The 46,907-nt window shown below is 71.6% G+C and carries 47 protein-coding genes (1 of these 47 cut by a window edge); 16 read left to right on the top strand and 31 right to left on the bottom strand.

Annotated features, from left to right (window positions below):
- Positions 1-832: 832 nt before the first annotated feature.
- The 14 genes from ACIRD7_RS23675 to ACIRD7_RS23610 form a co-directional block, all read right to left on the bottom strand.
- Positions 833-1,735 carry a replication-relaxation family protein gene (locus ACIRD7_RS23675; RefSeq protein ID WP_403456360.1) on the bottom strand — a complete coding sequence of 301 codons (903 nt, stop codon included), beginning with the start codon at positions 1,733-1,735 and terminating at the stop codon, positions 833-835.
- Between the two features lie 679 nt (positions 1,736-2,414).
- On the bottom strand, positions 2,415-3,152 hold the full coding sequence (locus ACIRD7_RS23670; protein WP_403456357.1) for a hypothetical protein: 738 nt from the start codon (positions 3,150-3,152) through the stop codon (positions 2,415-2,417).
- Positions 3,153-3,176: 24 nt separating this feature from the next.
- Positions 3,177-3,692, bottom strand: coding sequence for a hypothetical protein (locus tag ACIRD7_RS23665; RefSeq protein WP_403456355.1), 516 nt, complete (start codon positions 3,690-3,692; stop codon positions 3,177-3,179).
- Positions 3,665-4,942 carry an MCE family protein gene (locus ACIRD7_RS23660; RefSeq protein ID WP_403456353.1) on the bottom strand — a complete coding sequence of 426 codons (1,278 nt, stop codon included), beginning with the start codon at positions 4,940-4,942 and terminating at the stop codon, positions 3,665-3,667. Before ACIRD7_RS23660 ends, ACIRD7_RS23665 begins: the two co-directional genes overlap by 28 nt.
- Positions 4,939-6,249 carry an MCE family protein gene (locus ACIRD7_RS23655; protein WP_403456430.1) on the bottom strand — a complete coding sequence of 437 codons (1,311 nt, stop codon included), beginning with the start codon at positions 6,247-6,249 and terminating at the stop codon, positions 4,939-4,941. Before ACIRD7_RS23655 ends, ACIRD7_RS23660 begins: the two co-directional genes overlap by 4 nt.
- Positions 6,250-6,275: 26 nt before the next feature.
- Positions 6,276-7,379: an MCE family protein gene (locus tag ACIRD7_RS23650; RefSeq protein ID WP_403456428.1), complete on the bottom strand. Its 1,104-nt coding sequence runs from the start codon at positions 7,377-7,379 to the stop codon at positions 6,276-6,278.
- A 26-nt stretch (positions 7,380-7,405) separates the two neighbouring features.
- Positions 7,406-8,587: an MCE family protein gene (locus ACIRD7_RS23645; RefSeq protein ID WP_403456352.1), complete on the bottom strand. Its 1,182-nt coding sequence runs from the start codon at positions 8,585-8,587 to the stop codon at positions 7,406-7,408.
- Positions 8,584-9,624 (bottom strand): MCE family protein, encoded by a 1,041-nt coding sequence (locus tag ACIRD7_RS23640; protein WP_403456349.1) that lies wholly within the window; start codon positions 9,622-9,624, stop codon positions 8,584-8,586. Before ACIRD7_RS23640 ends, ACIRD7_RS23645 begins: the two co-directional genes overlap by 4 nt.
- Positions 9,621-10,859 carry an MCE family protein gene (locus tag ACIRD7_RS23635; RefSeq protein WP_403456348.1) on the bottom strand — a complete coding sequence of 413 codons (1,239 nt, stop codon included), beginning with the start codon at positions 10,857-10,859 and terminating at the stop codon, positions 9,621-9,623. Before ACIRD7_RS23635 ends, ACIRD7_RS23640 begins: the two co-directional genes overlap by 4 nt.
- Before the next feature lie 29 nt (positions 10,860-10,888).
- Positions 10,889-11,704 (bottom strand): MlaE family ABC transporter permease, encoded by an 816-nt coding sequence (locus ACIRD7_RS23630; protein WP_403456346.1) that lies wholly within the window; start codon positions 11,702-11,704, stop codon positions 10,889-10,891.
- Positions 11,705-11,707: 3 nt separating this feature from the next.
- Positions 11,708-12,478 (bottom strand): MlaE family ABC transporter permease, encoded by a 771-nt coding sequence (locus ACIRD7_RS23625; protein ID WP_403456343.1) that lies wholly within the window; start codon positions 12,476-12,478, stop codon positions 11,708-11,710.
- Positions 12,475-13,413, bottom strand: coding sequence for an ABC transporter ATP-binding protein (locus ACIRD7_RS23620; RefSeq protein WP_403456341.1), 939 nt, complete (start codon positions 13,411-13,413; stop codon positions 12,475-12,477). Before ACIRD7_RS23620 ends, ACIRD7_RS23625 begins: the two co-directional genes overlap by 4 nt.
- An 86-nt stretch (positions 13,414-13,499) precedes the next feature.
- Complete coding sequence (locus tag ACIRD7_RS23615) at positions 13,500-14,549, bottom strand: sigma-70 family RNA polymerase sigma factor (RefSeq protein ID WP_403456338.1); 1,050 nt, start codon at positions 14,547-14,549, stop codon at positions 13,500-13,502.
- Positions 14,550-14,603: 54 nt separating this feature from the next.
- On the bottom strand, positions 14,604-15,674 hold the full coding sequence (locus tag ACIRD7_RS23610; RefSeq protein WP_403456335.1) for a lytic murein transglycosylase: 1,071 nt from the start codon (positions 15,672-15,674) through the stop codon (positions 14,604-14,606).
- Between the two features lie 194 nt (positions 15,675-15,868).
- Here ACIRD7_RS23610 and ACIRD7_RS23605 point away from each other — a divergent pair, with 194 nt between their 5' ends.
- Entirely contained in the window at positions 15,869-17,380 is a 1,512-nt protein-coding gene (locus ACIRD7_RS23605; protein ID WP_403456332.1) for an esterase/lipase family protein, read from the top strand.
- 88 nt (positions 17,381-17,468) lie between these two features.
- Here ACIRD7_RS23605 and ACIRD7_RS23600 read toward each other — a convergent pair whose 3' ends face one another.
- Together ACIRD7_RS23600 and ACIRD7_RS23595 are read right to left on the bottom strand one after the other, a co-directional pair.
- A complete protein-coding gene (locus ACIRD7_RS23600; protein WP_403456329.1) occupies positions 17,469-17,840 on the bottom strand; it encodes a MazG-like family protein in 372 nt (123 codons plus the stop codon).
- 48 nt (positions 17,841-17,888) lie between these two features.
- The gene (locus ACIRD7_RS23595) at positions 17,889-18,446 is read right to left on the bottom strand and encodes a DoxX family membrane protein (protein WP_403456327.1); all 558 of its coding nucleotides are present in this window, start codon (positions 18,444-18,446) and stop codon (positions 17,889-17,891) included.
- A gap of 133 nt (positions 18,447-18,579) precedes the next feature.
- On the opposite strand from ACIRD7_RS23595, the gene ACIRD7_RS23590 reads away from it, so the two are divergent.
- A complete protein-coding gene (locus ACIRD7_RS23590; protein ID WP_403456325.1) occupies positions 18,580-18,906 on the top strand; it encodes a nuclear transport factor 2 family protein in 327 nt (108 codons plus the stop codon).
- An 81-nt stretch (positions 18,907-18,987) separates the two neighbouring features.
- Positions 18,988-19,977 carry an aldo/keto reductase gene (locus ACIRD7_RS23585; RefSeq protein WP_403456322.1) on the top strand — a complete coding sequence of 330 codons (990 nt, stop codon included), beginning with the start codon at positions 18,988-18,990 and terminating at the stop codon, positions 19,975-19,977.
- A gap of 269 nt (positions 19,978-20,246) precedes the next feature.
- Here the strand turns inward: ACIRD7_RS23585 and ACIRD7_RS23580 are convergent, their stop codons facing one another.
- Positions 20,247-21,011, bottom strand: coding sequence for an SDR family oxidoreductase (locus tag ACIRD7_RS23580; RefSeq protein WP_403456319.1), 765 nt, complete (start codon positions 21,009-21,011; stop codon positions 20,247-20,249).
- A gap of 134 nt (positions 21,012-21,145) precedes the next feature.
- Here ACIRD7_RS23580 and ACIRD7_RS23575 point away from each other — a divergent pair, with 134 nt between their 5' ends.
- A complete protein-coding gene (locus ACIRD7_RS23575) occupies positions 21,146-22,786 on the top strand; it encodes an alkaline phosphatase D family protein (RefSeq protein WP_403456318.1) in 1,641 nt (546 codons plus the stop codon).
- Here ACIRD7_RS23575 and ACIRD7_RS23570 read toward each other — a convergent pair.
- A complete protein-coding gene (locus ACIRD7_RS23570) occupies positions 22,773-23,807 on the bottom strand; it encodes a Gfo/Idh/MocA family protein (RefSeq protein WP_403456315.1) in 1,035 nt (344 codons plus the stop codon). The genes ACIRD7_RS23575 and ACIRD7_RS23570 overlap by 14 nt on opposite strands.
- Positions 23,808-23,895: 88 nt before the next feature.
- Here ACIRD7_RS23570 and ACIRD7_RS23565 point away from each other — a divergent pair, with 88 nt between their 5' ends.
- The 3 genes from ACIRD7_RS23565 (at position 23,896) to ACIRD7_RS23555 (ending at position 27,537) form a co-directional block, all read left to right on the top strand.
- Complete coding sequence (locus ACIRD7_RS23565) at positions 23,896-25,230, top strand: multidrug effflux MFS transporter (RefSeq protein WP_403456314.1); 1,335 nt, start codon at positions 23,896-23,898, stop codon at positions 25,228-25,230.
- 11 nt (positions 25,231-25,241) lie between these two features.
- Entirely contained in the window at positions 25,242-26,357 is a 1,116-nt protein-coding gene (locus tag ACIRD7_RS23560) for a serine hydrolase domain-containing protein (protein ID WP_403456426.1), read from the top strand.
- Between the two features lie 184 nt (positions 26,358-26,541).
- Positions 26,542-27,537, top strand: a complete 996-nt coding sequence (locus ACIRD7_RS23555) for a small ribosomal subunit Rsm22 family protein (RefSeq protein WP_403456312.1) — start codon at positions 26,542-26,544, stop codon at positions 27,535-27,537.
- Between the two features lie 29 nt (positions 27,538-27,566).
- Here ACIRD7_RS23555 and ACIRD7_RS23550 read toward each other — a convergent pair whose 3' ends face one another.
- Positions 27,567-27,773 (bottom strand): DUF6243 family protein, encoded by a 207-nt coding sequence (locus tag ACIRD7_RS23550; RefSeq protein ID WP_403456311.1) that lies wholly within the window; start codon positions 27,771-27,773, stop codon positions 27,567-27,569.
- 110 nt (positions 27,774-27,883) lie between these two features.
- Between ACIRD7_RS23550 and ACIRD7_RS23545 the strand changes: the two genes are divergently transcribed.
- Entirely contained in the window at positions 27,884-28,540 is a 657-nt protein-coding gene (locus ACIRD7_RS23545) for a TetR/AcrR family transcriptional regulator (RefSeq protein ID WP_403456308.1), read from the top strand.
- 156 nt (positions 28,541-28,696) lie between these two features.
- Entirely contained in the window at positions 28,697-29,431 is a 735-nt protein-coding gene (locus ACIRD7_RS23540) for a bifunctional DNA primase/polymerase (protein WP_403456305.1), read from the top strand.
- An 18-nt stretch (positions 29,432-29,449) separates the two neighbouring features.
- Here the strand turns inward: ACIRD7_RS23540 and ACIRD7_RS23535 are convergent, their stop codons facing one another.
- From ACIRD7_RS23535 to ACIRD7_RS23505, 7 genes are all read right to left on the bottom strand, one after another.
- The gene (locus tag ACIRD7_RS23535; RefSeq protein ID WP_403456303.1) at positions 29,450-30,442 is read right to left on the bottom strand and encodes a hypothetical protein; all 993 of its coding nucleotides are present in this window, start codon (positions 30,440-30,442) and stop codon (positions 29,450-29,452) included.
- A complete protein-coding gene (gene efeU, locus ACIRD7_RS23530; RefSeq protein WP_403456300.1) occupies positions 30,402-31,274 on the bottom strand; it encodes an iron uptake transporter permease EfeU in 873 nt (290 codons plus the stop codon). Before efeU ends, ACIRD7_RS23535 begins: the two co-directional genes overlap by 41 nt.
- 2 nt (positions 31,275-31,276) lie before the next feature.
- The gene (gene efeB / locus ACIRD7_RS23525; RefSeq protein WP_403456298.1) at positions 31,277-32,533 is read right to left on the bottom strand and encodes an iron uptake transporter deferrochelatase/peroxidase subunit; all 1,257 of its coding nucleotides are present in this window, start codon (positions 32,531-32,533) and stop codon (positions 31,277-31,279) included.
- Between the two features lie 10 nt (positions 32,534-32,543).
- Positions 32,544-33,701 (bottom strand): iron uptake system protein EfeO, encoded by a 1,158-nt coding sequence (efeO, locus tag ACIRD7_RS23520; RefSeq protein WP_403456296.1) that lies wholly within the window; start codon positions 33,699-33,701, stop codon positions 32,544-32,546.
- Between the two features lie 126 nt (positions 33,702-33,827).
- Positions 33,828-34,646, bottom strand: coding sequence for a heme ABC transporter ATP-binding protein (locus ACIRD7_RS23515; protein ID WP_403456295.1), 819 nt, complete (start codon positions 34,644-34,646; stop codon positions 33,828-33,830).
- Positions 34,647-34,769: 123 nt separating this feature from the next.
- On the bottom strand, positions 34,770-35,855 hold the full coding sequence (locus ACIRD7_RS23510; RefSeq protein ID WP_403456292.1) for a FecCD family ABC transporter permease: 1,086 nt from the start codon (positions 35,853-35,855) through the stop codon (positions 34,770-34,772).
- On the bottom strand, positions 35,852-36,859 hold the full coding sequence (locus tag ACIRD7_RS23505; RefSeq protein ID WP_403456290.1) for a hemin ABC transporter substrate-binding protein: 1,008 nt from the start codon (positions 36,857-36,859) through the stop codon (positions 35,852-35,854). The genes ACIRD7_RS23510 and ACIRD7_RS23505 overlap by 4 nt, the downstream gene beginning before the upstream one ends.
- 111 nt (positions 36,860-36,970) lie before the next feature.
- Here ACIRD7_RS23505 and ACIRD7_RS23500 point away from each other — a divergent pair, with 111 nt between their 5' ends.
- From ACIRD7_RS23500 to ACIRD7_RS23490, 3 genes are all read left to right on the top strand, one after another.
- Entirely contained in the window at positions 36,971-38,392 is a 1,422-nt protein-coding gene (locus ACIRD7_RS23500; protein ID WP_403456287.1) for an HtaA domain-containing protein, read from the top strand.
- 73 nt (positions 38,393-38,465) lie between these two features.
- The gene (locus ACIRD7_RS23495; protein ID WP_403456284.1) at positions 38,466-40,007 is read left to right on the top strand and encodes an HtaA domain-containing protein; all 1,542 of its coding nucleotides are present in this window, start codon (positions 38,466-38,468) and stop codon (positions 40,005-40,007) included.
- Between the two features lie 65 nt (positions 40,008-40,072).
- Positions 40,073-40,717 (top strand): PhzF family phenazine biosynthesis protein, encoded by a 645-nt coding sequence (locus tag ACIRD7_RS23490; protein ID WP_403456281.1) that lies wholly within the window; start codon positions 40,073-40,075, stop codon positions 40,715-40,717.
- Between the two features lie 3 nt (positions 40,718-40,720).
- Here ACIRD7_RS23490 and ACIRD7_RS23485 read toward each other — a convergent pair whose 3' ends face one another.
- Positions 40,721-41,368, bottom strand: a complete 648-nt coding sequence (locus ACIRD7_RS23485) for a heme oxygenase (biliverdin-producing) (RefSeq protein WP_403456280.1) — start codon at positions 41,366-41,368, stop codon at positions 40,721-40,723.
- 137 nt (positions 41,369-41,505) lie between these two features.
- Entirely contained in the window at positions 41,506-42,363 is an 858-nt protein-coding gene (gene map, locus ACIRD7_RS23480; RefSeq protein WP_403456277.1) for a type I methionyl aminopeptidase, read from the bottom strand.
- Positions 42,364-42,432: 69 nt separating this feature from the next.
- On the opposite strand from map, the gene ACIRD7_RS23475 reads away from it, so the two are divergent.
- Complete coding sequence (locus ACIRD7_RS23475; protein WP_403456274.1) at positions 42,433-42,663, top strand: hypothetical protein; 231 nt, start codon at positions 42,433-42,435, stop codon at positions 42,661-42,663.
- A gap of 10 nt (positions 42,664-42,673) precedes the next feature.
- Here the strand turns inward: ACIRD7_RS23475 and ACIRD7_RS23470 are convergent, their stop codons facing one another.
- Positions 42,674-43,999, bottom strand: coding sequence for an MFS transporter (locus ACIRD7_RS23470; RefSeq protein WP_403456272.1), 1,326 nt, complete (start codon positions 43,997-43,999; stop codon positions 42,674-42,676).
- 107 nt (positions 44,000-44,106) lie between these two features.
- Entirely contained in the window at positions 44,107-44,709 is a 603-nt protein-coding gene (locus tag ACIRD7_RS23465) for a hypothetical protein (protein ID WP_403456270.1), read from the bottom strand.
- 106 nt (positions 44,710-44,815) lie between these two features.
- On the opposite strand from ACIRD7_RS23465, the gene ACIRD7_RS23460 reads away from it, so the two are divergent.
- Genes ACIRD7_RS23460 through ACIRD7_RS23450 form a run of 3 tightly spaced genes read left to right on the top strand, consistent with a single transcriptional unit; the run spans position 44,816 to position 46,891 of the window.
- The gene (locus ACIRD7_RS23460; protein WP_403456268.1) at positions 44,816-45,889 is read left to right on the top strand and encodes an exo-alpha-sialidase; all 1,074 of its coding nucleotides are present in this window, start codon (positions 44,816-44,818) and stop codon (positions 45,887-45,889) included.
- A gap of 37 nt (positions 45,890-45,926) precedes the next feature.
- The gene (npdG, locus tag ACIRD7_RS23455; RefSeq protein ID WP_403456266.1) at positions 45,927-46,652 is read left to right on the top strand and encodes an NADPH-dependent F420 reductase; all 726 of its coding nucleotides are present in this window, start codon (positions 45,927-45,929) and stop codon (positions 46,650-46,652) included.
- A 53-nt stretch (positions 46,653-46,705) separates the two neighbouring features.
- The gene (locus ACIRD7_RS23450) at positions 46,706-46,891 is read left to right on the top strand and encodes a hypothetical protein (RefSeq protein WP_403456264.1); all 186 of its coding nucleotides are present in this window, start codon (positions 46,706-46,708) and stop codon (positions 46,889-46,891) included.
- A 6-nt stretch (positions 46,892-46,897) separates the two neighbouring features.
- Here ACIRD7_RS23450 and ACIRD7_RS23445 read toward each other — a convergent pair whose 3' ends face one another.
- A protein-coding gene (locus ACIRD7_RS23445) for a site-2 protease family protein (protein ID WP_403456262.1) crosses the window boundary here: on the bottom strand, positions 46,898-46,907 show its 3' end. The gene runs 791 nt beyond the window's last position; 10 of the gene's 801 nt are visible here — the last part of the coding sequence; the start codon falls outside the window, past its right edge; its stop codon occupies positions 46,898-46,900.

Genomic DNA, 46,907 nt, shown 5'->3' with positions numbered 1-46,907 from the left:
GGGCTCACCCCCCCCCCGCGGCCGTTCGGTTTTCATCCGCCCCCCCCCCCCCCCCCCGGGGCGCCCCCCCGCGGGGGGGGGGGGGGGGGCCCCCCCCCCCGGGGGCCCCCCCCCCCCCCAGCCGGTAGGTTCCGCCAGGCGAAAGTCCTCGAAAGCACTGGTCAGAGAAGGGTTCCGCTCTTCATGGGGCCACGGTGTCGTGGTCGCGACACAGTCGCGATCACCGGGGAGGTCCCTGCCGTGGGCCGATTCTGTTCACCGCTGTGCTGTTGCTGCCGTTCGTCACGGTTTACGCAGGTCATAGCGCTGCGGTGGCACTCCCCGGCGTATAGCCCGACTCTTCTGCCGCTCTCTGCGGGTTTCACTCGGGCACGGCCTCTGACCTGCACTCGGAAACTCCTCCCGACCCTGCGGGGGCTTGCCGCGTCGGGAGTCCGCCGGAGGCCCTCAGACACAACGGCAAGTCCCTGAAGTTTGCCAGTAGCAGAGTCGGCGGCGATGCTGCAGGCCCTCGGTGCGTTGCGCAGACTCCCCGTCGAGGTTGCACGCAGTGGGCATCCGTTCCGCGCTCGGCGCGCAGACACTCCTGCGCAATCCGCCGGTGGTCGGTGCGCGTGCACAGTCTTTGAGCTGACTCCGCAATCTCTGATTGGCCCACGGCCACTGACCGCGCAGCCGTTCACGAGCACTGTGCATCCGCTGCGCATTCGGTGCGCAGCGCTCCTGCGCACCGCTGTGACCTGCTGGGGTCGGCTGTTCGTATCTGTGGTCGGACCCCGTGGTCGGGCTCTGCGCAGCCCTCGCGAGCGGACGGTGCACGCCGGCAGGATGACTACAAGGGTGGCGACTGGCTCCATGCGACTCGGATGGCAGGGTTTTGGACGGGATGCCAGACCGGTGAGGAAGGTCCGTTGTTGCGCAGGTCTGTCAGCGATGCCGCAAGGACGGGAACGTAGCGCAGGAAGCTCACCACCGCCGGTTCCCTCGCAGCTGCACTGAGGGCGCGGATGCGTGTGGTGATGCCGGTGGGGCCGGTGCCGTCCAGGACGAACAGGACGCGAGGGAAGAGCGGATAGTGGCGTCGCCATGTCTCCTGCACCGGGTCCTGCGCGATGGTCGGTCGGCGGCGCGTAACGGGTGTGGGGGTGTATCGGTGGAGGCGAGCGTAGGCGCCGATTTTTGCGGACAGGCGTTCCGGGCCCATGGTGGCCCGGTCGACCTCGATGAATGCCCGCAGCATCGCCCCGTCCTCGCCGTCGGTGGGACCGCGTCGGTAGTACATGAGGGCGTCGGGTATGACGGCTTCGCCGCCCCCGAGGGAGTGGTGGACCTCGGGGATCCAGTCCAGTGGGCGGCATAGGTCGCCACTGCGGCGTGCGTCTTCGAGGAAGGCGAGCGCGGTCTCGGTCACCGTCAACGTGTGTCCCACCCGCAGCCTCGCGGCTGTCGGATCGGACACCGTTTTCGGTGGTCGTCGCCCGCGCAGCTCCGGCCACTCGGAGGCGATCTCCGTGCCGTACGAAGTGGGAAACCATACGCGCAGCCGTCCGGCCCGGGGCAGGGTGATGCGGTCGACCAGTCCCTCATCGCGCAGCTTGGCCATCCGCCGCCGCGTCTGCTCGATCCGCACCCCGGGCGCGATCACCCGATGCATCTGCTCGGTCGTGGCCATCCGGTACTGCGTCAGCACCGCCAGCGCCAGGCGATCCCCACCGCCTGCATCCACGTCACTCATCGTCGGCCTCCCCTTCGTGCGCAGGCGGCGCCGCCGTACCCGGCGCCCCGCGTACGACCAGAGCAGCAGCTGACCCCGACCACACGTGCGACCACAAAGCCCCGACCACGGTCACGATGCGGCAACACCCCCTGCCGACCAGACTGATAACCCCGCCGACATCCCCACTCGCACTCCCCCTGACAGCCGTCAGCGCCCTACCGGCCATGGGCGGCATATTTGCAGGTCACCACGCACATATCCGTGTGGTCGCCAGCCCGACATCCCCCTCTGCACACCCCGCGCTCGCCCCGAACCAGAAGAAAAGCAGGTGACAGGGGACGGCGGGCGAACGGGCGGGTGCGTGCCGCCGGGGATCGGGGCGCCGTTCACGCTGTTGCGCGCCGACGGGCGCCGGCGCGCTCGCGCGTCGAAACGCGCGCTTGCCAGCAGCACGACCCACCACCGGAGTTCGGGCGCATACATCACGGAGGCATTGGGGCATCGCCCTGCACGAGGAGGCGGCACTCGATTTGCTCCTGGAGGATCTCGGCTGCCCCTCAGAGGGGAGGGAGCACGCCCGGACGAAGTTGCCAGACTGCGGCCTGGGGTCGCTGTTGCGACCTCCGACCGGTCGGAATTAGGCCCTGGTTCGTCTGCCATCCACCCCCGCACGTGAGCGCCGTGAGCCCGGCGGACCTCACAGCGCGTCGACCCCGCTCACCTTCCACCCCTCGTCCGTGTCGGTCATCGTCATCCGCACCCGGTTCAGATCCACCCGAGCCCCCGAGACCTGCGTGCTCTCGGTGACCTGGTTGATGAAGAGCAGCACCACGACCTTGTCCGGCGAGGCCGACACGACCGATGCGGCCGGGGTCTCGGTGGCGGGGGCGGTGATCGTTGCCTTCACGATGCCGCGGTACTTCTTGGCCGTCGGGCCGACCACGGCCTTCGTGGTCTTGCCGTACTCGGCGCGGAAGCCGCCGGTCAGGTGGGTGCGGGCGCTCGCGAAGTCCTTGTCCAGGTGACGGTAGTCGTAGGACAGGATGACCGGTGCGGCCTTCTGCGCGGCGGTGAGTGCCTGGGTCCGGGCGCTTTCCGTCCGGTGTCCGTCCCGGTACTGCCAGCCCAGTACGGCGGTCGCCACCAGGGCGGCCAGCAGGAGGATGCCGAGCACCAGCGTGAGCAGGCGGCGTCCACGGGGGTGCACCTCGACCTCGTCCTTTGCCGGTGCGTCCTCCTCGAAGGATTCGAGTGACGGCTCCGGCGGGTCCTCCCAGCCGTTCTTCGGGGCCTCGATGAGTACGGTGCGGCCGGCTACGGCGACGGAGGCCTCCGGTGCCGGTACGTGGTGGCGACGCTCCGCTCGCTTGGTCGCGGCACGGGCCGCCGCCGTCATGGTGCGCCGGGTGCGGGGGCCAGGGGTTGTCTTCGGCATGGTCGTACTCCTCTGTGGTGCTTGTCAGCCGACGAACTCGACGTCGGACGTCAGCCAGCGCCCGTGCCGGTGGACCAGGTCCAGTTGCAGGCGGTACGTGCGCGACTCACCCTGCGGTACCGCCGTGTTGGTCACCTTGCTGTCGGCCACCACCAGGACGCGGGCCGCCTTCTCCGTGGAGCGGACGATGCCCGCCTCCAGGACCTGGCCCTCGGACACGGACTTGTTCGCCGCGACCAGCCGCGTCAGCTGCTCCGTCTGTGCCGCGAACTGCTTCTTGAAGTCGCCCGTCGCGCCCGACAGGACGTTCGCGCTGTCTCGGTCGTAGTGGCGGTAGTCGAGCGATGTGAAGTTCAGGGCTGACTGGCGGGCCGCGGCCAGGACGTCCCGGCGGCGCTGGTCCGCTTCGCGCTGCCCGTGCAGGCCGAGGGCCAGCCAGATCGTGAGTGCGGTGGTCAGGACCGTCGCGGCGACGAGTCCTGCCGTCACCGCCCTGGAGCTCCGCCAGTTCTTCATGCCATCGGGCCGACGAGCAGCCATTGCCACGACTCCTTTCCGAACACGGCCTGCTGGCCGCCCGTCGAGCCGATCTCGACGTTCCTGCCGTCCGGAGCGACCGTCGTGCCGGTCTCCGGGTCGTACGGGGTGACGTATGCGGCCTGGTTCACGCCGCCATACGCGCGCGACGCGCCCGGTGCGTTCTGCGCTCCCCGCACCGAGGACTCGCTGCCCCGCGGCAACGTGCAGCGAGCCGCCGTGTTCGCCTCGCGCGTGCTCGTGTCCGCCGGGTCGCGGCGGGCCGTGCCGTAGCCCCGCGTGCAGGACGGCGGGTCGTCGGCGTTCAGCACCATGCCGAAGTGCGTTGTGCCGTCGCCCGGCACGACCGTGTAGCTGCCCGCCACCATCACCGGGAAGGTGACCAGGGCCTGTTCCACGCCGGGGAGGCGGGCCAGGGTCACCTGGCCGCCGCTGATCAGGTTCGCCAGCAGGACCGACAGCTCGGGGCCCGCCGACTTCAACAGCGAGTTCACCTCCTGCGCCGCCGGTCTCGCGTTGCCAATCAGCCTGCGCAGGTCGCCGTCGCTCTCCTTCAACTGGGCGGACAACAGAGCCAGATCGCTTGCGAACGACTTGATCGACGAGCCCTGGTCGGCCTGTGTCTTCAGCACCTTCCGCGAGTCCTCGATGAGCGCGATCGTCTCCGGCAGCGCCTCCGATGCCGACTCGATCAGCACGTTGCCGGAGTCCACCAGCCGGCTCAGGTTCGGGCCCGTGCCCGCGAACGCCTTGCCCAACTCGTCGACGGTGACCCGCAGGTCCTTCTTCCCCACCGAGTTCACCAAGCGGTCCAGGCTGAGGACCAGGTCCGTCGTCGGCAGCGGTACGCGTGTGCTCTCGCGCGGGATCGTGCTGCCGTCCAGCAGATAGGGGCCGTTTGACGTGCGGGGTTGCAGGTCCACGTACTGTTCGCCCACCGCCGAGCGGTTCGCCACCACGGCGAGTGCGTTCGCTGGGATGCGCGGTGCTCCGTCCTCGATGTCCAGCGCGACCGAGACGCCGTCGGCGCCCGTCAGGCGCAGCGCGCCCACCCGGCCCACCGGCACCCCGCGATACGTCACCTCGGCGCCGGGGAAGATCCCCCCGGACTCGGCGAAGTCCGCCCGGACCGTGTAACCGCGGTCCAGGACCTCGTCCACCAGCCCGGTGTACTCGGCGCCGACGTACGACACCCCTACGGCGGTGAGGGTGGCGAAGGCGAGCAGCTGGGCCTTGACCGTACGTGTGATCACGGCTGGACTCCCTTCAGCATCAGCTCGGCCAGGGCGAGGTCGATCCCCTTCGGCCAGTCGTCCCCGGTGCCGTAGCCGCCTCCGTACTCGCCGTAGCTGCTGGTGCATACCGGCGGGCACAGCGGGTCGCCACCGCCGTCGGACGGGGGCGAGGAGGTCGACGGCACACCCGGCGTGCTCGGGAGCGCGGTGGGTGTCGGGACGGTCGGCGTGCTCGGGAGATCCGGTACGTCCGGGAGGTCCGGAGTCTCCGGAAGTCCGGGTCCCTGGGGCTTCCCGTCGCCACCCCGACCGCCGCCCGGCTTCTCCGTCAAGTTGCCGTAGATCCCGGCCAGGTCGAGGTCAGCCGTGATGTGGAGATTGACGTAGTCACCCTTGATGGCGTCCACCGCGTTGCGGGGGAACGGGTAAGTCGTCAGTAGTTCCAGGGAGTTGGGCAGGTCGTCGCCCGCCTTGTTGAGCTGTTGCAGGATCGGGCGCAGTTGTCTGAGGTTCGCGACCGTGTCGTCGTGCGAGGCGTTGACCACCCTGGTGCCTGTCCTGCCGAGCTTCGACAGCGACGTGAGCATGCGCGTCAGGTCCCGCCGCTGGTGGGCCAGGACCTTCAGGGCCGGCGGCATCGAGTCCACGGCCCCGGCGATGGTCCTCTTCTCCTTGCCGAGGCGCTTGGCGAGTCGGTCCACGGCCTTCAGCGCCCGCACGATGTCCTGCTTCTGCGCGTCCAGGCCGCCCAGGAACACATCCAGCTCCTTCAGCAGGGAAGCGACCCGGTTCTCCCGTCCCTCCAGCGCCTTGTTCAGCTCCACGGTGATCGTCTTGAGCTGCGCCACGCCACCGCCGTTGAGCAGTGCGGACAGGGCGGACAGCACCTCCTCGATCTCCGGGTTGCGGCCGCTGCGGGACAGAGGGATCGCGTCGCCGTCCCTGAGGCGTCCGACCGCCACCACCCCGGTCGGCTCGGACAGCGCCACGTACTTCTCGCCGAGCATGCTGGTCTGCCGTAGCTCCGCGATCGCGTTGGCGGGCAACTTGACCGAGTCGGCGACCCGCAGACGTACGCGCGCGTGCCAGCCGTCCAACTCCACCTTCTCCACCGCGCCCACGGTGACGTTGTCGACCTTCACTGCCGACTGCGGCACCAGGTCGAGGACGTCACGGAACTCGACAGTGACGTGGTACGCGTCGCCGTCCGAGGCGGCTCCGCCGGGCAGTTGGACGTCGTACCAGCCGTTGAACTCGCAGCCGGAGAGGAGTAGCGAGCCGACGGCCGCCCAGGCCGCCACCCCGCCATTGCGCAGCGCTCTCACACGCAGCGCTCTCACACGCGGCACGCTCATGCGTCGGCCTCCAGGATTCCGCCGAGGGTGCGGTCGACCGTGCCGGTGACCGCCGGGCCCCGCGGGACCTCGGGCAGGGAGTCGAACAACTCCCTCAGTTCCGTGCAGTCCGGGTTCTCGCCGCCCTCGTCTCCCGTCGTCCTGAGCAGCGAGCACAGCAGCGACGCCGGATCCTGTGCCTGGTCGGCGTTGTTGCGGGTGTCGAGGGTGCCGGCCGACGGGTTGTAGGCGTTGTTCAGGTTCGACATGCCGGTCGGCGCCACCTCCAGCAGCTCCTCCAGCGCGGCTCGTTGGGTGACGAGCACCTTGGTGACCTTGCTCAGGCCCTCGACGTTCGCGGTCAGCGACTTCTTGTTCCTTTTCACGAATCCGGACACGTCGCCCAGCGCCGTTCCGAGGTTCTTCAGAGCGGCCGCCAAGTCCTTCCGCTCGCCCGCCAGTTGCTCGGCGACCTTCGCGAGGCTGCTGTTGAACGACCGCACGCTCTTGTCGTCGGCCGCGAGCGCCGCCGTGAAGACCTGGAGGTTGCGGATCGTGCCGAACAGGTCCGTGCGGCCGTCGGACAGGGTCGTGACCGCCTGCGAGAGGTCCTCGACCGTCCGGTTGAGGTTCTCGCCCTGGCCGTCGAGGTTGTCCGCGCTCACCCCGAGCAGCCGCGACAGGGAGCCGTCCTTGTTGGCGCCCTTTGGCCCGAGGGCCTCGGCCGTGGTGTGCAGGCTGTCGAAGACGCGGTCCAGCTCCACGGGTACGGCCGTGCGCGACTCGGGGATCTCGGCGCCGTCCCGCAGCACCGGACCGCCCCGGTAGACGGGCAGCAGCTGCACATAACGGTCGCTGACTACCGAGGAGTTGATGATCGCCGCCTGCGCCTCGGCCGGGACCTTGCGGTCGGCGTCGTATTCCAGGTCGACCCGCACCCGGTCGCCCTCCGGCGTGATCTTCCTGATCTCGCCGATCCGGACGCCCAGCACGCGGACGTCCGAGCCGGGGTAGATGCCGACCGTGCGCGGGAAGTACGCCGTGACGCGGACCGGCTCGGGGCGCGGCCACAGGACGTAGGAGAGCGCGGCGACGAGGGACAGCGCGGTGAGCAGCGCCAGCGGCTTTCTCACCCGGACGGGGATGTTCACTGCGTCCCTCCCGTTCGCGGCACCACGGGAGCGGCGACGAGGTTCTGGACGTAGGAGTCGAACCAGCGGCCGTTGCCGAGGGTGTTGGTGAAGAGCCGGACATAGGGCGCCATGAGCTTGATGCTCCGGTCCAGGCTGGATTGGTTCCGTTCGAGCATCTCCACCACGCGGTTCAGGCCCTTGAGCGCGGGGCCGATCTCCTTGTCGTTGTCCTGGACCAGGCCGGAGAGCTGGATGCCGAGGGCGGCGGAGCTCTTCAGCAGTTTGTGGATCGCCTCGCGCCGCTTGCTGATCTCCTTGAACAGCTTGTCGCCGTCCTTGACCAGGGCGGTGAAGTCCCCGGAGCGGTCGGCGAGTACGCCCGTGACGCCGTTCGCGTGGTCGAGGAGCTCGCGCAGCGCCTTGTCGCGGGAGGCCACCGTCCGGGAGATCCGGGACAGGCCCGCGAGGGACGCCCGTACCTCTTCCGGTGAGTCCTCGAAGGTGGCGGAGATGGTGTCCATGGCCTTTGCCACGCGGTCGGTGTCGACCTTCTCCGAGGTCGTGGTGAGGTCGCTGAAGGCCTGTACGACGTCGTACGCGGGGACTGTGCGCCTTAGTGGTATCTCGGTGCCGGGTGCCAACTGCCCGTCGCCCTTGGGGTGCAGCGCGAGGTACTTCGCCCCGAGGATCGTCTTGACCCGGATCGACGCACCGGTGTCCGTGCCGAAGGCCGGCTCGCCCTTGATCTTGAAGGTGACCTTGACGTGGTCGCCGTCCAGGTCGACCTCCTCGACCTTGCCGACCTTGACCCCGGCGATCCGCACCTCGTCACCGGGCTTGAGCCCGCCCGCCTCGGCGAAGGCCGCGCTGTACGTCTCGCCGTCGCCGATCACCGGCAGGCGGTCGGCGTTGAACGCGGCCACGGCAAGCAGCGCGAGGGTGGTGAGGCCGACGGCGCCGATGGCGACGGGGTTGCGGTCGCGGAAGGGGATGAGGCGTGGGCGGCGGATCCGTATCCCCGGCAGCCTGGGCGGCTCGACGCGCACCTTGAACAGCGGTTGCGGGCGGGGCTTGCGGCGCGGCAGGAGCCGTACCTCAGGCAGCCGTACCCTCACCTTAGGCAGACGTATCCTCGGCAGCCTCGGCGGCTCCACCCGCACCCTGAACAGCGGCTCGGGACGTTGCTTGCGGCTCATCCCGCGCACCTCGCCCTCGCCACGTGCAGGTCGGGTGTCAGCACCCGCTTCGTCTTCGGCAGCACGATCCGGCCGTCGAAGTCGCAGAGGTAGAAGTTGAACCACGAGCCGTAGGACGCCGTCCCGGTCAGCTCGTTGAGCTTGTTCGGCAGCCGCTTCAGCACGCCCTCCACGGTCTCCTCGTTCTCGTTCAGCGTTCCGGTGAGTTCGGTCAGCTCGGCGATGTCGTCCTTCAGCGGTGGACGCGCGTCCTTCAGCAGCCCCGAGGTGGCCTCCGTCAGATCGCCGATGCTCACCAGCGACCGCCCGATGGGCTCGCGGTCGGCGGCCAGGCCCGAGACGACCCGGCGCAGTTGCTTGAGCAGGCCGGAGAAGCGGCTGCCCCGCTTGTCCAGCGTCTCCAGCACGGTGTTGAGGTTGTCGATCACCGAACCGATCAGCCGGTCGCGGTCGGCCAGCGTCGAGGTGAGTGACGCCGTGTGCACGAGCAGGCTGTTGACGGTGCCGCCCTCGCCCTGGAGGGTCTTGATGATCTCGGTGGCGAGCTGGTTGACGTCCTTCGGGCTCAGCGCGGCGAACAGCGGCTTGAAGCCGTTCAGCAGGGCGTTGAGGTCCAACGCCGGCTGGGTGCGCGACAGCGGGATCGTCCCGCCGGGCCGCAGCAGCCGGGAGCCGTCGCCCACGCCCTCGGTCAGCGCGATGTACCGCTGTCCGACCAGGTTGCGGTACCGGACCACCGCGCCTGTGGTGGCCGGCAGCGGCCGGTCCCGGCTGACCGTGAAGGTGACCTCGGCCAGCGTCCGGTCCTTGATGCGGATGCCCTCGACCTCGCCGACCCGGACTCCGGCCACGCGGATGTCGTCGCCCTCCTCCAGGCCGGTGACGTCGCTGAACACGGCGTGGTAGCGATCCTCCGGAGTGAAGGAGATGTTCACGATGGTGGCGGCGAGGAGGGCCGTCGCCAGGATGGTCACCAGTGCGAAGACGCTGAACTTGGCGAGGGGAGCGGCGGTCTGCCGTGCGCTTGTGGTCCTCATGCCACGCTCACCGCCGTCCCGCGCGCCAGCGGCCCGAACAGCAGCGTCGCGACCGGCGGCACCTCGTCGGCGGGCACCCCCAGCGCGGGCGCGACGAGCGAGCCGACGGCCTGCTGCTCGGCCCGCGTGGCGGACACGCCGAGCGGGCCGGACGCGGAGCCACCGGACTTCGAGCCGTCGTCGAGGTGGGCCCCGGGCGCCGGTACTGGCGGCCTGGGCAGATCACGGCAGTCGGGACCCGACCGCTCGCCGTACCGCGGCTCCTCGCCCGGCTCGTACGCGCCCCGCGGCCGTACGACCTCCAGCGTGATGTGCATCTTCCCGCCCCGGAACGCTTCCTCCGAGGCCTTCTCCTGCCGGACCAGACCGGCCAGCAGACACGGGTACTCGGGGGAGTAGCGGGCGAACAGCTCCAGCGTCGGGCGGGAGACCCGGCCGAGGGCGATCAGCCGGTCTCCGTTCGCGTCGAGGAAGTCCTCCGCGGTGCCGGCGACGGTCGCCGTGCTTCTCAACGCCGCTGCCAGCCGGTCCTTCTGCTCGACGAGCGTGCGGCTGGTGGTGATGGTGTTGCGCAGGATGTCCATCAGGTCGGGCGCCGCGTCGCCGTAGACCTCGGCGACCTCGGCGAAGCGGGCGATGTCCTCGGTGAGGGACGGCAGGTGGGGGTTGAGGCGGCGCAGGTAGGCCTCCAGGCGCGTGAGGTTGTCGCCGATCCGGTCGCCGCGGCCTTCCAGGGCGGTGGCGAACGCGGAGAGGGTGGCGTTGAGCTTGCCGGGCTGGACGGTTCGCAGCAGGGGCAGCAGGTCGTTCATGAGCTGCTGCACCTCGATGCCGACCTGCGTGCGGTCCTGGGTGATGACGTCGCCGGCGCGGATCGGGCGGGCGGACGAAGCGGCGGACGGCACCAGGTCGACGTACTTCTCGCCGAACAGCGTCTTGGGAAGCAGGCGCGCATGCACGTCGGACGGGATGTACGCGACGTGCTCGGGCTTGAGCGCGATGTCGAGCGTGGCCTTCGTCCCGTCCGCCCGCACCCCGCGCACCTCGCCGACCAGCACCCCGCGCAGCTTGACGTCGGCCCGCGGATCCAGCTGGTTGCCCAGGCTGTCGGCCTCCAGCGTGATCCGCACGACCGGCGTGAACACCTGCCGGTACATGGCGACCGACAGGGACAGCAGCAGCGCGAGTACGGCGATGAAGACGACGCCGTACAACCGCAGTCTCAGCACTCTCATCCGGAGTCCCAGCACTCTCATCCGGCGGCTCACCCCGCGATCCTTACGGTCGTGTTGGCGCCCCAGATCGCGAGCGACAGGAAGAAGTCGAGGACGTTGATCGCCACGATCGAGGTCCGCACCGCACGGCCCACCGCCACGCCGACGCCCGCCGGGCCGCCGCTCGCGTAATAGCCGTAGAAGCAGTGGACGAGGATGATCAGGACGGCGAAGACGAGCACCTTCCCGAAGGACCACAGCACGTCGACCGGTGGCAGGTACTGCTGGAAGTAGTGGTCGTAGGTGCCGGCCGACTGGCCGTAGTAGACGGTGGTGATCGTGCGGGCGGCGAGGTACGACGACAGCAGGCCGATCACATACAGCGGGATCACCGCGACGAACCCGGCGATCATCCTCGTCGTCACCAGGAACGGCAGCGAGGGCACGCCCATCACTTCCAGCGCGTCGGTCTCCTCGCTGATCCGCATCGCGCCCAGCTGGGCCGTGAAACCGGCGCCGACGGTCGCCGAGAGCGCGAGGCCGGCCACCAGTGGGGCGATCTCCCGGGTGTTGAAGTACGCCGAGAGGAACGCCACGAAGTTGGAGGTGCCGAGCTGGTTGAGGGCCGCGTAGCCCTGGAGGCCGACCTCCGTGCCGGTGAAGAAGGACAGGAAGGCGATCACGCCCACCGTGCCGCCCACCACCGCGAGCGCACCCCGGCCGAAGCTCACCTCGGCGAGCAGCCGCAGGATCTCCTTCTTGTAGCGGCGCAGGGTGCGGCCGGTCCACGCCAACGAGCGGCCGTAGAAGGAGAGTTGGGCGCCGAGCTCTTCGAGTGAGCGCAAAGGGCGTTGGAGCAGTCTCATCGGCTAACCCCTCTGCGGGACGACCTGGAAGTACACCGCGGTCATCACGAAGTTGGTCACGAACAGCAACATGAAGGTGATCACCACCGACTGGTTCACCGCGTCGCCCACACCCTTCGGGCCGCCCTTCGCGGTGAGCCCCTTGTACGAGGCGACGATCGCCGCGATCGCGCCGAAGACGAGCGCCTTGACCTCGGCCGCCCACAGGTCGGAGAGCTGGGCGAGGGTGGTGAAGGAGGCGAGGTAGGCGCCCGGGGTGCCGTTCTGCAGGACGACGTTGAAGAAGTAGCCGCCCGCCACCCCGACCACCGACACCAGGCCGTTGAGCAGCACCGCGACCAGCATCGACGCCAGTACACGCGGTACGACGAGGCGGTGGATGGGGTCGATGCCCAGCACCTGCATCGCGTCGATCTCGTCCCGGATCTTCCGCGCCCCGAGGTCCGCGCAGATCGCCGTGCCGCCGGCGCCCGCGATGAGCAGCGCGGTGACGATCGGCGATGCCTCGCGCAGTACGGCCAGTACGGAGGCGGCGCCCGAGAAGGACTGTGCGCCGAGCTGCCGCGTCAGGCTGCCGATCTGGAGGGCGATGACCGCGCCGAAGGGGATGGAGACCAGGGCCGTCGGGAGGATCGTCACGCTCGCGACGAACCACGCCTGCTGGATGAACTCCCGTGCCTGGAACGGGCGTCGGGGGATCGTCCGGGCGACGTCCAGCGCCATCGCGAACAGGCTTCCCGAGTGCCGCAGCGCGCCGATCGGTGACAGGCTCATGCGCCGGCCACCGCCTTCCGCTGCAAGGAGTGCAGCGCGGCCTCGCGCCGGGCGATCGCCTCCCAGCGCGGTGGCCGGGGGATGCCCGGACCCGGCAGCAGGCGGGGAGTCAGCTCCTCGACGGGGGCCCGGTCGACGAGCGCGGCGAGCTCCTGCTCGACCTGCGCGGCGTCCTTCTCCTCGGCCATCCCGATGGGGCCCTGCATACGGCCGTTCAGGAACTGCCGTACGACGGGCTCGTCGCTGGTCAGCAGTTCCTCGCGCGGCCCGAACATCACCAGTTCGCGGCGGAACAGCAGCCCGATGTTGTCCGGCACCTGGCGGGCGGAGGCGATGTCGTGCGTGACGATCAGGAAGGTCGCGTCGATCTGGGCGTTGAGGTCGACGATGAGCTGGTTGAGGTAGGCGACGCGGACCGGGTCGAGGCCGGAGTCGGGTTCGTCGAAGAGGATGATCTCCGGGTCCAGCACCAGGGCCCGGGCGAGCCCCGCCCGCTTGCGCATGCCGCCGGAGATCTCGCCGGGCAGCTTCCCTTCCGCCCCGATCAGCCCGACCATGTCCATCTTCTCCAGCACGACGCGCCGGATCTCGCTCTCGGACTTACGGGTGTGCTCGCGCAGCGGGAAGGCGATGTTGTCGTACAGGTTCATCGAGCCGAACAGCGCGCCGTCCTGGAACAGCACCCCGAAGAGCTTGCGGACCTCGTACAGGTCGTGCTCGCGGAGCCTGGTGATGTCCCGGCCCTGGATCGTGATCGAGCCGCGCTCCGGCTTCAGCAGTCCGACGAGCGTCTTGAGGAACACCGACTTGCCCGTGCCCGAGGGGCCGAGCATGACCGAGACCTCCCCGGCGGGCAGCGTCAGTGAGACGTCCTGCCAGATGACCTGGTGACCGAAGGACTTGGTCAGCCCTTCCACACAGATCTCGACACCCATCCGGTCCACCCTTCGGCCCCTGGAGCAGCTCTGACATCTGCTCTACGGGGAGGGGCGGGGTGTCCGTCGCTCGGGTTGCGGTTTTTTTACGGCAGTGGGGTCGCCGTCGGAAGGGGCAGGGAGGCGGACGGTACGGCTGAGGGCTCGACCGGAAGCTCAGGGGCCTCGGGCAGGTCGGAGACCTCGGGCAGTTCCGGCACCTCGGGCACATGTGGCACCTCCGGCGCGGACAGCGCCGGCAGCGGGGACACCGAGACCTTCGGCACCGCCACCTCCGGCACCGCCACTTCCGGCACCGCCACTTCCGGCAGCGGCGGCACGGGCAGCGGCCGGAACGATTCTCCCGAGGGCGACCCCGCCTCGTCCGGTCCGGCTGCCGAGGCCGTGGGCCGGTTCCCCTGCGGAGCCCTGGGCCCGGCGCCGCTGTCCGGCCGCAACGCCTCCGCGCCCGGCGAGGCGACCGCGGGCCGCGGAGCACCGCCCTCACTCCCGCCCCCGTCGAAGCCGTGGGGCAGCACGAACCCGGCCACCACCAGCGTCGCCGCCGTGGAAGCCACCGCCGCGGCCTGCACCTTGCCGCCGCCGCGAGGCCGCCCCCACCCGATCACGAACAGCGCGCACCCGAGCGTCGCGGCCAGCGACTGCCGCAGTGTCCGCCGAGCCCGGGCCAGCAGCGACTCGACGGTCCGGTAGCTCAGCCCCATCCGGACGGCGACCTGGCCGACGTCGAGGTCCTCCGACTTCAGCCGCAGCGCCTCGGCCTGCCGGGCGGGCAGCTCACCACTGCGCACCGCCAGCCACTTCGCCTCGGCCCGGTCGCACACCGCCTCCTCGACGGGCACCGGGCCGGGGGCGATGAGGGTCGGGCTGGTGCGCACCTGCGCCTCCCGGTTCACCTGCCGGTAGCGGTCGACGCAGAGCCGCATCGTCACCGTCGTCAGCCACGCCGCGAGCCGCTCGTCGTCCAGGTCGGGACGCTCGGCGGCCCGCAGCATCGCCTCGTGCACCGCGTCCTCGGCGTCCTCCGCGCTCATCGACCTGCGCCGGGCCACCTTGAGCAGCTGCTCGCGGTGGCTCCACATCTGCTGCCAACGCTCGTCGGAGGCTTCCGTCTCCGCGGCCATGTCCGTCGCCATGAGGGCCCCTTCGCTCTCACCCACCGGTGTCGTCCCGTCCGGCGGGGCGCGACATTACCGCTCGGTATCGGCGGTTGTGGAGGGGGCGGCGGTCATCGAGTCCGCGCTGTTACTGGTCAGCGCGTCGCTGCCGGGCAGCAGGTCGTCGCCGGGGAGCCCGATGTCCGGGGTGGGGAGGGGGAGTTGCGGATTCCCGGTCTCCGCGGGGTCGGTGGCCGGACGCGAGGCGGTGGGGGCCGGCGAGGCGGGGGCCGACGGCGTGGGGGTCGGGGTGGCGCTCGGCCGGGCGGAGGGAGCCGGCGAGGGCTGTTTCGGCTTCGCGGGCGACCGCGACGGAGAAGGGTCTGGAGAGAAGTCGGTGGTGGCGTCCGGTACCACGCTGTGCCCGTCCAGGAAGTACGCGTACCAGGCCCTGACCGTGCGCAGATACGCCGACGAGTGGTTGTAGCCGAGGATCGCCAGGTCCAGCTGAGCGGGGACGGACAGGTCCCGCCCGCCCGCGCACAGATAGCGTCCGGCGGCGAGCGCGGCGTCGAAGACGTTGTTCGGATCCGTGCGACCGTCGCCGTTGCCGTCCGCTCCCCAGCGGGCCCAGGTCGACGGGATGAACTGCATCGGCCCGACCGCGCGGTCGTACGCCCTGTCCCCGTCGTGGGCCCCGCCGTCGGTGTCCCGGATCAGGGCGAAGGCGACGCCGTCCAGCCGGGGCCCGAGGACCGGCGCCACGGTCGTACCGTCGTCGGTCACCCTGCCGCCCCGCGCCTGACCGGACTCGACCTGCCCGATCGCCGCTAGCAACTGCCACCGCAGCCGGCAGCCGGGTGCCTCACGCGAAAGCCGCTGCTCCGCTCGCCGGTAGGCGGCGAACACGCTCGCGGGCAGCGCGGCGCCGACCTCCGCCGGGGCCCCGACGCCATCCCGCTTGCCGGTCCGCAGCGGCGGCAGATCGGTGCGGTACGGGGTGTCGCCGGACACGCTCGGCCCGTGCTGCGCGGGCGACTGCTCCGCTCCCGGCGCCGAGACCCGTGCCGGGAGCGCCCCCGGCGCCTGGGACGCGGTCAGCGCCACCAGTGCCACCGCCGCGGCCGCCGTACCTCTTGCGGCCCTGACTCCGTGCCCTGCCACTCTCTGTTCCCCTCCCTGCAGACGGCTGTCCCTACGTCTGCTCTACGGGGCAGGGCGGCGCATCCGTCGCACGGTTTGCGCACACGCCGATCCGGCGGATTCCGGATCGTCACTCTTTCTGGCTATTCCTGGAGGCCGGAGTTCCGGGCTTCCTCTAGTCAGGAGGAGAGGACCCCGGTCTCTGGAGGCAAGCCGTGGATGACAACCGCCGACTCCCCCTCGTCTACGTCCGCGGCTTCGCCGGCGGCACCCGCGGCATCGACAAAGCCGTCGACGACCCCTTCTACGGCTTCAACGAAGGCTCGGTCCACGTCCGGGTCGGCGGCCGCAACAAACCCCTCTTCCACCAGTTCGAGAGTCCCCTGCTGCGCCTTCTCCGCGAGGAGGGCTACGAACTGCTCGTGAAGGGGGACCAGGAGGCCTACCTCGCCAAGCACACGGAGATCCCCGCCAACACGATCTGGATCCACCGCTTCTACGACCGCTCGGCCACCACCTGGGGCGGCAGCCCCCAGGAGTACCGGCTGGAGACCGCCGCCACCGACCTGCTCGGCCTGATCGACCGGCTGCGGGAGAAGACCGGCGCGCCGGGCGTCCTGCTCGTGGCGCACTCGATGGGCGGGCTCATCTGCCGGTGCCTGCTGCAGAAGATCCTGCCCGACCTGGGGCGCGCCGCCGCCGACTGTGTCGCGAAGTTCTTCACCTACGGCACCCCGCACGGCGGCATCACCTTCGACCTCGGCGGCGGGCTGCTGGAGCGGATGCGGGACACGTTCGGCATCCAGGGCGCCGACATCTTCGGGCCCCGGCGGATGTACGAGTTCCTCACCCCGAGCGCGCGGACGGACCCCGACGGGCCGCCCGACGGCTGGGACGCCCGCCTGATGCCCGAGGGGCCGGGGACCCTGCCCCTGCAGCAGGTCTTCTGCCTCGTGGGCACCAACCCGACGGACTACGACGTCGCCCTCGGACTGTCGTCCGCCGCCGTCGGCCCGCACAGCGACGGGCTCGTGCAGATCGAGCGGGCGTACGTGCCCGGGGCGCAGCGGGCCTACGTGCACCGCAGCCACAGCGGGCGCTACGGCATGGTCAACTCCGAGGAGGGCTACCAGAACCTGCGCCGGTTCCTGTTCGGGGACACCCGGGTCGAGGCGTCGTTGGTCGACTACCGGCTGCCCGACGACGACGACCTCGTCTGGCAGGCGGAGACCCGGCTGTCGGTGCGCGGGCTGCCCGTCCCGATGCACGAGCGGTTCGCCGCCCACTGGAGCCCGATCCAGCTCGACGCGGGCGCGGTCGGGCAGGAGGCGTCGGTGCAGTTGGCGACGACGTTCCTCAACAGCGGGCTGCGGGCCGCCGCGGACGAGTCCATGCGGTTCGTCCTCGGTCTACGGCTGATCTCCCTGCGCGAGGAGGGCGGCATCTTCAAACTCTTCGACCATCTGGAGCAGACCGCCGACTTCGCCGACACGCTGGTCATCGACGTGGGCACACCCGAGGCCGATCCCGGGGCCCAGGGGATCCGGGCCGCCTGGAACTCGGAGATCGAGGGCGCCATCCGCGACCACAACGCCGCCGGCACGCCCCGCGCCGACGAGGACCCCGCCCCCGGCCGCTGGGTCGCCCACATCCCCCTGCCCGCCACCGCCGCCCCGCTCGTGGGCCCCGACGCGAGGATCCGGCTCGTGGCAACCCCGTGGAGCTGAGACGGGTGCGCGAGGAGTCGCGCATGCTGCCCACTTCGCGCCAGGCGTGGAAGGCGACCGGGCCGTCGCCGTCTGGCCCCCCGCGCCCCTAACGGCGCTGTACGCCCCCGGGTTCGCACGAACCCAACGACCGCTCCCTGACCCGCGTCAGATGCCTCGTGAAGACCTCACGCGCGTCCGGCGTCAGCGTCCGCAGGGCGACCAGGGCCGTGATCACCACGTCGCACAGCTCGCCCTGGACGTCCTCCCAGGTGTGGGTGACGCCCTTGCGCGGGTTCTGGCCGGTCGCCCCGATGACCGCCTCGGCGACCTCGCCGACCTCCTCCGACAGCTTGAGCATGCGCAGCAGCATGCCCTCGCGGCCGTCGATCGGCTGGTCGGTGTCCAGCCAGGTCCACAGGGCGTCGACGGCGGCCCACAGGTCGGCGGAGGTCTCGGGAGGCGTGGCCTGATCAGTCATGCGGGCAGCTTGGCACAGGGGCCCCCACCCGCTCCGGACGAGGCCGTTTCACTCCTCGAACAACGGCTCCTGCCCGTCGAGTCCCTCACCCTTCTCCGGCCGGTCCAGCCTCCGCTGCCGCGCCCCCACCACCAGCGCCGTCACCGCCGCCGTCGCCGCCATGGCCGTGGGGACCATCCAGCCGCGGTCGAAGAGATGGCCCATGGCGTGGTCGAGGGAGAGGCGGCCGGGGCCCGTGACGGCGAGGCCGGCGGCGGCGAGGCCGAGGGTCGCCGCGGTCTCGTAGCCGCCCTCCTGGGCGAAGAAGCCGTTCGGGGCGTGCACCGCGGACGCCCCCGCCATGCCGCCGGCCGCCGCGGCGCCCGCGAGCGGGGTCGCCAGTCCCAGCGCCAGCAGCGCGCCGCCGCCGGCCTCGGCGAGGCCCGCGGCCGTGGCGCTCGCCTTGCCCGGCCGGTAGCCGACCGACTCCATGAACTGCCCGGTTCCCTCGATCCCGTGTCCGCCGAACCAGCCGAACAGCTTCTGCGTGCCGTGTGCGACCAGCACGCCGCCGGCACTCAGCCGGAGCAGCAGCAGACCCAGATCATGTCGGTTGTAATCACTCACGGCGACTCCCGGAAGAGACAGCAGGAACAGGACCCCACCCGCGTACCCACCGTCGCATCCGCACCACCCGACCGGCCTCCCGTCACCGCCGTTCGGGTGGCGGGCCGCAGGGGCCGGTGTGAGGCTGACCGGTATGACGATTCAGACGTCCAAACTGAGCGACCCCGCCGTCCGTGCCTTCGTCACCGCCGTCAACGCCCATGACCGCGAGGGCTTCCTGAGCCTCCTCGCGCCGGGCGCGACCATGGCGGACGACGGCACCGACCGCGACCTCGCCGACTGGATCGACCGGGAGATCTTCTCCTCGAACGGCCACATGGAGGTCGACAACGAGTCGAACAACGGCCACGACCTCCTCGCCAGCTATCGCAACGACACGTACGGCGAGATGCGCACCCGCTGGCACTTCGAGGTCGAGGAGGACGGCCGGATCTCCCGCTTCGAGACCGGTCAGGCGTAACCGCTTCCGGAGTTCGGCCCCCCGGGGGGGGGGCCGGGGGGCTTGCCTTCGCGTGCGCTTCAACTCCTAACGTCCCTCCACATGGAGACCTTGAGGACTTTGGGACCGACCGGCATCGAGGTAAGCGCTCTCGGCTTCGGCTGCTGGGCCATCGGCGGTGAGTGGGAGTCGGCGGACGGGCAGCCGCTCGGCTGGGGCAAGGTCGACGACGAGGAGTCGGTACGGGCGGTGCGGCGCGCCCTCGACCTGGGCGTCACCTTCTTCGACACCGCCGACACCTACGGCGCCGGGCACAGCGAACGCGTCCTGGGCCGCGCCCTCGGCAAGCGCCGCGCCGATGTCGTCGTCGCCACCAAGTGGGGCAATGTCTTCGACGAGGAGACCCGCACCCTCACCGGCGCCGACGACTCCCCGGAGTACGCCCGCCGCGCGCTGACGGCCTCGCTGAAGCGGCTGGACACCGACCACATCGACCTCTACCAGCTGCACCTGTCGGACGCCGACCCGGAGCGCGCCGCCGAACTGCGGGACGTCTGCGAGGACTTCGTGCGCGAGGGGCTGATCCGTGCCTACGCGTGGAGCACCGACGACCCGGCCCGCGCCGCCGTGTTCGCGCGCGGGGAGCACTGCGCGGCCGTCCAGCACATGGCCAACGTCCTCCAGGACGCGCCGGAGATGTTCGCGCTGTGCGCGGAGCTGGGGCTGGCGAGCATCAACCGCAGCCCGCTGGCGATGGGTCTGCTGACCGGCCGGCGCCGGTCCGGTCAGGCCCTGGAGCCCGGGGACATCCGCAGCCGGCCGCCGCAGTGGCTCCAGGGCTTCGAGGAGGGCGGGTCCGGCGCCGACCCGGAGTGGCTCGCCCGTGTGGACGCGCTGCGGGACGTCCTCACCAGCGACGGCCGTACGCCCGGCCAGGGCGCCCTCGCCTGGCTGTGGGCCCGCAGCCCGCACGCCGTCCCGATCCCGGGCTTCCGCAGCGTCGCCCAGGCCGAGCAGAACGCGGGCGCCCTGGAGAAGGGAGCGCTCACGGCCGGGCAGCTGGCCGAGGTCGACCGGATCCTCGAGCGCTGAGGCACCGCCGTACGACACTGCACGGCAGCCGTTCCACGCACCGGTGCGTACCTCGCGGTCCCACGCGAGGTCCACCCCCACCCGGTGTCATGGAACGGCTGCCGTCCCCCCTCGGTATGGCTTGCGGAAGCCCCCTACTCCATATGTGAAGCTCTGGTGTAGGTGATTTTGAGGATAAGCCGCCCACCGGCCCCGATGTAGCGGAATTCAACATTCCGATTGTGTGAGTTGTGGAGGCAGTGTGTCGGCGGGTGGGGGCGGGCGATCCGTCAGCCACGCCCCACGTACGGCATCGAGGTCGCCAGTACGGTCGCGAACTGCACGTTCGCCGCCAGCGGCAGCTCCGCCATGTGCCGCACGGTCCGCGCCACGTCGGCCACGTCCATCACGGGTTCGGGTCGCACCGAGCCGTCGGCCTGGAGGGCGCCGGTCTCCATCCGCGCGGTCATGTCGGTCGCCGCGTTGCCGATGTCGATCTGCCCGACGGCGATGTCGTACGGCCGCCCGTCCAGCGACAGCGCCTTGGTCAGGCCGGTCAGCGCGTGCTTGGTCGCCGTGTAGGCCACCGAGTGCGGGCGGGGCGTGTGCGCGGAGATCGAGCCGTTGTTGATGATCCGGCCACCACGCGGATCCTGCTCCTTCATCTGCCGGTACGCCGCCTGCGCGCACAGGAACGCCCCGTTGAGGTTGGTGTCCACCACATGCCGCCAGGCGTCGTACGGCAGCTCCTCCACCGGCACCCCGCCCGGCCCGAACGTCCCCGCGTTGTTGAACAGCAGGTCCACCCGCCCGAACCGGGCCACGGTGGCGGCGAACAGCGCGGCTACGTCCTCCTGGCGTGAGACGTCGGTCCGTACGGCGAGAGCGGCACCGTCGGGCACCAGCGCCGCCGTCTCCTCCAGCGTCTCCACGCGCCGCCCCGCCAGCGCCACCGACCAGCCCGCGCGCAGCAGTTCCGCCGCCACCGCCCGCCCGATGCCGGAGCCGGCGCCGGTCACCACGGCGATCCTCGTGTCCGTTTGCCTGTCATTCATGGGGTGGCAGGGTACGTGACGGTCCGCCATTCGGAACTCATCTGTCTGCCATCCGGGTGTTGTGTACGCGCCAAGCGAGTGTCGTCCCCGGCCACTCCAATGCCTCGTGCATCCATCAGTCAGGGGAGGACCGGATGACCATCACGACAGACCCGCCCCAGCACAGCACCGAACTGCGCGCGGCGGCCCGCCACATCGGCCGCCGCCGCTTCCTGACCGTCACCGGAGCGGCGGCCGCGCTCGCCTTCTCCGTGAACCTGCCCGCCGCGGGCACCGCGAGCGCCGCCCAGTTCGACGCCCGCAGGATCACCGACAACCCCTTCACCCTCGGCATCGCCTCCGGCGACCCGCTGCCCGACTCCGTACTGCTGTGGACCCGCCTCGCCCCCGCCCCGTACCAGCCCGGCGGCGGACTGCCCGCGCAGTCGGTCACCGTGCACTGGGAGCTGGCCCACGACGAGGGCTTCACCAGGATCGCCAGACGCGGCGCGGCCACCGCGTACCCCGAGTTCAACCACACGGTCCACGTCGAGGTCACAGCCCTCGAAGCGGGCCGCGTCTACTACTACCGCTTCCGCGCCGGCACCTGGATCAGCGAGACGGGCCGCACGCGCACCGCCCCCGCCCGGACCGCCGCCGCGAGCTCCCTCACCCTCGCCGCAGTGTCCTGCCAGGCCTACACCGACGGTTACTACACGGCGTACCGCCATCTCGCGCAGGACGACGTGGACGTCGTCTTCCACCTAGGCGACTACCTGTACGAGTACGCCGTCAACTCCGTCGGCGGCTACCGCAACTACACCGACCGCACCCTGCCCGCGCTGTTCAACCGCGAGACGACGACCCTGGAGGACTACCGGCTGCGCTACGCCCTGTTCAAGTCCGACCCCGACCTCATGGCCGCGCACGCCGCGCACCCGTTCGTGGTCACCTGGGACGACCACGAGACCGAGAACAACTACGCCGACGACATCCCGGAGAACAGCGTCCCGCCGGAGGAGTTCCTGCTGCGCCGGGCCTCCGCCTACCGCGCCTACTGGGAGAACCAGCCCCTGCGCCTCCCGCAGCGCCCGGCGGGCCCCGACATGCAGCTCTACCGGCGTCTGCACTGGGGCCGGCTCGCCCAGTTCGACGTGCTCGACACCCGGCAGTACCGCTCCGACCAGGCCTACGGCGACGGCGCCCAGATCCCGGGCCCCGACGTCGACGACCCGGCGCGCACCCTGACCGGCGCGACACAGGAGCGCTGGCTGCTCGACGGCTGGCGCGACTCGGCGGCGCTGTGGAACGTCGTACCGCAGCAGGTCACCTTCGCCCAGCGCAAGTTCGACCTCACCGAGCCGTCACGGGTGTCCATGGACGCCTGGGACGGCTACCGTGCCTCCCGCCGCCGGGTCCTGGACGGCGCCAAGGCCGCCGGCGCCGAGAACCTGATGGTGCTCACCGGTGACGTCCACGTCGGCTACGGCTTCGACATCAAGGACGACTTCGACGACCCCGCCTCCGCCACCCTCGGCACGGAGATCGTGGCCACGTCGATCGCCAGCGGCCGGGACGGCACCGACAAGCCCGCCAACTGGGACACGTACATGAAGGCCAACCCGCACATGCGCTTCTACAACGGGCGGCGCGGCTACGTGACCGTCGCGCTGGGGCAGCAGCAGGCGCGGGCCGACTTCAAGACGGTGCCGTACGTGACCACGCCCGGGGCGCCGGTCACGACGGCCGCGTCCTTCGTCACGCGGGTGGGGGAGCAGGGGCTCACGCCGGCGTGAGTTCGGGCGAGCGCTCCTCGTCGGGGGCCTCGCCCGGGTAGCGGACGCCGACGCGGTCCCGGATCGCGTCGAGCGTCCGCATCACGGCGAGCGTGCCCTCCAGCGGGACCAGGGGTGACTCCTTCTCTCCGGCCCGCAGGGCCCGCATCACCTCGGCGGCCTCGTGGCGCAGGCTGTTGCGGGGCCCGTCCGCCGGGTCGGCCGTGAACTCCTCGGGGTCGCGGCCGTCGCGGTGCAGCACGAAGCGGTCCGGGAAGAAGAAGCCGTTCGGCACGTCGATCCGGCCCGCCGAGCCGGTGACCGACGCGGAGGTCGCCGTACCGCCGACGATCGAGCAGTGCACCGAGGCGAGCGCGCCGCTGTCCCAGGAGAGCAGGGCTCCGGTCTGCAGGTCGACGCCCTCCGGGGACAGCGTCGCGCGGGCCGCCACGTCCGCAGGCTCCCCGAGCAGCAGCTGGGCGAAGGAGACCGGGTACACGCCGAGGTCCAGCAGCGCGCCGCCGCCCTGCGCGGGGTCGCGCAGCCGGTGCGCGGGCGGGAAGGGGCCGGCCAGCCCGAAGTCGGCCTGGACATGGCGCACTTCGCCGATCGCGCCGTCGTCCACCAGGGCCTTGAGCCGGCGGATCAGCGGGTTGCAGTACATCCACATCGCCTCCATCAGGAAGCTCCCGCGGGCCTTCGCCAGCGCGACCAGTTCCCCGGCCTCGCGGGCGTTCAGCGTGAACGCCTTCTCGCACAGCACGTTGTGGCCGGCCTCCAGGCAGAGCCCGGCCGCCGCCCGATGCGCCGAGTGCGGAGCGGCGACGTACACGACATCGATGTCCCCGTCCCGCGCGAGCGCCTGCCAGTCGCCGTACGCCCGGGGGATCCCGAACCGGTCGGCGAACGCGTCGGCCGACTCCTGCTTCCGGGAGGCCACGGCCACCACGTCGGCGTCGGGCAGATCGACGAGATCCGCGGTGAACGCGGCGGCGATCCCGCCGGTAGCCAGAATCCCCCACCGCACGTTCTGCTCGGCCATCGCGGCCCCGCCCCTCGTTCATGTGACCCTCGGCACTCCGTACGAGCTGAGAGCATAGAGGGCGGATCACTCGGAGAGGGAGGGGCGCATGGGCGACCGTGGGGGGCCGATACCGGACGTCTCGCAGCCGGCGGTATCGGGGAAGGACAGTCCGCCCGCCCGTTCCCTGCGTGCCACCGGACTCCTCGTCACCTTCATCCTCGGCGGTCTGACGGCCACGCCCCCGCTGGCGATGGACATGTACCTCCCGGCGCTTCCTGAGGTCACCGGATCCCTGCACGCGCCCGCCGCGACCGTCCAGCTCACGCTCACCGCCTGCCTGGCCGGCATGGCGCTGGGACAGCTGGTGGTCGGGCCGATGAGCGACCGGTGGGGCCGCAGACGCCCGCTGCTGGCGGGCCTCGCGGTCTACGTCGTGGCCACCGCGCTGTGCGCGCTCGCGCCCACGGTCGAGTTCCTGATCGCCTTCCGGCTGGCGCAGGGCCTCGCGGGTGCCGCGGGGATCGTGATCGCGCGGGCGGTCGTACGCGACCTCTACGACGGCCTGGCCATGGCCCGCTTCTTCTCGACCCTGATGCTGATCTCCGGGGTGGCCCCGATCGTGGCGCCGCTCATCGGCGGGCAGATCCTGCGGGTGACGGACTGGAGGGGCGTGTTCGTCGTGCTCACGGTGGTCGGGGTGCTGCTCTCCGCCCTGGTGTGGCGCAGGCTGCCCGAGACCCTGCGGCCGCAGGACCGGCACAGCGGCGGGGTGGGCGAGGCCCTGCGCGCCATGCGCGGCCTGCTCGCCGACCGGGTCTTCACCGGGTACACGCTGGCCGGCGGCTTCGCCTTCGCCGCGCTCTTCGCGTACATCTCGGCCTCGCCCTTCGTGATCCAGGAGATCTACGGGGCCTCGCCGCAGACCTTCAGCCTGCTGTTCGGGCTCAACTCGGTCGGGCTGGTGGCCGTCGGCCAGATCAACGGCAAGCTGCTGGTGGGGCGGGTCGGCCTGGACCGGGTGCTGGGCGCCGGGCTCGCCGTGGTGATCCTCGCGGCGACCGCGTTGCTGCTGATGTCCCTGGGCGTGTTCGGGGAGGTCGGGCTGGTGCCGGTGGCCGCCGCGCTGTTCGTCCTGATGTCCGCGATGGGCGTCACGCTCCCCAACACCCAGGCCCTCGCCCTCCAGCGCACCCGGCACGCCGCCGGATCCGCCTCCGCGCTCCTCGGTACGTCCTCCTTCCTCATCGGCGCGATCGCCTCGCCCCTCGTCGGCATCGCGGGCGAGGACACGGCCGTCCCGATGGCCGTCGTCCAACTGGCCGCAGCACTGGTGGCGCTTGCCTGCTTCATGGGAATGTGCCGTCCTTGGAACAGACGTACGGATGGACACGCGGATGAACATGCGGATGGCCGTGCGGGTGTGGAGGGAGCGGAGAGCTGAGCGCGCCGAGACTGCGCGGGGAGACGCCGGAGAGGGCCGGGCTCGACCCCGAGGAGATCCAGGATCTCGTCCGCGAGGTCCACGACCTCACCACCGGTGCGCGGCCCTGGGCGGCCGGAGCGGTGGTGGTCGTCGGGCGGGGGCCGTATCTCGCGGTCGAGGAGGCGGCGGGCTGGGCCGTGCGGTACGCCTCCTACGACGAGGAGAAGGACGAGGGCGTGGAGCTGCCGCCCGCCTCCCGCGTCCCGATGACCCCCGCCACCCCCTTCGACCTGGCCTCCCTCACCAAGCTGTTCACCTCGGTCGCCGCGGTCCAGCAGATCGAGCGCGGCACGCTGGGGATCGACGCGCGGGTCGGGGCGTATCTGCCGGACTTCCGGGCGGCGGCGCGGCACGACATCACGGTGCGCCAGCTGCTCACGCACACCTCCGGGCTGCGGCCCGAACTCCCGCTGTACGACTGCGCGGACGACGCGGCCCGGCTGGAGCGGCTGCGGGCGGAGGCGCCGATCGGCGTCCCCGGCACCTACTGCTACTCCGACCTGAACATGCTCCTGCTCCAGCACGTCCTGGAACGGATCACCGCCCGCACCCTCGACGTCCTGATCCACGACGGCATCACGCGTCCGCTGGGCATGACCGCGACCCACTTCGGGCCCTGCCCCGGGGCGGCGGCGACGGAGGACCAGCGGCGGCCGTGGGGCAAGGCGGAGCGGGGGATGCTGCGGGGTGTGGTGCACGACGAGAACGCGTGGGCGCTGGGTGGGGTGGCGGGGCATGCGGGGCTCTTCTCCACGGGGCGCGATCTGGCGGTGTTCTGCCGCGCGCTGCTGTCGGGCGGCGCGTACGGGCCCGCGCGCGTCCTCGGGCCCGACTTCGTGGAGCTGCTGCTGACCCCGCCCGGTCTGGGCTTCGCCGTCGATCAGCCTTGGTTCATGGGGGAGTTGGCGGGGCGGGGGGCGGCCGGGCACACGGGGTTCACGGGGACGTCGCTGGTGGTGGACCCGGCGACGGACACGTTCGTGGTGCTGCTGGCGAATACGGTGCACCCGCGCCGGAGGGGGGCGGACAGCCGGCCTCGGGCGGGGGTGGGGACGCGGGTGGCTCGGGCGGTGCGGGGGCGGTAGTGGGGGGTTTTCGGCCCTGAACGGGCCTCGTCCTCAAACGCCGGACGGGCTGGTAGGTCAGCCCCTCCGGCGTTTGAGGAGCGGGGTCTGGGGCGGAGCCCCAGAAGGACGGGACGGGTAGGGGCGGCGGGGGCGAGGACAGCTGCGGTCACCCCGACGCCGCGCACACTCGTAGAATCGCCGGGTGAACGCCCCCGTCCCCCCGTCCGCCGAGACCCTGCGCACCGCCCTCGCCACCCTCCTCGACGGCCTCCCGCAGCGTCAGGCCGCCCAGGCCGTCGACCGGCTGATCGCCAGCTACCGGGGCGCCACCCCCACCGACACCCCCATCCTCCGCGACCGCGCGGACGTGGCCGCCTACGCCGCCTACCGCATGCCCGCCACCTTCGAGGCCGTCCACTCGGCCCTGGACGCGTTCGCGCGGGCCGTCCCGGACTGGACCCCCGGCAGCCACACCGACGTCGGCGGCGGCACCGGCGCCGCGACCTGGGCCGTCACCGCCACCTGGCCCGGCGAGCGCGACGTCACCGTGCTGGACTGGGCCGAGCCCGCCCTCGCGATCGGCCGCGAGATCGCCGAGGCCAACCCGGCGCTGAAGAAGGCCCGTTGGGAGCGCGCCCGGATCGGTACCGGCCTCACCCTGGACCCCGCCGACCTGGTCACCGTCTCCTACGTCCTCAACGAACTCACCGCCCCCGACCGCACCACCCTCCTCGACACCGTCGCGAACGCCGCCCAGGCCGCCGTGGTGATCGTCGAACCCGGCACCCCGGACGGCTACACCCGCGTGATCGAGGCCCGCGACCACCTCGTCGACGCCGGGTTCCGGATCGCCGCGCCCTGCCCGCACAGCGCCGCCTGTCCGATCGTCCCCGGCACCGACTGGTGCCACTTCTCGGCCCGGGTCAGCCGCTCCTCGCTGCACCGGCAGATCAAGGGCGGCTCCCTCGCCTACGAGGACGAGAAGTTCGCCTACGTCGCCGCCACCCGGCTCCCGGCCACCCCGGCGCCCGCCCGCGTCGTGCGCAGGCCCCAGATCCGCAAGGGTCAGGTGCTCCTCGACCTCTGCGAGACCGAACCGGGCCTGCGCCGCACAACGATCACCAAGCGCCACGGCGACCTCTACCGCGCCGCCCGCGACACGGACTGGGGCGACGCCTGGCCGCCCGCGGACGACTAGGAGACGCCTCGGGCCCGACCGGAGCGCGATCAGGACGCCTCCTCTGCGTCCTGCGCTCCTTCCGCTTCCGCCGCCCGCCTCTCCTGGAACTTCCGCAGCAGCTCCCGCTTCTGCGCCGCCGCTTCTACGCCGCCGCCGATCCGGCCGTCGCGGCCGCCCCCGCGCAGCGCCTTGCGGCCGAGGTTCCGGCGGGCCCCGCCGACTCCCAGCATGTTTCCTGCTCCGCCTCGGGCCATGGTGGCTTCCCTTCCTCGCAACCGGAGAAACGAGACGTGCCGTCTCGCTCCATCGACCCCACCAGAGTCCGGCGAGACGCTCCGTCTTGTCAACCTGATAAATTCAAGCCATGGCAGCCCAGAAGTCCGCCCCGAAGCCCACCCAGAAGTCCGAGACGCCCGCACCCGGCTCCCCCCGCCGCAGCGAGAAGTCCCGGCGGGCCATCTACGACGCCGCCCTCGCCCTCGTCGTGGAGGCCGGCTACCCCAGGACCACCATCGAGGGCATCGCCGCCCGCGCCGGCGTCGGCAAGCAGACGATCTACCGCTGGTGGTCGTCCAAGGCCGAGGTGCTGATGGAGGCCTTCCTCGACCTCGGGGAGCAGTCCGCCCAGGCCATGGGGCACGAGCCGTACGCCATCCCGGACACCGGCGACCTCGCCGCCGACCTGAAGGCCGTACTGCGCGCCACCGTCGACGAGCTGAAGGACCCCCGCTTCGAGGCGCCCTCCCGCGCCCTCGCCGCCGAGGGCGTGGTCAACGAGCAGCTCGGCCGCGAGTTCATGGCCAAGCTCCTCGAACCCTCGCTCCAGCTCTACGTCGAACGGCTGCGCGCCGCGCAGGAGGCCGGGGACGTGCGGCCGGACATCGACCCGCGCATCGCCCTCGAACTCTTCGTGTCACCGCTCGCCCAGCGCTGGCTCCAGTACACGGGCCCGATCTCGTACGAGTACACGGACACCCTCGTCGACTACGCGCTGTACGGACTCGCGCCGCGCACCCGGTAGGTCCGAAAATCCCGCCAAAGTGGTCCATAAACCCTGATCACAGGGCTGTGTACGCCTCGCCCCACCTGGCCCGGTTGTCCGCTACGGCCCCCCGGGGCACACGATGGTGCGACCATAGGGCATGCTGTTCCGCACGACAGCGAGGCGAGGGGCCAGATGAGCGCGGAGTTGGGCGGCCGGACCGGACTACAGGGCAAACTCTCCCAGTGGCTGCGCGGACGCCGCCCCAAGGAGACCGCCGACGACGGCGGCCGGGAGGCCCTGCTGCTCGCCGCCGCCGAGGCCGGCCTGCCCCTCGCGCCCGCCGCGCACCCGGTCGGCTACCGCTGTTCCTGCGACCGGGTCGGCTGTCCGACCCCCGCCCGGCACCCGGTGTCCTTCGCCTGGCAGACGCAGTCCACCACCGACCGCGCCCAGATCGAGCGCTGGGCCCGCCACCAGCCGCAGGCCAACTTCATCACCGCCACCGGCATGGTGCACGACGTCCTGGACGTGCCGGTCGAGGCGGGCCGCGAGGCGCTGGAGCGGCTGCTCGACGCCGGCATCGAGGTCGGCCCGGTCGCCGAGAGCGACGACGGGCGCATGCTCTTCTTCACCCTCACCCGCGGCACCCCCGAGGACGAGGACGAGTGGTGGCCCTGCGAGCTGGACTGCCACCCCGAGACCATGGACGAGCACCCCGGACTGCGCTGGCACTGCCGGGGGTCGTACGTCCTCATGCCGCCCGCGCGGCTGCCCGGCGACGACCGGACCGTGCACTGGGTACGCGGCCCGGAGCATCCGCTGCCCGACCCGCTGAGCGTGCTCGAAGTGCTCACGGACGCCTGCGCCCGGCACGCCGGTCAGGAGCCCGACCACGCCTCCGCGGCCTGGCCCCTGCGCCGCCACTGATCCGGCGCCCGCGGCGGGCTACTCGCCCTTCGCCGCCGTCATGCCCTGGATCCGGCCGATGACGTCGACCTTCCCGGAGCCCTTCGGCACCAGGGCCGCCTCGTTGGAGACGAACTCCAGCGTCAGCGACTGCTTGATCTCGCCCTCCGTCAGCGCGAGCACGGCCTTGCCCGGAGTCGGCACGGTGACACCGCTGTGGGCCGTCTCCTTCTGGAAGTGACGGGTGGTGAAGAAGACCAGCGCGCCGCCGTCGGCGGTGCGCAGCGCCAGCGGGGCGTAGTCGCCCTCCGTCAGCGGCTCGTCGATGTACTGTCTGACCAGGCCGGGCTTGACGGCGTCCTTCTCCCGCTCGGTGCGCCACCCGCTGGTGTTGCCGCCGGACGCGAAGACGTCCCCGCCGCCCTTCAGATAGGCCGCGTATTCCTTGCTCAAGTCCGCGGGCGGCACGGCCAGTTCGGTCGAGTTCGCGGGCACGGCCTCGGCCCAGCCGTCCTTGTCCGTCTTGAACCGCGGTACGTCGCCCGGGGACAGCAGCGTCAGGTACGCCGCCTCCCACGGTTCGTCCAGTCCGTTGCGGCTGAACACGAAGACCCAGCGTGCCTTGCCGCCCTTGTTGGCGGCCGCGTCGGCCACGAACCAGCGCGGCCAGCCCGCCTTCTTGGGGATCGTGTACTTGACGTCCGACAGCTCCAGCGGGCTGTGCGCCGTGTTGCCCTCGGGGCTGACCGCCTTGCCCGCCTTCAGACGCGCCTCGTCGATGTCGCCCAGAGCGCCGGACACGTAGTCGGCGTCGAGGGAGCTGTCGTAGGCCTTGTCCGCCTTGTTGTACGCGGTGGTGAACTGTTCGAGCGCCTTGGCGGCCTCGGACTTGGTGGTCGAGGGGAGCACCTCCCGCTCCCCGTGGACCACCACGCATCCGCTCGCCGTCAACGACAAAGCCGTCAACGAGGCAGCTATCAGTGCGCTCCGGTCAAGCCTGCGGAGCCTTCGAGGGCCGCGTTCCCTGCTCATCAGGTCCCTTCACCTTCCCCTTCCCGGAGGCGAACCCTACCGGTGCGAGGAACAGCGCGAGCGTCGGGATCAGGTACAGCAGCCACACCGTGACCTGGAGGACGGTCGGGTCCGGCTGGAAGTTGAACACGCCCTTCAGCAGGGTGCCGTACCAGCTCGACGGATCGACGGTGTCGCTGATGTCGAACGCCTTGTCGCTCAGGCCCGGCAGCCAGCGCGCCTCCTGGAGGTCGTGGAAGCCGTACGCCAGTACACCCGCCGCCACGACGACCAGCATGCCGCCGGTCCACGTGAAGAACTTCGCGAGGTTGATGCGCAGGGCGCCCCGGTAGAACAGCCAGCCGAGGAGGACCGCCGTGGCGATGCCGAGGGCCGCGCCGATCAGCGGGCGCGGGGTGCCGTCGCCGGCCGCGCGCACCGACGTCCACACGAACAGGGCCGTCTCCAGGCCCTCCCGGCCGACCGCCAGGAACGCGGTCGCCACCAGCGCGCCGGTGCCCATCTGGAGAGCGGCGTCCAGCTTGCCGTGCAGCTCGGCCTTCAAGTGCCGGGCGGTGCGCCGCATCCAGAACACCATCCACGTCACCAGGCCCACCGCGATGAGCGAGAGGGACCCGCCGAGGGCCTCCTGTGCCTCGAACGTCAGCTCCTGCGAGCCGAATTCGAGTGCGCAGCCGAAGCCCAGCGCGAGGGCGACCGCGACACCGATGCCGGTCCAGACGGGCTTCAGCGCGTCCCTGCGGTCCGTCTTCACCAGGTAGGCGATGAGGATGCAGACGACGAGACTGGCCTCCAGGCCTTCGCGCAGCCCGATCAGGTAGTTGGCGAACACGCCTACGCCTCCTTGCCGAACAGCGTGCTGCCCCACCAGTCGTCCTTGTCCCGGACGCCGGGAGGGACCGCGAAGAGCGCCGAACCCACGTGCTGGATGTACTCGTTGAGCGAGTCGAGGGCGAGGTTGCGCTGGATCCGGATGAACCCGGTGCGCGGGTCGCGCTGGTAGGCGAGGAAGAACAGGCCCGCGTCCAGGCGGCCGAGGCCGTCGGTGCCGTCGGTGAAGGAGTAGCCGCGGCGCAGGATCGTCGCCCCCTCGTTGGACTCGGGGTGCGCGAGCCGGACGTGCGCGTCAGGCTTCATCGCCTTCAGGAACGGCTTGTCACGCTCCTTGGACTTGCCGACCGGGGCGCCCTCGCCCTTGTCGCGGCCGAAGATGTCCTCCTGCTCCTGGAGGGAGGTGCGGTCCCAGGTCTCGATGTGCATCCGGATGCGCCGGGCGACGAGGTAGGAGCCGCCGGCCATCCACTCGGGGCCGTCCTTCTCGTCCACCCACACGAACTTCTTCAGCCGGTCGGTCTCGGTCCCCGCGATGTTGCGGGTGCCGTCCTTGAAGCCCATGAGGTTGCGCGGGGTCTGCTCCTCGGGGGTGGTGGAGGAGGTCTTCCCGAAGCCGAGCTGGGACCACTTGATGACGACCTTGCCGAAGCCGATGCGGGCCAGGTTGCGGATCGCGTGCACGGCGACCTGCGGATCGTCCGCGCAGGCCTGGACGCACAGGTCGCCGCCGCTGCGGTTCGCGTCGAGGTTGTCGCCCGCGAACTTCGGCAGCTCGGTGAGCGCTTCGGGCCGGGCGTCCGCGATGCCGAACGCCTCGCCGTACTTCTCGAACAGCGAGGGACCGAAACCGATCGTCAGCGTCAGCCGCGACGGCTTCAGGCCCAGCGCCTCACCGGTGTCGTCCGGCGGCGCCTCGGCCAGACCGCCGTACGCGCCCTCGCCGACGGCCTTCCCGGCGGTCATCCGGCGCGCGGCCTCCGTCCAGTCCTTCAGCATCCGCACGAACTCGGCGCGGTCGTCGGTCTTCACGTCGAACGCGGCGAAGTGCAACCGGTCCTGCACGGGGGTGGCGATGCCCGCCTGCCGTGCACCGTGGAAGTCGATCGCGGCGCCCGTATGGGCGGCGGCCGGAGCGACGTCGTCGCCGGTGCGGGCCATCGCGACGGCACCGCCGGCCGCGACGGCACCGAGCGCGAGCCCGGCACCGCCCCAGCCGATCAGCGCACGCCTGGAAGGGGATTCAGGGTTCTCGGTCATGAGGTCGGCCCTACTTCACGACGACGGCGGCGGCGAGCTTGGACAGCGGCTCCGCGAGCGCGTTGACACCGTCCGACAGCTCCTTGCGGTCGGCCTCGCCGACCTTGTCGTACGAGGTGAAGTCGTACGACGACTTGTCCGCCCGGTACTTGTCGAGCAGCCCGTTCAGCGCGCCGAACTGCTTGTCGAGCTCGGTGACCAGTGCCGGGTCGTTCTCCTTGGCGACGGGCTTCAGCAGCGCGTACGCCTTCTCGGCGCCCTCGACGTTGGCCTTGAAGTCGACCAGGTCGGTGTGCGAGTAGCGCTCCTCCTCGCCGGTGACCTTGCCGGTGGCGACCTCGTCGAGGAGTTCCTTGGCGCCGTTGGCCATGGAGGTCGGGGTGATCTCGGCCTTGCCGACCCGGTTCTGCCAGTCCTTCAGGTCCGTGATCAGCTGGTCGGCGAGCTCCTTCTCACGGTCGCCGATCTTCTTGTCCTGCCACAGCGACTTCTCCAGGCGGTGCCAGCCGGTCCAGTCCTTGGCCGGGTCCTGGCCGGCCTCCAGGCCGTCCTCGCGCACGTCGACCTTCGGGTCGATGTCGCCGAACGACTCGGCGACCGGTTCGGTGCGCTCCCAGCCGATGCGGGAGGGGGCGTAGGCCTTCTTCGCGGCCTCGATGTCGCCGTCCTTGACCGCCTTGGCGAACGCCTCGGCGAGCGGCAGGGTCTCGTCGGCCTGCTCCTGGGCGTACTTGCGGTAGGCGGCGACGGCCTCGTCGAGGCGCGGGTCGCGCTTGGCGGACGTGCCCTTGCCGGTGGCCTTGACGGTCTGCCGGATGCCGTCGCCCTTCATGCCCGGCTTGCAGGCGATCGTGTAGTCGCCCGCCTTCACCTCGGCGGTGACCCGCTGCTTGGTGCCGGGGCCTATGTTCTCGCGCTCGGTGACGATGCGGTCGTCCGGGAAGAGGATGTAGACCTCGGTGACCTTGGAGCCCTTGTTCTCGATGGCGAGTTCGACGTGCCCGGCCGGGAACTCCTTCTTCGACACCTCGCACTTGTCGTCCGTCGAGGTCACGTTGACGACCCGGTCGCCACCCGCCGAACTGCCCTTCTCGGTGCAGCCCGTGACGGCGGTCAGCGCCGCCACGGCGATGACGGCGGTGGTGACGGGGAGTCTGGCGGTGCGCATGAAGGCTCCAGGAGGTGGCCGGAAAGTGTGCGTGACGGGGCTCACATAGCAAGGTGAGGCTCGCCTAACGGAGATAAGGATTACCTAAGTGGCCAAAATCCACCCCAACGCGAAGTCAAAGGATCGTCAAAGGTTCCGTCGCGGGGTCACCAACAGCTCCCCCGTCCGCGGATGCCGAAGCACTTCGACGGGCTGGTCGTAGACCTCCGACAGCAGTCGCTCGGAGAACACCTCGGCCGGCGGCCCCTCGGCCGCGACCCGCCCGCCGCGCAGGATCGCGACGCGGTGCGCGTAGGCCGCCGCGAGCCCCAGGTCGTGCAGGACGACGACCACAGCGTCCCCGGCCCGCGCCCGCTCCCGGCACACCCGCAGGACCAACTCCTGGTGTTTCAGGTCCAGCGCGGCCGTGGGCTCGTCGAGCAGCAGCAGCGGCGTCCGCTGCGCGAGCACCCGGGCGAGCGCGACCCGGGCCCGCTCGCCCCCGCTCAGCGCCGAGAAGGGCCGTGTCGCGAAGTCGCCCACCTCGGTGGCGGCCATCGCCTCGGCGACGGCGAGGTCGTCCTCGGTGGGGGAGGTGTCATGGGGTGTGCGGCCCATGCGCACGACCTCCTCGACCGTGAAGGGGAAGGAGAGGGTCGCCGACTGCGGCAGCACGGCCCGGCGCAGGGCGAGTTCGGGCACGGTCCACTCGGCCGCCGGGCGCCCGTGAATCCGTACGACGCCCTCGGCGGCCGGCAGGTCGGCGGCCAGCGCGCTCAACAGGGTGGACTTTCCGGCGCCGTTGGGCCCGACGAGCGCGAGCACTTCACCGGCCCGGACGGTCACGGAGACGCCGTGCAGGACCTCTCGGGCGCCGAGACGGACGTGGAGGTTCCTGGCCTCGGCGAGGGTGTCGCCGAGTTCGGCAGGGGAGGGAGGGGCAGGGCGGGGCCGGAGGAGTCTCATGGGGGAGGGGTCCTTGTTGAGAAGGGGAGCTGAGGAACCTAAGGGGCGCGGGGCTGTATCAATGTGCGGCTCCGCCGCGTGGGCGCGATCAACCCCCACACACCCGCACCCGGAATACGACCTCTACGCCCACCCCCCTTGCCGCCGCCGAGTCCTCCGCAGCAGCCAGAAGAAGAACGGGCTGCCCAGCAGAGCCGTGAGCACACCGAGCGGCAACTCCGCCGGCGCCGCCACCGTCCGCGCAGCGAGATCCGCCGCGAGCAGCACCACCGCCCCACCCAGCGCACTGCCCGGAATGAGGAACCGATGCCCCGGCCCCGCGGCCATCCGCAACAGGTGTGGCACGACCAGGCCGATGAACCCGACGACCCCGGACACACTCACCGCGGCCGCCGTCAGCAGCGCGACGACCAGGATCAACGCGATCCGCATCCGCTCCACGTCCACCCCCAGATGCCGGGCGGGCCGGTCGCCGAGCGCGAGCAGGTCCAGCCGGCGCGCGTACAGCGGCGCCACCACCAGACCCACGACCGCGCAGGGCAGGACCGCCGTCACCTTGGGCCAGGTGGACTGGGCGAGGGAGCCGAGCTGCCAGAAGGCGATCTGGTTCACCGCGGCGGTGTCCGCGAGGAAGATGAACAGGCCGATGAGCGCCCCGGCGAAGGCGTTGACCGCGATGCCCATCAGGATCAGGGTCACGACCTCCGTACGGCCGCCCGAGCGGGACATCGCGTACACCAGCAGCACGGTGCCCAGGCCGGTGACGAACGCCATCGCGGGCAGCGTCCAGTTGCCGAGGAAGGTCAGCCCGAGCGCGATCGCGGCGACCGCCCCGACCGCCGCGCCCAAAGAGACGCCGATGGTGCTGGGCTCGGCGAGCGGGTTGCCGAACACGCCCTGCATCAGCGCCCCGGCGCACCCCAGTGACGCCCCGATGAGCAGCGCGAGCACGATCCGCGGGAAACGCACGTTCCACAGCACCGACTCGGCGACCCGGTCCAACTGGCCGTCGCCGAGCCCGGCTTTGTGCAGCACAGAGGCGAGGACGTCCCCGACCGGGATCGGGTAGGCGCCGATCCCGGCGGCGACCGGGACGAGGACGAGGAGGGCGGCGCCCATGCCGACGCTCAGCAGCCAGGGGGCGGTGTGCCGTCCGCGGCGCGGCACTTCGGCGACGGCCTCGGGCGCGGCCTTCTCCAGGACGGTCATGTCGCATCCCCCGGGTACAGCTGCTCCACGACCGACCTGAGCACCTGGTCGGTGCGCGGCCCGTAGCTCAGCAGCGCGCCGTCCTCGATCGAGACGACCCGGCGTTCCATCCCGGCGGGGGTCTCGGCGACCCCCGGGATCCGCACCAGTCCGTCGACGCCGCCGACCGACTCAAGTCCCTTGCTCATCACGAGGATCGCGTCCGGCGCGGCCTTCACCAGGGCCTCGCTGGTGATCGCGGTGAAGTCCTTCGTCAGCCCCGACTCGGCCCCGGCGTCGATCCCGCCGGCCGCCTTGATGAGGGAGCCGGCGCCCGAGCCCTTGCCGCCGATGAGATAGACGGAGGCGGAGCCGCGCAGATAGAGGAAGGCGACCCGCGGCTTCTCGCCGTGCGGCGGAACTTCCTTGCGCACTGCGGCGATGCGGTCCCGGGTCCGCTCGGTCAGCTCTTCTCCCGCCGCCCGCACGCCGAGCGCCCCGGCGACGGCTTCGATGCGCGGGCCGACGTCGTCGAGACCCTGCGCCGGGGCGACGACCAGCACGGGGATGCCCGCGGCACGGATCTGGTCCATGGCCTCGGCGGGCCCGGTCGTGGACTCGGCGAGGACGAGGTCGGGCCGCAGGGAGAGCACGCTCTCCGCCGAGACGTCGTGGCCCCGGGTGACGACGGGCAGCTTCGCGGCCTGCGTGAAGGTGGCGGTGATGTCCCGGGCGACGACCCGGTCACCGAGCCCGAGCGTGAAGACGATCTCACTGAGGCTGCCGGAGAGCGGAAGGACGCGCTCGGCCTTCGCGACGGTCACCTTCCTGCCGTCGGCGGAGCGGACGGTGACGGGGAGATCGGGGTCCGGGGTCCCGGCGAGGGGCTCGACGCGGTTGGCGGCGACCTTTGGGGCGGTGCCCAAGGCGTCGGTCGGAGAGGGGCTCGCGCCGCCGCAACCGGCCGCCGTGAGGGCGAGCACCGCCAGCAGCGCGCCCGTCAGTCGTGTGCGCAAACGTCGCACGGTCCCGTCCGTTTCTCTCGGTCCACTGCCGTTCCGGCCGAGCAAAGCTTAGGTTAGCCTTACCTTCGTTCGCTACCGGTCGTCGTGTCCGTCGTCTCCGGAGGACCCCTCATGCCTGCCCGCCCACGTGCTCTGGTCGCCGTGTTCTGCGTGGCCGTACTCGCCGCCCTGCTCCCGGCGGCGGCCGCGCACGCCGCGAGCCGGACCGTGCAGGGCGGCCGGCTCGACTGGGGGGTGAAGTCCTCCTTCCAGAGCTATGTCACCGGGCCCATAGCGAAGGGGAGTTACTCCCTGACCGGCGGCGCGGCGACCGTGGGCAGCGGCGGCTTCCGCTTCCACTCCGCGACAGGGAGGTACGACGGCGACACCGGAGCCTTCCAGGCGTCCTTCTCCGGCGGGGTCCGCTTCACCGGCCATCGGACGGCGTCCGGCGCCTACCAGCTCGACCTCACCCTCAGCCGCCCCAGCGTCCGCGTCTCCGGCTCCACCGGCACCCTCTACGTGGACGTCACCAGCAAGGCGAAGGGCACCGGGACGGTCACGACGTCCAGCCAGGTGCCCTTCGCCTCCCTCTCCCTCGGCGGCATCGACATGAGGGGCGGCGGCACCGCGGTCGTCCTCAACAACTTGCCCGCCACGCTCACTTCGCAGGGCGCGAAGTCCTTCGCCGGGTACTACACGGCCGGGACCGCGCTCGACCCGGTGAGCCTGTCGGCGGACGTGCGGGCGGCGGCGAGCACGAAGCCGACGCGCCGGCCGAGCGCCACCAAGTCCCCGGCGAAGAAGGAGACTTCGGGCGGCAAGCTCGTGGACGGTGCCGTCGACTGGGGTGTGCGCCGCACGTTCCGGGAGTACGTCACCGGCGACATCGCCAAGGGGAAGTGGACCCTGTCGGCCGGTGCCGAGGACGGCGGCGCCCTGTTCCGGTTCCCCGACGGGGAGGGGACCTTCGATGACGGCGACCTCCGGGCCTCGTTCGCGGGCGCGGTCCGCTTCACCGGGGCGCACGGCCTCGACCTGAGGCTGAGCGGCGTCCGCGTCACCGTCGAGGACGGCAAGGGCACGCTCTACGCCGACGTGACCGCCTCCGGCTTCACGGGCGACAAGGTGCCGTTGGTCTCCTTCGCGGCCAAGGGGCTGAAGGAGAAGGACGGCCTGGCGAAGGTCACCGAGGCTCCCGCGAAGCTCACCGTCGAGGGCGCCGAGGCCTTCGGCGCGATGTACCGGGCGGGCACCGCCATGGACCCCGTGTCCCTGGCCGTCGCCACCACCGACGACGCCGAACTGCCCGCCCTGCCCGACCTGGGCAGCGCCCCCACGCCGAGCGCGACGCCGGACGGGGCGACGGCCTCGGCCGACCCGTCCGCCGAAGCCGTCGCGAGCACCTCCGACGACGACGGCGTCCCCGCCCTGCCCCTCGGCCTCGCGGCCGGGTTCGTGCTGCTGGCGGGCGCGGCCCTCGCGGTCGTCACCGTGCGCAGGCGCCGTACCCGGCCGGCCGACGCGGCCGCCCCCACGTCCGACGAGGACTGACCTCCCCTGCCCCGTCCGCCGCGCCTCGCAGGCCGCGGCGGACCTCCCGCCCACAGCAAGGAGACCCCCGACCATGTCCGCCACCGACCGCAGACGCCGTCCCGCCGCCCTCGCCGCCGCTGTCGCCACCGCGGCCGCGCTGGGCGCCACGGCCCTCGCCGCCTACGGCGCCGGCACCGCCTCGGCGGCCGAAGTGCCCCTCAGCGGCTACGAGTTGACCTGGGGCATCAAGCAGTCCTACCGGACCTACGTGACCGGCATGGCGGCCGGCAGCTTCACCGCCACGGACGGCGCCTCGCAGGCCGCCGGCAACGGCGCGTTCACCTTCACGGAGGGCGCCGGCACCTACGACTCCACCGCCCACACCGTCGACCTCGGCTTCAAGGGCAGCCTGCGGATCGTCTCCGAGCCGCACCGCTTCGACCTCACCCTGTCCGACGTACGGTTCGACAGCGCGGCCGCCGAGATCACCGCCGACGTCACCAAGTCCGGTACGACCACGCAGGACGTGCCGCTCGCCGACGTCACCGTGACCCGGGCGATGACCGACATGGCGACCACGCTGACGAAGGAGGCCGCGGACGTCTTCGGCAGCGCGAGCTACGAGGGCGCGGCGGGGGACCCGGTCACGGTCGTGCAGGCGTCGTCCCAGTCGCCGACCCCGACGCCGACCCCGACGGCCACCGCCACCCAGTCCCCGAGCCCGACGCCGACACCGACCGCGACGGCCACGCAGTCCTCGACCCCGACCGCCACGGCCACCGCCACCGGGTCCGCCTCGCCGTCCGTGAGCGCCGACCCCTCCGAGACCGCCTCCGAGACCGCCTCCGAGGCTCCGGCCCAGGGCGACATCGCCGACGGCACGCTCGCCTGGGGCGTCAAGCAGTCCTTCCGGTCCTACGTCGTGGGCGCCGTGGCGAAGGGCGAGATCACGACCTCGGGCGGCGCCGCGCAGGCCGCCGGCAACGGGGTCTTCACCTTCGGCGACGCGACGGGGGAGTACGACACCGACGCCGACACCCTCTCCGCGCGCTTCAAGGGCGCGGTCACCTTCAGGGGCCACGAGGGGGAGGGCGAGGGCGGCGGTTACGGACTCGACCTCACCCTGAGCAACCTCCGCGCGACCCTCGACGAGGGCACCGGCGCACTCACCGCCGACGTCACCAGCCTCGGTGAGAAGACCGAGGACGTGGTCCTGGCCGACCTCAAGGCGGGCGCGTCCGACCTGACCGCCGAGCACGACGTCATCACGGCCGACGACGTCAAGGCCACCCTCACCGCGGCCGGCGCGAAGGCCTTCGGCGACTTCTACACCGCCGGCACCGAACTCGACGCCGTGGACCTGTCGGTGGCCCTCACGACGGACGCCGAACTGCCGGGCGACGGCGGTGAGGACGGCTCGACGGGCGGTTCCTCCGGTGCGGCCGGCGGCTCCTCCGGTACGACGGGCTCGACCACCGGCGGCACGGGCTCGACGACCGGCGGGATCACCGGCGGGCTGGCGAGCACGGGTGCCGACGTTCCGGTGGCGGCGCTGGGCACGGCGGCCGCGGTGACGGTCGCGGCGGGCGCGGGCGCGGTGTTCGCGATGCGCAGGCGGCGTACGCAGGCATAGGACCGGATGCCGGGCGGGGGGAAGGCGTACCGCGGACCCCGCCCGGCGGATGCTTCAATTCCCAAGTGACTGATTACGACGTCCTGCGGGTCTTCTGCGGACCGACCGGTGGATACGGCAACGAGCTCGGTGTCGTACGCGAAGGCTCGGTGATGCCCGAGCGCGGCGAGCGGCAGGCGTTCGCGGCGAAGCTCGGGTTCAGCGAGACCGTGTTCGTGGACGACCCCGAGCGCGGAGTGATCGACATCTACACGCCGTCCGTACGGCTTCCGTTCGCCGGGTATCCGTGTGTCGGCGCGGCCTGGCTGCTCGACGTGCCCGAGCTGGTCACGCCGGCGGGTGTGGTGGGGGCCCGGATCGACGGGGAGTTCTGCTGGATCGAGGCGCGTCCGGAGTGGGCGCCGCCGCGCACGCTGCGGCAGTACGGGAGCGCGGACGAGGTCGACGCGCTGGCTGTGCCCGCGCCCGGGGAGTGGGTGTACGCCTGGGCCTGGGAGGACGAGGCCGCGGGGCGGGTCAGGGCCCGCGGGTTTCCCAGGCGGGGCGACGGGGTCGAGGAGGACGAGGCGACCGGCGCCGCGGCCATCCAGCTCACCCACCGGCTGGGCCGGGCGCTCAACATCACGCAGGGCGCGGGCTCACAGCTGCTGACGGCGCCTCAGCCCGGTGACTGGGTCGAGCTCGGCGGCCGGGTGGTGCTGGAGCGCTGAGCCTCAGGCGCTCAGCGGGAACTCCTCGCCCAGCGCGCCCAGCATCGTGATGTTCAGCGCGAACGCCCGCTTGCACTCCGCGACGATCCGCTGCTTCTCCAGGTCGTCCACCGGGATCCGGTCGAGCAGCTCGCGGTACCCCCGCTTGTACGCCGCCGGGTTGGCGATGTCCTCGAACACGTAGAAGCGGACGCCGTCGCCCTTCTTCGCGAACCCCCACGTCTTCTCCGCCGTGTCACGGACGACCTGGCCACCGGAGAGGTCGCCGAGGTAGCGCGTGTAGTGGTGGGCGACGTACCCGCCCGGCCAGGTGCGCGCGCACTCGACGATCCGCTCCGCGTACGCCCGTGTCGTCGGCATGGCGGCCAGCGTCGACCGCCAGTCAGGGCCCCGCAGGTGCGCCAGGTCCTGCTCCAGTGCGGTCAGTCGCATCAGCTCGGGGCGGATGAACGGTCCCGCCACCGGGTCCTCGGCCAACTTCCGGCCACTGCTCTCCAGCGCCTCGTACACGAACCACAGCTGCTCCGTGTAGCGCGCGTAGGCGTCGATGCCGTGTCGGCCGCCCAGCATGTCGCTCATGAACGTGGAGTCGTGCGCGGCCGCGTGCTGGTCGCGCGATGCGGTGCGGATGACTGACGAGAAGGAGTCCATAGGCTCATTTTCTGAGGTTAGGCTTACCTAAGTCAATAGGTTTGCCGACGACCTGTCGGTAAAAGGGTACAAAGAAAACCCGCCCTCCGCAGAGGACGGGTTTTTCCGGCGACCGTGAAGCCCGGCGACGGCGACGATCAGGGAAGCGTCAGGATCTCCGCCCCCGTCTCCGTCACCACCAGCGTGTGCTCGAACTGCGCGGTGCGCTTGCGGTCCTTCGTGACGACCGTCCAGCCGTCGTCCCACATGTCGTACTCGTGGGTGCCCAGCGTCAGCATCGGCTCGATCGTGAACGTCATGCCGGGCTGGATCACGGTTGTCGCGTGCGGGCTGTCGTAGTGCGGGATGATCAGGCCGGAGTGGAAGGACGAGTTGATGCCGTGGCCGGTGAAGTCACGGACCACGCCGTAGCCGAAGCGCTTGGCGTACGACTCGATGACCCGGCCGATGATGTTGATCTGCCGGCCCGGCTTGACCGCCTTGATCGCCCGGTTCAGGGACTCCCGGGTGCGCTCCACCAGCAGCCGGCTCTCCTCGTCCACGTCGCCCACCAGGTACGTGGCGTTGTTGTCGCCGTGCACCCCGCCGATGTACGCCGTCACGTCGAGGTTGACGATGTCACCGTCGCGCAGGACCGTGGAGTCCGGGATGCCGTGGCAGATCACCTCGTTGACGCTGGTGCACAGCGACTTCGGGAACCCGCGGTAGCCGAGCGTCGAGGGGTAGGCGCCGTGGTCGCACATGTACGTGTGCGCCACCTTGTCCAGCTCGTCCGTCGTCACGCCGGGGGCGATCAGCTTCGCCGCCTCGGCCATCGCCCGCGCGGCGATCCGCCCGGCGACGCGCATCGCCTCCACGGTCTCCGGGGTCTGCACCTCTGGGCCCGTGTACGGCGTCGGCGCGGGCTTGCCGACGTACTCGGGACGACGGATGTTTCCGGGTACGGAACGGGTGGGAGACAGCTCCCCTGGTACGAGCAGCGACTGGCCAGACATGCCAGCGAGTCTAAGACAGCCGCCATGGGGGACCATGACGGTGGCGATCTCAGGCGAAAGGAGCGGGTCATGGCCCTGTTCAAGAAGCGCACGGTCGGCAAGCCCGGCGAGTGGTACTACTGCCTCGTCCACAAGAAGGTCGAGGAGGGCCCGGAGTGCCCGGCCAAGGACCGCTTCGGGCCGTACGCCAGCCGTCAGGAGGCCCAGCAGGCGATGGACCTGGCCCGGGAGCGCAACCTGGAGTGGGAGAACGACCCCAGGTGGCACGACGCCCCGGCGACCCCGGCGGACGACGACTGATCCCGGCCGGTCAGCCCTCCACCGGTGCCGGTGCGGCTGCTGCCGCCGACCGCTGCTCCCGCAGCCGTACCGCGTGCTCGTTCGTGCGCGCGTCGTACGTCATCAGCTTCGGCAGGCACAGCGCCAGCAGCCCCACCGCGCCCACGCACAGCAGCCCGCCCGACCAGACGGCCGTGCGCACGCCCCGCCAGGCCGCGATCCCGCCCATGTACGTCTGGCCCAGCTGCGGGCCCACCGAGTACGACAGCAGTTCGATCCCGGCGAGCCGGCCGCGCAGCTCGTCCGGGATCGTCTGGTTCCCCATCACCCCGCGGAAGATGCCGCTGACCATGTCTGCGGCGCCGCCGAGGGTCAGGAACAGCAGCACCAGCCAGACGTTCCGGGACAGGCCGGCCGCCGTGATGGCCACGCCCCACAGCGCGGCCGACACCACGACGGCCCGCCCGTGCCGGTGCACCCGCGAGGTCCAGCCGCTGGTCAGGCTCACCAGCATGGCGCCCGCCGGGACGGCGGCGTACATCAGACCGAGCGACCAGGGCGCGTTCAACTCGTCGGCGAGGAAGGGCAGTACGGCCAGCGGCAGCGCGAAGAGCATCGCCGCGATGTCGATGACGTACGTGCCGAGCAGTTCCTTGCGGCTCCAGGCGTAGCGGGCGCCCTCGGCGATGGCCTTCAGGGTCGGCTTGGCGGCCTCGGGGGAGGCGGGGGAGGGCGCGAGGCCGACGATGAACACGACCGAGACGACGAAGGTCAGCAGATCCGCGCCGTACGCCCAGCCGAGCCCCGCGTACGCGACGACGACGCCGGCCAGGGCGGGGCCCGCGACGCCGCCGACCTGCCAGCGCAGCGCGTTGAGCGAGCCGGCGGCGGGCAGCTGGTCGTGGGCCACGATCCGGGGCAACAGGGCTTCCAGGGCCGGGCGTTGCACCGACACCAGCGCGGAGGACAGGGCCGCGACGATGTACAGCGGCCACACGGCCGGGCTCGGCAGCAGCGCGTTGACCAGCAGCGCCGCGCTCAGCACCGCCTGCCCGGCCTCCGTCCACACGATCAGCTTCCGCTTGTCGAGCGCGTCGGCCAGCGCGCCGCCGTACAGCCCGAACACGATCAACGGCACCAGCTCCACGGCCCCGATCGCCCCGACCGCGGCGGCGGACCCGGTCAGCTCCTTGATCTGCACGGGCAGCGCGACGAAGGTCAGGAAGCTGCCGAAGGTGGAGACCAGCCCCGCCAGCCACAGCCGCCTGAAGTCGGCGGAGGCCCGCCAGGGAGTGAGATCGGGGAGTACCGCGCGCAGCCGGGAGGGTGGCGCGGAGGTGGGGGAGTGGTCGGTCACGAGGGGTCATGGTCGGACGGCGCGGGGAGCGGAGGCAAACGGTTTTGCGGGTGGGCGCCGCCCGGGCGAGGTCACCAGCGGGCGGGGGCGGTGCCGTCAGGGCGAGGTCACCAGCGGGCGGGCGGCGGTGCCGTCAGGGACTCCGCCAGCCGGGACAGGCGGTCCCGCAACCGCCGGCGTCCCCGCCCGGAGGGCACCGTGTTCTCGCCCGCCCCGGCGCTCACCAGATGCTGCACCGTGTCCAGGTCCAGCTCCGCCCCCTCGGGCACGACCAGCCTCTCGTGGGCCATCGCCGTCAGCTCGCCCTCGCCGGTGCCGAGCGCCAGCACCGTCGCCCCGGCCCGCCGCGCGTCGTGCACCCGTTCGAGCAGTGGCCCGCCCGGCCGGTCCGGCGACACCACCAGCAGCGTTTCCCCCCGCCGCGCCGCCGCCAACCGCCCCAGGCCGACCGCCAGATGCGCCGGATCCGAGGCGCGTGCCCCGTGCCGTACCAGGGTCGGCGCCAGCTCCGGCGTCCCCGACCACGCGGCCTCGTCCACCAGATGGGCGGCCAGATGCCACGGCTCGTACTCCCGCGTGCCGACCAGCAGCAGCCCGCCGCCGTGCGTCACGGCCGACGCCCGCAGCGTCCCCGCGAACCGCCGGGTGGCCCCCAACCACTCGGTCCCGGCGAGCACTTCGCGCAGCAGCGCGACCCGTACGGCATCCATGCCACGGCATCCTGCCGCAGCGGACCACTCGTGACCCGGAGTTCACCGGGAATTCGCCCGGCATGGGGATGCACAGGGCCCGTTGGCCATGGTGAGGAGTAAGGCGATGACCGAGACCACTGTCCCCTTCCGCGCGGGCCAGGAGGGATACGCCTCCTTCCGTATCCCGGCCGTCGTCGTCAGCGCCGAGGGCACGGTGCTCGCCTTCTGCGAGGGCCGGGTCGGTTCCGCCAGCGACCACGGGCACATCGACATCGTGCTGAAACGGTCCACGGACGGCGGCCGCACCTGGGGCCCCCTCAGAGTGGTCGCCGACAACAACTGGCACCTGGCCGGCAATCCGGCCCCCGTCGTCCTCGACACCGGCCGCATCCTGCTCGTCTACATCCGCAACCACGCCAATGCCACCGAGGCCGGCATCCTGCGCGGCGAGGTGAGCGACACCGACGGCCGCCGGATCTGGACGCGGTACAGCGACGACGACGGGGTCACCTGGTCGAGCTCCAAGGAGATCACCGCGCAGGTGAAGCGGCCGGGGTGGCGCTGGTACGCCACCACGCCCGGCCACGCCCTCCAGCTGAGCACCGGCCGCGTCGTCGTCCCCGCCAACCACACGATCCCGCCCGCCGGCGACGACATCGGCACCGAGCCCCGGTACAACAGCGGCCACTGCCTGCTCAGCGACGACCGGGGCGAGACCTGGCGCATCGGCTACGTCGACGAGAACACCGACGGCTACGTCAACGTCAACGAGACCACCGGCACCGAACTCCCGGACGGCCGGGTCTACTTCAACACCCGCAACGACTCCGTGTCCCCCGGCAACCGCGCCGACGCCTACTCCGAGGACGGCGGCGAGACGCTGGTGAAGCCCTTCCGCCCGCAGGCCGGCCTGTCCGCCCCCATCTGCGAGGGCAGCGTGCTCCAGCTGCGCGACCCCGACGTCCTGCTCTTCTCCGGCCCCGCCGACCCCGCCGCCCGCGCGCTGATGACCATCCGCGCCTCCACCGACCACGGCGTCACCTGGCGGTCCGCCTACACCGCGGACGGACTGCCCGCCGCGTACTCGGACCTCGCCCGGATCGACGCCGACACGGTCGGACTCCTGTACGAGACAGGCGACTTCGGCCCCTACGAGACGATCACCTTCCGGCGCGTGCCCGTGAGCCGCCTCACCTGACCCGACGAGCCGGGCGGGGCGGACGTAAAGTCGGCCCATGACCTCTACCGACAGTGCACAGCAGCCCACCGACGCCCCCGCGAAGGCCCCGGCCAAGGACCCTTGGGACCTCCCGGACGTCTCCGGGCTCGTCGTCGGCGTGCTCGGCGGGACCGGGCCGCAGGGCAAGGGCCTCGCCTACCGGCTCGCGCGGGCCGGCCAGAAGGTGATCATCGGCTCGCGTGCCGCCGAGCGTGCCGAGTCCGCCGCCGCTGAGCTCGGGCACGGCATCGAGGGCGCCGACAACGCCGAGTGCGCGCGGCGCAGCGACATCGTGATCGTCGCCGTGCCGTGGGAGGGCCACGCCAAGACGCTGGAGTCCCTGCGCGAGGAGCTGGCCGGGAAGCTGGTCGTCGACTGCGTCAACCCGCTGGGCTTCGACAAGAAGGGCGCCTTCGCGCTGAAGCCGGAGGAGGGCAGCGCCGCCGAGCAGGCCGCCGCCCTGCTCCCGGACTCCCGGGTGACGGCCGCCTTCCACCATCTGTCGGCGGTCCTGCTGGAGGACCCGGAGATCGACGAGATCGACACCGACGTCATGGTGCTGGGCGAGGTCCGGGCCGACGTGGAGATCGTGCAGGCGCTGGCCGGCCGCATCGCCGGCATGCGCGGCGTCTTCGCGGGGCGGCTGCGCAACGCCCACCAGGTGGAGGCGCTGGTCGCGAACCTGATCTCGGTCAACCGGCGGTACAAGGCGCACGCGGGGCTCCGCGTCACCGACGTATGACGGGATGGGGGACACTGGTCCGGTAGCAGTGTCCCCCGAAGGAGCCGAGTGAAATGCCCCGCCTTGGTGTCTATGCCCTGATCGTCTGTGTGCTCGCCGTGGCGGCGGCCGTCGTCTCCTTCGCGCAGGGCAGCTTCCTGGGGATCGTGTGGGTGCTGCTGGCGGGGCTGTCGTCCAACATGGCGTGGTACTACGTCAAGCGGGCCAAGGACGAGCGACGGGGCTCCGCCGCCGGCTGACCGGGGTCACGAGCCG

Source organism: Streptomyces sp. NPDC093568 (assembly GCF_044764945.1).
GTDB lineage: Bacteria > Actinomycetota > Actinomycetes > Streptomycetales > Streptomycetaceae > Streptomyces.
The sequence above is the reverse complement of the archived record's forward strand: the minus strand, read 5'-3'. Positions and strand labels throughout refer to the sequence as shown.

Coding starts and splice junctions, on each gene's coding strand:
- ACIRD7_RS23475 (WP_403456274.1), top strand. CDS start 42,433: ATGGCCCTGTTCAAGAAGCGCACGGTCGGCAAGCCCGGCGAGTGGTAC.
- ACIRD7_RS23600 (WP_403456329.1), bottom strand. CDS start 17,840: ATGACTGATCAGGCCACGCCTCCCGAGACCTCCGCCGACCTGTGGGCC.
- ACIRD7_RS23550 (WP_403456311.1), bottom strand. CDS start 27,773: ATGGCCCGAGGCGGAGCAGGAAACATGCTGGGAGTCGGCGGGGCCCGC.
- ACIRD7_RS23485 (WP_403456280.1), bottom strand. CDS start 41,368: ATGGACTCCTTCTCGTCAGTCATCCGCACCGCATCGCGCGACCAGCAC.
- ACIRD7_RS23590 (WP_403456325.1), top strand. CDS start 18,580: ATGACGATTCAGACGTCCAAACTGAGCGACCCCGCCGTCCGTGCCTTC.
- ACIRD7_RS23630 (WP_403456346.1), bottom strand. CDS start 11,704: ATGAGACTGCTCCAACGCCCTTTGCGCTCACTCGAAGAGCTCGGCGCC.
- ACIRD7_RS23540 (WP_403456305.1), top strand. CDS start 28,697: ATGAGCGCGGAGTTGGGCGGCCGGACCGGACTACAGGGCAAACTCTCC.
- ACIRD7_RS23580 (WP_403456319.1), bottom strand. CDS start 21,011: ATGAATGACAGGCAAACGGACACGAGGATCGCCGTGGTGACCGGCGCC.
- ACIRD7_RS23545 (WP_403456308.1), top strand. CDS start 27,884: ATGGCAGCCCAGAAGTCCGCCCCGAAGCCCACCCAGAAGTCCGAGACG.
- ACIRD7_RS23635 (WP_403456348.1), bottom strand. CDS start 10,859: ATGAGAGTGCTGAGACTGCGGTTGTACGGCGTCGTCTTCATCGCCGTA.
- ACIRD7_RS23615 (WP_403456338.1), bottom strand. CDS start 14,549: ATGGCGACGGACATGGCCGCGGAGACGGAAGCCTCCGACGAGCGTTGG.
- efeB (WP_403456298.1), bottom strand. CDS start 32,533: ATGACCGAGAACCCTGAATCCCCTTCCAGGCGTGCGCTGATCGGCTGG.
- efeO (WP_403456296.1), bottom strand. CDS start 33,701: ATGCGCACCGCCAGACTCCCCGTCACCACCGCCGTCATCGCCGTGGCG.
- ACIRD7_RS23570 (WP_403456315.1), bottom strand. CDS start 23,807: ATGGCCGAGCAGAACGTGCGGTGGGGGATTCTGGCTACCGGCGGGATC.
- ACIRD7_RS23515 (WP_403456295.1), bottom strand. CDS start 34,646: ATGAGACTCCTCCGGCCCCGCCCTGCCCCTCCCTCCCCTGCCGAACTC.
- ACIRD7_RS23670 (WP_403456357.1), bottom strand. CDS start 3,152: ATGCCGAAGACAACCCCTGGCCCCCGCACCCGGCGCACCATGACGGCG.
- ACIRD7_RS23645 (WP_403456352.1), bottom strand. CDS start 8,587: ATGAGCCGCAAGCAACGTCCCGAGCCGCTGTTCAGGGTGCGGGTGGAG.
- ACIRD7_RS23620 (WP_403456341.1), bottom strand. CDS start 13,413: ATGGGTGTCGAGATCTGTGTGGAAGGGCTGACCAAGTCCTTCGGTCAC.
- ACIRD7_RS23625 (WP_403456343.1), bottom strand. CDS start 12,478: ATGAGCCTGTCACCGATCGGCGCGCTGCGGCACTCGGGAAGCCTGTTC.
- ACIRD7_RS23465 (WP_403456270.1), bottom strand. CDS start 44,709: ATGGATGCCGTACGGGTCGCGCTGCTGCGCGAAGTGCTCGCCGGGACC.
- ACIRD7_RS23510 (WP_403456292.1), bottom strand. CDS start 35,855: ATGACCGTCCTGGAGAAGGCCGCGCCCGAGGCCGTCGCCGAAGTGCCG.
- ACIRD7_RS23585 (WP_403456322.1), top strand. CDS start 18,988: ATGGAGACCTTGAGGACTTTGGGACCGACCGGCATCGAGGTAAGCGCT.
- ACIRD7_RS23575 (WP_403456318.1), top strand. CDS start 21,146: ATGACCATCACGACAGACCCGCCCCAGCACAGCACCGAACTGCGCGCG.
- ACIRD7_RS23565 (WP_403456314.1), top strand. CDS start 23,896: ATGGGCGACCGTGGGGGGCCGATACCGGACGTCTCGCAGCCGGCGGTA.
- ACIRD7_RS23535 (WP_403456303.1), bottom strand. CDS start 30,442: ATGAGCAGGGAACGCGGCCCTCGAAGGCTCCGCAGGCTTGACCGGAGC.
- npdG (WP_403456266.1), top strand. CDS start 45,927: ATGACCTCTACCGACAGTGCACAGCAGCCCACCGACGCCCCCGCGAAG.
- ACIRD7_RS23640 (WP_403456349.1), bottom strand. CDS start 9,624: ATGAGGACCACAAGCGCACGGCAGACCGCCGCTCCCCTCGCCAAGTTC.
- ACIRD7_RS23450 (WP_403456264.1), top strand. CDS start 46,706: ATGCCCCGCCTTGGTGTCTATGCCCTGATCGTCTGTGTGCTCGCCGTG.
- ACIRD7_RS23460 (WP_403456268.1), top strand. CDS start 44,816: ATGACCGAGACCACTGTCCCCTTCCGCGCGGGCCAGGAGGGATACGCC.
- map (WP_403456277.1), bottom strand. CDS start 42,363: ATGTCTGGCCAGTCGCTGCTCGTACCAGGGGAGCTGTCTCCCACCCGT.
- ACIRD7_RS23675 (WP_403456360.1), bottom strand. CDS start 1,735: ATGAGTGACGTGGATGCAGGCGGTGGGGATCGCCTGGCGCTGGCGGTG.
- ACIRD7_RS23495 (WP_403456284.1), top strand. CDS start 38,466: ATGTCCGCCACCGACCGCAGACGCCGTCCCGCCGCCCTCGCCGCCGCT.
- ACIRD7_RS23665 (WP_403456355.1), bottom strand. CDS start 3,692: ATGGCTGCTCGTCGGCCCGATGGCATGAAGAACTGGCGGAGCTCCAGG.
- ACIRD7_RS23500 (WP_403456287.1), top strand. CDS start 36,971: ATGCCTGCCCGCCCACGTGCTCTGGTCGCCGTGTTCTGCGTGGCCGTA.